This is a genomic window from Streptosporangium roseum DSM 43021, assembly GCF_000024865.1.
GTDB lineage: Bacteria > Actinomycetota > Actinomycetes > Streptosporangiales > Streptosporangiaceae > Streptosporangium > Streptosporangium roseum.
In genome coordinates this window covers 4,808,349-4,865,805 of record NC_013595.1, presented here as the reverse complement: position 1 = coordinate 4,865,805, position 57,457 = coordinate 4,808,349, and the positions used below count along the sequence as shown (strand labels likewise).

General features: G+C 69.7%; 56 protein-coding genes and 1 pseudogene (2 of these 57 only partly in view). 36 read left to right on the top strand and 21 right to left on the bottom strand.

Going from position 1 to position 57,457, the window contains the following annotated elements:
* The 7 genes and pseudogenes from SROS_RS21145 to SROS_RS21110 form a co-directional block, all read left to right on the top strand.
* A protein-coding gene (locus SROS_RS21145) for a DMT family transporter (RefSeq protein WP_012890984.1) crosses the window boundary here: on the top strand, positions 1-344 show its 3' portion. Its footprint begins 502 nt before the window's first position; 344 of the gene's 846 nt are visible here — the last part of the coding sequence; the start codon falls outside the window, past its left edge; it ends in the stop codon at positions 342-344.
* Positions 345-497: 153 nt separating this feature from the next.
* Positions 498-1,634 (top strand): alcohol dehydrogenase catalytic domain-containing protein, encoded by a 1,137-nt coding sequence (locus SROS_RS21140; protein WP_012890983.1) that lies wholly within the window; start codon positions 498-500, stop codon positions 1,632-1,634.
* Positions 1,635-1,835: 201 nt separating this feature from the next.
* The gene (gene fxlM, locus SROS_RS21135) at positions 1,836-3,068 is read left to right on the top strand and encodes a methyltransferase, FxLD system (protein ID WP_012890982.1); all 1,233 of its coding nucleotides are present in this window, start codon (positions 1,836-1,838) and stop codon (positions 3,066-3,068) included.
* Between the two features lie 169 nt (positions 3,069-3,237).
* On the top strand, positions 3,238-3,765 hold the full coding sequence (locus tag SROS_RS21130; protein ID WP_012890981.1) for a hypothetical protein: 528 nt from the start codon (positions 3,238-3,240) through the stop codon (positions 3,763-3,765).
* Positions 3,766-4,144: 379 nt separating this feature from the next.
* The gene (locus tag SROS_RS52240) at positions 4,145-4,327 is read left to right on the top strand and encodes a hypothetical protein (RefSeq protein WP_218919886.1); all 183 of its coding nucleotides are present in this window, start codon (positions 4,145-4,147) and stop codon (positions 4,325-4,327) included.
* A 452-nt stretch (positions 4,328-4,779) separates the two neighbouring features.
* Complete coding sequence (locus tag SROS_RS21115) at positions 4,780-5,223, top strand: hypothetical protein (RefSeq protein WP_148269148.1); 444 nt, start codon at positions 4,780-4,782, stop codon at positions 5,221-5,223.
* Positions 5,196-5,672 (top strand): annotated as a pseudogene (locus tag SROS_RS21110) (IS5 family transposase); the annotation flags it as partial. The gene SROS_RS21115 and the pseudogene SROS_RS21110, both read left to right, overlap by 28 nt.
* A 50-nt stretch (positions 5,673-5,722) precedes the next feature.
* On the opposite strand, the gene SROS_RS21105 reads toward SROS_RS21110, so the two are convergent.
* Positions 5,723-7,465: a leucine-rich repeat domain-containing protein gene (locus tag SROS_RS21105; protein ID WP_012890978.1), complete on the bottom strand. Its 1,743-nt coding sequence runs from the start codon at positions 7,463-7,465 to the stop codon at positions 5,723-5,725.
* Between SROS_RS21105 and SROS_RS49720 the strand changes: the two genes are divergently transcribed.
* The 4 genes from SROS_RS49720 to SROS_RS21090 all read left to right on the top strand — a co-directional run bounded on the left by SROS_RS49720 (position 7,449) and on the right by SROS_RS21090 (position 12,204).
* Positions 7,449-7,724 (top strand): hypothetical protein, encoded by a 276-nt coding sequence (locus SROS_RS49720; protein WP_148269147.1) that lies wholly within the window; start codon positions 7,449-7,451, stop codon positions 7,722-7,724. The two genes, SROS_RS21105 and SROS_RS49720, sit on opposite strands and share 17 nt — an antisense overlap.
* A gap of 61 nt (positions 7,725-7,785) precedes the next feature.
* Positions 7,786-8,775, top strand: coding sequence for an IS481 family transposase (locus tag SROS_RS21100; protein ID WP_012890976.1), 990 nt, complete (start codon positions 7,786-7,788; stop codon positions 8,773-8,775).
* Positions 8,776-9,341: 566 nt separating this feature from the next.
* Complete coding sequence (locus SROS_RS21095) at positions 9,342-10,004, top strand: class I SAM-dependent methyltransferase (protein WP_012890975.1); 663 nt, start codon at positions 9,342-9,344, stop codon at positions 10,002-10,004.
* A gap of 763 nt (positions 10,005-10,767) precedes the next feature.
* Complete coding sequence (locus tag SROS_RS21090; RefSeq protein WP_012890974.1) at positions 10,768-12,204, top strand: agmatinase family protein; 1,437 nt, start codon at positions 10,768-10,770, stop codon at positions 12,202-12,204.
* Here the strand turns inward: SROS_RS21090 and SROS_RS21085 are convergent.
* Entirely contained in the window at positions 12,190-12,702 is a 513-nt protein-coding gene (locus SROS_RS21085; protein WP_043652504.1) for a hypothetical protein, read from the bottom strand. The genes SROS_RS21090 and SROS_RS21085 overlap by 15 nt on opposite strands.
* Positions 12,703-13,182: 480 nt before the next feature.
* Between SROS_RS21085 and SROS_RS21080 the strand changes: the two genes are divergently transcribed.
* Entirely contained in the window at positions 13,183-13,605 is a 423-nt protein-coding gene (locus SROS_RS21080; protein ID WP_012890972.1) for a nuclear transport factor 2 family protein, read from the top strand.
* A gap of 197 nt (positions 13,606-13,802) precedes the next feature.
* On the opposite strand, the gene SROS_RS21075 is transcribed toward SROS_RS21080, so the two are convergent.
* The 3 genes from SROS_RS21075 to SROS_RS21065 form a co-directional block, all read right to left on the bottom strand.
* Positions 13,803-14,582 carry a class I SAM-dependent DNA methyltransferase gene (locus SROS_RS21075; protein WP_012890971.1) on the bottom strand — a complete coding sequence of 260 codons (780 nt, stop codon included), beginning with the start codon at positions 14,580-14,582 and terminating at the stop codon, positions 13,803-13,805.
* Between the two features lie 164 nt (positions 14,583-14,746).
* Positions 14,747-15,985 (bottom strand): cytochrome P450, encoded by a 1,239-nt coding sequence (locus tag SROS_RS21070; RefSeq protein WP_012890970.1) that lies wholly within the window; start codon positions 15,983-15,985, stop codon positions 14,747-14,749.
* A 513-nt stretch (positions 15,986-16,498) separates the two neighbouring features.
* The gene (locus SROS_RS21065; RefSeq protein ID WP_012890969.1) at positions 16,499-17,131 is read right to left on the bottom strand and encodes a TetR/AcrR family transcriptional regulator; all 633 of its coding nucleotides are present in this window, start codon (positions 17,129-17,131) and stop codon (positions 16,499-16,501) included.
* A gap of 60 nt (positions 17,132-17,191) precedes the next feature.
* Between SROS_RS21065 and SROS_RS21060 the strand changes: the two genes are divergently transcribed.
* The 6 genes from SROS_RS21060 (at position 17,192) to SROS_RS21035 (ending at position 20,962) form a co-directional block, all read left to right on the top strand.
* Positions 17,192-17,482, top strand: coding sequence for an antibiotic biosynthesis monooxygenase (locus SROS_RS21060; RefSeq protein WP_012890968.1), 291 nt, complete (start codon positions 17,192-17,194; stop codon positions 17,480-17,482).
* Between the two features lie 53 nt (positions 17,483-17,535).
* Positions 17,536-18,453 (top strand): ABC transporter ATP-binding protein, encoded by a 918-nt coding sequence (locus tag SROS_RS21055; RefSeq protein ID WP_012890967.1) that lies wholly within the window; start codon positions 17,536-17,538, stop codon positions 18,451-18,453.
* Positions 18,443-19,213, top strand: a complete 771-nt coding sequence (locus SROS_RS21050) for an ABC transporter permease (protein ID WP_012890966.1) — start codon at positions 18,443-18,445, stop codon at positions 19,211-19,213. The genes SROS_RS21055 and SROS_RS21050 overlap by 11 nt, the downstream gene beginning before the upstream one ends.
* Positions 19,210-20,007, top strand: coding sequence for an ABC transporter permease (locus tag SROS_RS21045; RefSeq protein WP_012890965.1), 798 nt, complete (start codon positions 19,210-19,212; stop codon positions 20,005-20,007). Before SROS_RS21050 ends, SROS_RS21045 begins: the two co-directional genes overlap by 4 nt.
* A 32-nt stretch (positions 20,008-20,039) precedes the next feature.
* Entirely contained in the window at positions 20,040-20,411 is a 372-nt protein-coding gene (locus SROS_RS21040) for a DoxX family protein (RefSeq protein WP_012890964.1), read from the top strand.
* Positions 20,412-20,491: 80 nt separating this feature from the next.
* Positions 20,492-20,962, top strand: coding sequence for an SAM-dependent methyltransferase (locus tag SROS_RS21035; protein WP_012890963.1), 471 nt, complete (start codon positions 20,492-20,494; stop codon positions 20,960-20,962).
* Positions 20,963-21,074: 112 nt separating this feature from the next.
* Here SROS_RS21035 and SROS_RS21030 read toward each other — a convergent pair whose 3' ends face one another.
* Complete coding sequence (locus tag SROS_RS21030) at positions 21,075-21,677, bottom strand: response regulator transcription factor (RefSeq protein WP_012890962.1); 603 nt, start codon at positions 21,675-21,677, stop codon at positions 21,075-21,077.
* Positions 21,674-22,972: a sensor histidine kinase gene (locus tag SROS_RS21025; protein WP_043652501.1), complete on the bottom strand. Its 1,299-nt coding sequence runs from the start codon at positions 22,970-22,972 to the stop codon at positions 21,674-21,676. The genes SROS_RS21030 and SROS_RS21025 overlap by 4 nt, the downstream gene beginning before the upstream one ends.
* A gap of 172 nt (positions 22,973-23,144) precedes the next feature.
* Between SROS_RS21025 and SROS_RS21020 the strand changes: the two genes are divergently transcribed.
* The 8 genes from SROS_RS21020 to SROS_RS20985 all read left to right on the top strand — a co-directional run bounded on the left by SROS_RS21020 (position 23,145) and on the right by SROS_RS20985 (position 33,519).
* Positions 23,145-23,558, top strand: a complete 414-nt coding sequence (locus SROS_RS21020; protein ID WP_012890960.1) for a hypothetical protein — start codon at positions 23,145-23,147, stop codon at positions 23,556-23,558.
* Entirely contained in the window at positions 23,551-24,153 is a 603-nt protein-coding gene (locus SROS_RS21015) for a hypothetical protein (protein WP_012890959.1), read from the top strand. Before SROS_RS21020 ends, SROS_RS21015 begins: the two co-directional genes overlap by 8 nt.
* Positions 24,154-24,393: 240 nt before the next feature.
* Positions 24,394-25,350 carry an SDR family oxidoreductase gene (locus tag SROS_RS21010; protein WP_012890958.1) on the top strand — a complete coding sequence of 319 codons (957 nt, stop codon included), beginning with the start codon at positions 24,394-24,396 and terminating at the stop codon, positions 25,348-25,350.
* A 186-nt stretch (positions 25,351-25,536) separates the two neighbouring features.
* Entirely contained in the window at positions 25,537-26,322 is a 786-nt protein-coding gene (locus tag SROS_RS53050) for a hypothetical protein (protein WP_012890957.1), read from the top strand.
* On the top strand, positions 26,319-28,025 hold the full coding sequence (locus SROS_RS46080; protein WP_012890956.1) for a peptidoglycan-binding protein: 1,707 nt from the start codon (positions 26,319-26,321) through the stop codon (positions 28,023-28,025). Before SROS_RS53050 ends, SROS_RS46080 begins: the two co-directional genes overlap by 4 nt.
* A complete protein-coding gene (locus SROS_RS20995) occupies positions 28,018-28,692 on the top strand; it encodes an ABC transporter ATP-binding protein (protein WP_012890955.1) in 675 nt (224 codons plus the stop codon). Before SROS_RS46080 ends, SROS_RS20995 begins: the two co-directional genes overlap by 8 nt.
* 2 nt (positions 28,693-28,694) lie before the next feature.
* Positions 28,695-29,870, top strand: a complete 1,176-nt coding sequence (locus SROS_RS20990; protein ID WP_012890954.1) for an ABC transporter permease — start codon at positions 28,695-28,697, stop codon at positions 29,868-29,870.
* Positions 29,871-30,060: 190 nt separating this feature from the next.
* A complete protein-coding gene (locus tag SROS_RS20985; protein ID WP_012890953.1) occupies positions 30,061-33,519 on the top strand; it encodes a DNA polymerase III subunit alpha in 3,459 nt (1,152 codons plus the stop codon).
* 75 nt (positions 33,520-33,594) lie between these two features.
* Here SROS_RS20985 and SROS_RS20980 read toward each other — a convergent pair whose 3' ends face one another.
* Complete coding sequence (locus SROS_RS20980) at positions 33,595-33,999, bottom strand: hypothetical protein (RefSeq protein WP_012890952.1); 405 nt, start codon at positions 33,997-33,999, stop codon at positions 33,595-33,597.
* 120 nt (positions 34,000-34,119) lie between these two features.
* On the bottom strand, positions 34,120-35,121 hold the full coding sequence (locus tag SROS_RS20975) for a zinc-dependent alcohol dehydrogenase family protein (RefSeq protein WP_012890951.1): 1,002 nt from the start codon (positions 35,119-35,121) through the stop codon (positions 34,120-34,122).
* A gap of 91 nt (positions 35,122-35,212) precedes the next feature.
* Between SROS_RS20975 and SROS_RS20970 the strand changes: the two genes are divergently transcribed.
* The 3 genes from SROS_RS20970 to SROS_RS20965 all read left to right on the top strand — a co-directional run bounded on the left by SROS_RS20970 (position 35,213) and on the right by SROS_RS20965 (position 37,022).
* Positions 35,213-35,530 carry an ArsR/SmtB family transcription factor gene (locus SROS_RS20970; protein ID WP_012890950.1) on the top strand — a complete coding sequence of 106 codons (318 nt, stop codon included), beginning with the start codon at positions 35,213-35,215 and terminating at the stop codon, positions 35,528-35,530.
* A 44-nt stretch (positions 35,531-35,574) separates the two neighbouring features.
* Positions 35,575-35,745: a hypothetical protein gene (locus tag SROS_RS51040; RefSeq protein WP_169369326.1), complete on the top strand. Its 171-nt coding sequence runs from the start codon at positions 35,575-35,577 to the stop codon at positions 35,743-35,745.
* A 74-nt stretch (positions 35,746-35,819) separates the two neighbouring features.
* A complete protein-coding gene (locus SROS_RS20965; RefSeq protein ID WP_012890949.1) occupies positions 35,820-37,022 on the top strand; it encodes an FAD-dependent monooxygenase in 1,203 nt (400 codons plus the stop codon).
* An 87-nt stretch (positions 37,023-37,109) separates the two neighbouring features.
* Here the strand turns inward: SROS_RS20965 and SROS_RS20960 are convergent, their stop codons facing one another.
* Both SROS_RS20960 and SROS_RS20955 read right to left on the bottom strand, forming a co-directional pair.
* Positions 37,110-37,850: a class I SAM-dependent methyltransferase gene (locus tag SROS_RS20960; RefSeq protein ID WP_012890948.1), complete on the bottom strand. Its 741-nt coding sequence runs from the start codon at positions 37,848-37,850 to the stop codon at positions 37,110-37,112.
* 79 nt (positions 37,851-37,929) lie between these two features.
* Positions 37,930-39,354 carry an MFS transporter gene (locus SROS_RS20955; protein WP_012890947.1) on the bottom strand — a complete coding sequence of 475 codons (1,425 nt, stop codon included), beginning with the start codon at positions 39,352-39,354 and terminating at the stop codon, positions 37,930-37,932.
* Between the two features lie 133 nt (positions 39,355-39,487).
* Here SROS_RS20955 and SROS_RS20950 point away from each other — a divergent pair, with 133 nt between their 5' ends.
* Positions 39,488-40,369: a LysR family transcriptional regulator gene (locus SROS_RS20950; protein ID WP_012890946.1), complete on the top strand. Its 882-nt coding sequence runs from the start codon at positions 39,488-39,490 to the stop codon at positions 40,367-40,369.
* Between the two features lie 185 nt (positions 40,370-40,554).
* On the opposite strand, the gene gap is transcribed toward SROS_RS20950, so the two are convergent.
* Positions 40,555-41,559, bottom strand: coding sequence for a type I glyceraldehyde-3-phosphate dehydrogenase (gap, locus tag SROS_RS20945; RefSeq protein WP_012890945.1), 1,005 nt, complete (start codon positions 41,557-41,559; stop codon positions 40,555-40,557).
* A 112-nt stretch (positions 41,560-41,671) separates the two neighbouring features.
* On the opposite strand from gap, the gene SROS_RS20940 reads away from it, so the two are divergent.
* Together SROS_RS20940 and SROS_RS20935 are read left to right on the top strand one after the other, a co-directional pair.
* Positions 41,672-42,169: a MarR family winged helix-turn-helix transcriptional regulator gene (locus SROS_RS20940; RefSeq protein ID WP_043652497.1), complete on the top strand. Its 498-nt coding sequence runs from the start codon at positions 41,672-41,674 to the stop codon at positions 42,167-42,169.
* A gap of 196 nt (positions 42,170-42,365) precedes the next feature.
* Complete coding sequence (locus SROS_RS20935; RefSeq protein WP_012890943.1) at positions 42,366-43,319, top strand: helix-turn-helix domain-containing protein; 954 nt, start codon at positions 42,366-42,368, stop codon at positions 43,317-43,319.
* A gap of 64 nt (positions 43,320-43,383) precedes the next feature.
* On the opposite strand, the gene SROS_RS20930 is transcribed toward SROS_RS20935, so the two are convergent.
* Entirely contained in the window at positions 43,384-47,145 is a 3,762-nt protein-coding gene (locus SROS_RS20930; protein WP_012890942.1) for a S8 family serine peptidase, read from the bottom strand.
* Between the two features lie 238 nt (positions 47,146-47,383).
* On the opposite strand from SROS_RS20930, the gene SROS_RS53045 reads away from it, so the two are divergent.
* From SROS_RS53045 to SROS_RS53035, 3 genes are read left to right on the top strand one after another with little or no spacing between them, the layout of a single operon-like run.
* Positions 47,384-47,560 carry a hypothetical protein gene (locus tag SROS_RS53045; protein WP_169369200.1) on the top strand — a complete coding sequence of 59 codons (177 nt, stop codon included), beginning with the start codon at positions 47,384-47,386 and terminating at the stop codon, positions 47,558-47,560.
* The gene (locus SROS_RS53040; RefSeq protein WP_245564687.1) at positions 47,557-48,042 is read left to right on the top strand and encodes a serine hydrolase domain-containing protein; all 486 of its coding nucleotides are present in this window, start codon (positions 47,557-47,559) and stop codon (positions 48,040-48,042) included. The genes SROS_RS53045 and SROS_RS53040 overlap by 4 nt, the downstream gene beginning before the upstream one ends.
* Positions 47,937-48,176, top strand: coding sequence for a serine hydrolase (locus tag SROS_RS53035; protein ID WP_245564754.1), 240 nt, complete (start codon positions 47,937-47,939; stop codon positions 48,174-48,176). The genes SROS_RS53040 and SROS_RS53035 overlap by 106 nt, the downstream gene beginning before the upstream one ends.
* A 230-nt stretch (positions 48,177-48,406) precedes the next feature.
* Here SROS_RS53035 and SROS_RS49710 read toward each other — a convergent pair whose 3' ends face one another.
* The 4 genes from SROS_RS49710 to SROS_RS20910 form a co-directional block, all read right to left on the bottom strand.
* Complete coding sequence (locus SROS_RS49710; protein WP_012890941.1) at positions 48,407-48,709, bottom strand: hypothetical protein; 303 nt, start codon at positions 48,707-48,709, stop codon at positions 48,407-48,409.
* A gap of 499 nt (positions 48,710-49,208) precedes the next feature.
* A complete protein-coding gene (locus SROS_RS20920) occupies positions 49,209-49,994 on the bottom strand; it encodes an ABC transporter permease (protein WP_012890940.1) in 786 nt (261 codons plus the stop codon).
* A 16-nt stretch (positions 49,995-50,010) separates the two neighbouring features.
* Positions 50,011-50,754: an ABC transporter permease gene (locus SROS_RS20915; protein WP_218919884.1), complete on the bottom strand. Its 744-nt coding sequence runs from the start codon at positions 50,752-50,754 to the stop codon at positions 50,011-50,013.
* Positions 50,755-50,789: 35 nt separating this feature from the next.
* Positions 50,790-51,674, bottom strand: a complete 885-nt coding sequence (locus tag SROS_RS20910; protein WP_218919883.1) for an ABC transporter ATP-binding protein — start codon at positions 51,672-51,674, stop codon at positions 50,790-50,792.
* Between the two features lie 591 nt (positions 51,675-52,265).
* On the opposite strand from SROS_RS20910, the gene pgeF reads away from it, so the two are divergent.
* Positions 52,266-53,006 (top strand): peptidoglycan editing factor PgeF, encoded by a 741-nt coding sequence (gene pgeF / locus SROS_RS20905; protein WP_012890937.1) that lies wholly within the window; start codon positions 52,266-52,268, stop codon positions 53,004-53,006.
* 138 nt (positions 53,007-53,144) lie between these two features.
* Here the strand turns inward: pgeF and SROS_RS20900 are convergent, their stop codons facing one another.
* The 4 genes from SROS_RS20900 to SROS_RS20880 form a co-directional block, all read right to left on the bottom strand.
* The gene (locus SROS_RS20900) at positions 53,145-54,590 is read right to left on the bottom strand and encodes a phenylacetate--CoA ligase family protein (RefSeq protein WP_012890936.1); all 1,446 of its coding nucleotides are present in this window, start codon (positions 54,588-54,590) and stop codon (positions 53,145-53,147) included.
* 404 nt (positions 54,591-54,994) lie between these two features.
* On the bottom strand, positions 54,995-56,020 hold the full coding sequence (locus tag SROS_RS20895; RefSeq protein ID WP_052316993.1) for a S66 family peptidase: 1,026 nt from the start codon (positions 56,018-56,020) through the stop codon (positions 54,995-54,997).
* A 65-nt stretch (positions 56,021-56,085) separates the two neighbouring features.
* Positions 56,086-57,384 carry a cytochrome P450 gene (locus tag SROS_RS20890; protein WP_012890934.1) on the bottom strand — a complete coding sequence of 433 codons (1,299 nt, stop codon included), beginning with the start codon at positions 57,382-57,384 and terminating at the stop codon, positions 56,086-56,088.
* A gap of 27 nt (positions 57,385-57,411) precedes the next feature.
* Positions 57,412-57,457, bottom strand: the end of a protein-coding gene (locus SROS_RS20880; protein WP_012890933.1) for a prolyl-tRNA synthetase-like protein. Its footprint extends 1,379 nt past the window's final position; the window shows 46 of its 1,425 coding nt (coding positions 1,380-1,425); its start codon lies off the right edge, out of view — the gene reads right to left on this strand; the stop codon is at positions 57,412-57,414.

Genomic DNA, 57,457 nt, shown 5'->3' with positions numbered 1-57,457 from the left:
ACGTGCGCACCGGAACCGCGGTGCAGCTTCTCGTCAGCGCCCCCGCGGTCGGGCTGGTCTGCGTGGCGATCGAGACCCCGCGGGTGTCGGACTGGGCGGCGTTCGGCGCGTCCGTGGCCTGGATGGTGCTGGTCAACTCCATCGCGGCGTTCATCCTGCTCAACAGGATGCTGCTCCGCTTCTCCGCCAGCCGGGTGAGCACGGTGTTCTTCCTGACCCCCTCGGTGACGGCGGTGCTGGCCTGGCTCCTGGTCGGCCAGTCGCTGCATCCGCTCGCCATCACCGGGCTCGTCCTCGGCGGCGCCGGTGTCCTGCTCGCCAATCACCGGGCCGCCACGGCGTGAGAGGGGGATCGGCCTGGCGCTGCCTCGTGTGCAGAGGGCGGCCGCCATTGCCAGGAGTCGCCCGGCGTCCGGCCGGCGGCTCCGGCCGTACCGTTACCCGCCCGACGGACCGGTTACGAAGACAACCATGGAAGTGTCTGGAGAGGTGATGTGATGAGAATCCGCGGAGCCGTCCTCGAGGAGATCGGCCGGGCACGCCCGTACGCCGAGTCCCGTCCGCTGTCGATCTGCGAGCTCGAACTGGACCCGCCCGGCCCCGACGAGCTCCTCATCAGGGTCGAGGCAGCCGGTGTGTGCCACTCCGATCTGTCGGTCGTCGATGGGAACAGGGTGCGGCCCGTACCCATGCTCCTGGGACACGAGGCGGCCGGTGTGGTGGAGCAGGTCGGCGTCGGCGTCGATGACATCGCAGTCGGCCAACGGGTCGTCATGGCCTTCCTGCCCCGCTGCGGCGCGTGCGAGGGCTGCGCCACCGACGGTGTGATGCCCTGTGTCCGTGGGAGCGCGGCCAACAACGAGGGAACGTTGCTGACCGGTGGCATCCGCCTGCACCGCGATGGCGCCAGGGTCCTGCACCACCTCGGGGTCTCGGCCTTCGCCACCCACGCGGTCGTGGACCGGCACTCGGTCGTCCCGGTGGGCGACGATGTCCCTCCTGAGGTCGCCGCAGTTCTCGGCTGCGCCGTGCTCACCGGCGGCGGCGCGGTCATCAACGTCGGCGAACCCGCCCCCGGCCAGACGGTGATGGTCGTCGGGCTCGGCGGCGTCGGCATGGCCGCGCTGATCACCGCCCTTGCCCTGGACGGCGTCACGGTCATCGGCGTCGACGGCAATCCGGACAAGCTCGACACCGCGCGGAAGCTGGGCGCCCACGCGACCTACAGCCCCGCCGAGATCGCCGAGCTCAAGATCAAGGCGGCGGTCGTCATCGAAGCGGCCGGGAACGCCCGCGCTTTCGAGAGCGCGGTCGCCGCGACCGCCCCCGGTGGCCGCACCGTCACCGTGGGGCTTCCAGCGCCTCACGCCCGATCATCGATCTCGCCGCTCGGGCTCGTGGCGGAGGGACGAGCCATCATCGGAAGCTACCTCGGTTCAGCGGTTCCCGCCCGTGACATCCCCGTCTTCGCCCAGATGTGGCGCGAAGGAAGGCTGCCGGTCGACGCGCTGGTGTCGGCAAGGATCGGGCTCTCTGCCGTGAACGAGGCGATGGACCAGCTCGCCGATGGGAAGGCCGTCCGGCAGGTCATCATGTTCGGCGAGAACGAGGCCCCCGTTCAGGGGTCCCGGTAGCAATCGCCGTAAAAGCGACGGAAATGCTGGTCAGAGCCTCGGCGAAGGATCTTTCAGGGCGAACCTTGGAAGGGTCTCTGACCAACATCGCCCGCTGAGCATCGAACCCAATTCCTGGCCGACTCCGGCCGACCCGGACCAGACTCTCCGTGGTCGTTCGATTCCCCGAAAACCGTCGCACGCAAGGGCTACAGTCGGCCGGTGACCACCGGCCCCCTGTCTTCCGCCACCCCTGACCTGCTGCGCGCCGTCATGGTCGCCACGCTCAAGGAATGGGGCTCGATCCGCTCCCCGCAGGTCGAAGCGGCCTTCGCCGCGGTACCGCGTGAGAGGTTCGCGCCCGAGGCGCCGCTGGAGGCCGTCTACTCCGTCCCGGACGTGGTCGTCACCAAGCGCGGCCCGGACGGCAGGGCGACGAGTTCGATCAGCGCGCCCTGGCTCCAGGCCGAGATGCTCGAAACCGCGCAGCTCACCCCCGGCGCGAAAGTTCTCGAGGTTGGGTCCGGCGGCTACAACGCCGCGCTCATCGCTGAGATCGTTGGCCCCTCCGGCTCGGTGACCACCATCGACATCGACCCGTTCGTTACCGAGCGGGCGGAGCGCTTCCTGGCTGAGACCGGCTACTCGCACGTGCGGGTCGTGCTGGGCGATGCCGAGCATGCCGCCGCCGAGCACGTGCCCGAGGGCGGCTTTGACGCCATCATCGTCACTGTCGGCGTCTGGGACATCCCGTGGGGGTCTCTGCTGGCCCCAGCCGGCCGGATGGTGGTGCCGCTGCGGTTCTCCACGATCAGCCGGTCGTTCACCTTCGTCCGGGACGGTGACCGCTTCGTCGGCCTGGACCCCACCGTGTGCGGATTCGTTGCGGCGCAGGGAGCCGGGACGCTCCCGGATCAAGAGGCGGTCCTGGCCGATGGCGCGGTGAGGTTGACACTGGAAGAGGGCCCCATCCTTGACGTCGCCGTGCTCGACCAGGCCTTGACCGGCGACCGTACCGAGCTGTGGACCGGCGTCACGGTCGGCCGGGGTGAGCCGTTCGACTCGATGCACCTGTGGATCGCGACCACAGATGATCGGTTCGGCATGATCTGGCAGGACCCAGACCGCGACTGCGGCATGGTCAAGGTGGCGATGGGCTGGTACTGCCCTGTGCTTATCACCGCCGACAGCTTCGCCTACCTCGCGATCCGCGAACTGCCCCGGGCGCAGGAGGCGACGGAGCACCGGTGGGAGTTCGGTGTCTGCGGATACGGGCCCGCTGGCGCCGAACTCGCCCGCCACCTCCATGATCACGTTCAGGTGTGGGACCTCGACTGGCGGACCCACGCCGCTCCGACGTTCACCCTCTACCCCGCCGATGCCCTCCCGCCTGCCCCGGCGGTCGGCCGGATCTTCCGCAAGCGGCACACCCAACTGGTCATGACCTGGCAGTAGCCGCTGAGCAGCCGCACCGGCCTCCTTGAAGGTGTGCCTGTGATCGATAGATGGCCCCTGTGACCGATAGTTGGCCCTGCTCTACGGCCAAGCGATCAGATGGGTGTGCCCGCGCCACGCTCGGACGTCGGCACGGCCCGTCCTCGGTGTGTGCCGGTTGAATACAGGCATGAACAATCCGCTTTGGGAGGACTTGCCCGCACAGGTGCGCGCCCAGGTCGATGGTCTCGTGACGAACGGCAACAAACTCCAGGCCGTCAAGGTGATCCGGGAAGTCCTGGAGGAGCCGCGGCCGGGGCTCTACGAGTGCATGGATCTGGTCGCCGAGCGCTTCAAAGACCTCGGACAGCGGTTCACCCGCTCACCAACCGCCCCGTTGGATCTCGACGAACTCATGGCCAAGGTCCGGGCTCTGCCCCACACACCAGCAGCAATTGAAGCTCTATGGGACGGCGATAGCGAAGGATGGATGGTCCACCTTCTGGCCGTCACGATTGAGCCGAGGGCCGAGCATCGCCTCGCGATCATTCAGCATGGGACCGACCTCCGTCTATTCAACGGCGAGGTCCCTCCGTGGCCAGAGGCTCAGGAAGCCAGCACCATCGGGCAAAGGCTGGCAGAACGGTTCGGTATCCCGTTTCATTTCGCGAGCCCAGAGGAACCCGACTTCGCTCCGCGCTGGCGGGATTCGGACTGACCACGCAAGCTCGTCGAGCCCCAGCTCGATCTTGTCGAGTTGATCTCATTTCGGGATCGACTATTAGGAAGCGTCGGCTGGGTTCGACGCGACATGGCGTGCTTTGTTCGTGACTGTGAGTAGCCAGATCGGGGTGCGGTCTGATCGATGTGGGCTGGAGGAACTGTTTCCCGCCTATGTAATCGACCAGGCGGTATGGGAGCGGCTTCGGTTGGGTCCGGACCGGCCGCGACGGTGGATGGGCGCGTGGCGGACGCCGAATGGCGAGGTGGGGTGCGCGGTTCGGGATCTGGGGTCGATGCCAGTGGCGGGGTGCGAGCCGGTCCGTCGGTTCTCCTGGCGGGCGCAGCAGCGGCACCGGCCGGGATTGGAGTTCCTGGTGTCCACGGGTCGTCTGCACGGGTTCGAGTCGCTGGAGGAACGGTCGCTGCTGCTGGCGCTGGACTTCGTGGGGACGCTGGTGGAGGTAGTGCCGCAACCGTTCCGGCTGCGATTCGAGACCGCCGTCGACGGGTTCCGTGAGCACACCCCCGACTTCCTGGCGGTCTTCCGTGACGGTTAGAGGTGGTTGTTCGATGTCCGGCCCGCTCGTCTGATCAAGGAGCAGGACGAGACGTGTTTCGCCGCAGCGGGGGAGGCGGCGCTGGTGGCGGGATGGCGGTATTCGGTGATGACCGGCTGTCGGCCGCACGTGCTGAGTGTGCTGGACGCATTGTCGGCGCAGCGCAGGCCTCTTGAGGATCAGTTGGGCTTGCAGGACCAGCTTCTGCAGGCCACGGGAGCGGGGCCACTCCCGTTCGGGGAGTTGGTGGCCTCGACATCACTTCCGGTGGTGGCTCGCGCGCACACCTTGCACTTGCTCTGGCATCAGCGGTTGGGCGTTGATCTGTCCTGCCCGTTGGGGGATCGCTCGTTGGTACGGTCGGCGGAGAGGGCGGGTTGATGCCGGGCCAGGCGGGGTTGCTGGAGTTGGCGGCGGGGATGGTGCTTCGGCTGGACGGTGTGGAGTGGCGGGTGGCGGAGATCGAGGCGCAGTACGGCCGGGTGCTACTGGCCGCGGGTGCCGAGCAGAGGTGGCGGAGCATCCGGTGGCTGGTACATCACCGTGACTGCCAGAGCGTTCCGGCGGAGATCGAGGTGGTCGATGGTCTGGTCGGGCAGCCGGCGAGCTTGGATGACTTGACCGCCTATCAACAGCAGGTGCTACGGGTTCGCGTTGCGCACCTGCTGGAGACCGAGACGGGGTTTCGTGGCGGAGACCCCTTGCATCCAGATCCGGGGGAACCTCGTCCTGCCTATGACCCGCAGGGCACGACGCTCGGCCAACGGCGGCGGTCCAAGGTCGCCGAATTGCGCGGGCTCGGCGTTGAAGAGGCTGCCCTTCTGGGTCTGGGGAGGGTGAGCGAGCGGACGCTGAAACGGATGGCCGCGGCCTGGGCCGCTCCCGCGGCGGCCTGAACAGCAAGATTCATCTGGCCTGCGAACACGGACAGCGCCTGTTGCCCCTGGTCGTCACCGCTGGGCAGCGCGGCGACAGTCCACAGTTCGTGCCCGTGTTGGAGGCGATTCGGGTGCCCCGCCTGGGTGCTGGCCGTCCCCGCTGCCGCCCGGATCGGGTGCGGGCCGACAAGGCATACTGCTCGAAGGCCAACCGCGTCTACCTGCGACGTCGGGGCATCCGGGCCACGATCCCGGAGCGCCGCGACCAGATTGCCGGGCGGAAACGTCGCGGCAGCGCCGGCGGTCGACCGCCGGTATTCGACCGGGAGGACTACAAGCTGCGGCACGCCGTGGAGTGCGGGATCAACCGGCTCAAGCGGTACCGGGCCGTGGCCACCCGATACGACAAGCTCGCCGTCCGCTACTTGGCCATCGTACAGATCGCGGCGATTGGTGAGTGGCTGTGATCCCCGGCGACCGGCTCCGCTGTCATGCCGGCCACGCCGACCTCGAACGCCTACTCGAAGTCGATCTGGGCGGTCAGGTGTGCGGCGGTGATCCGGTCGCGGACCGCCCCTGGGAACAGGTTGCCGTACAAGTTGGCCACCGCCAGATCGGGGAGCGTGTCGAAATCCGCCGGCAGGTCGTTGAGCTGATTGAACCTCAGGTCGACGATCCGCAGCCGACGAAACGTCCCGATCCCGGCGAAGTGCTCGGGCTTGAGCTTGAGGCGCTTGGTGTTCCGCTGCCACCGGCTGATCCGGAGCTCCTCCAGTCCGGGCAGCTCCATGGCGAACAGCTCCCGCAGGAAATCGTGCGACGGCAGGGGCGTGCTAGCGCGGCGGCTGTGTCCGCCGAAGCCGAGGACCCGCAGCGCGGGCAGGCGGCCGAGGTCGGGCAGCGGGTCGCGCAGCAGACCAAGGCTGTCGCCAAGGTCGAGCTCTTCGAGGCGGGTCAACCGCAGCAGGCTGTCGGGGACGGTGTCGAAGTAGTTGCCGCTCAGGTCGAGCCGGCGCAGGTTCGGGAAGGTGGTGACGGCCTCGGGGAAGGTCCGCAGGAAGTAGTGGCTCCCGCCGGTTATGGACACCTCCTCGACGGCGGCCAGCCCGTGTGCGGAGTCGGGGAACACGACGTCGGTCCCGTCGGCGACCAGCTTGCGCAGCGCGACCAGGTCGCCGAAGGCGTCCGGCAGGACGAACCGCGTCACCTCTGGCAGGTTCCACTCCGACCCCGACTCCGTGTCGACGGAGACGGACAGGTAGGAGATGTCGAGTTCCTCCAGGGCGGTGAGCCGGCCGATGGCGGCCGGCAGGGTGAACTCGACCGTGTCCAGGTCCGTGTCCCGGTTGCTGGCGACGCACAGCACCCGGAGCGCGGCCAGGTCGCCGATCGATTCCGGCAGGGCGGTCAGCTCGCAGTTGCGCACCGACAGGTGCTCCAGCTGGGTGAGCGTCCCGAGCGCCTCGGGCAGCTCGCCGATCGGGTTGCCGTCCAGGATCAGGGTACGAAGCCACGGCATCTGGAGCACCTCGGCGGGAAACTCCTTGAGGTTGCGATCGGTCAGGTCGAGGTGCTCCACCCGGTCGGCCCGGGACCGGGACACGTCGGCTTCGGCCGACTCGGCCGCCGTCTGGGCTCCGGGCCGCAGGACCGGCAGCCCGGCCCGCAGCCGGTCCAGGAACGCATCGACGTCCAGACAGCGGTCCTCCGCGTCGACGACCTCGGGCACAAACGCCTCGACGATGCCCGGCTTGGCGTAGTCGGCGTCCTTGGCGTCGCCGAAGTTGTCCACCCAGCGCCCGCCGACGGCGTGCACGTCCATGGCGTGTTCGAAGTCGATCACCCAAGGGGTCTCGACGGTCCCGGTCCGTAGCCAGCCGTGGTTGTAATAGCCGTAGACGAGGTGCGTGAAGACGCCGTCGTGGATGTAGATCTCGCAGTCGCCGGCCTCCAGGGTCTCGGCCTCGGTGCGACCGCCGACGTAGAGTCCGGGCTGGTCCTCATAGAGCGCGATCGGGCCGTTGACCGTCAGATTGCCGGTGATCACGATCAGCTCGACGTCGTCCTCGTCGTCCCCGCTTCGCAGGGCATTGACGGCGTCCAGGAAGTCCCCGTCGACCGCGAGATCGCCGTCGAAGAACAGCACGCTGTCATAGTCGGACGACTCTCCTTCACTCTCGAACGCGGCGGACAACGCGCCGCTCAGACAGGCGTCGGCGTCGGCATAGGACAGGGATGCGGGGGTGGCGGATATCGACATGGCGACGAGCATAGGTCCGCGCTGTGACAGTCCTACGGGAAAGTCCAGCGCCGTCGTGAGGCTGCTGGCCGCCCCGCCGTCGATACCGGTAGCAGAAGTTCAACACAGCCCACTGTTCATCGGTGAGATCCCCATGCGCCACACCGAGATCATCCCGGCGTGGCGCGATCAACGCGACAGCGTTCTAAAACACGCCCTAGTTGTAATGACCACAGAGGTTGAGTACGCCAAGGACACGAGCCCGATGTGGTTGAAATGAGGGAGGGCCTGCGGATTCGGTGTGGATTGCGACATCTACGCCGAGCTTCCCGGAGGCCCTCGTGTCCCACCGTAACGCCCCGCTGAGTGAAACGGGTCGGCTCCGGCTGGCCCGCTGTGTCGTCGACGACGGCTGGCCCCTACGCCGCGCCGCCGAACGCTTCCAAGTGGCAGTGACCACAGCCAAACGGTGGGCCGACCGCTACCGACAGCACGGCGCGGCCGGCATGGCCGATCGATCCTCCCGGCCGCACCACAGTCCCCGACGCACCCCGACCCGAACCGAACGACGGATCATCAAGGTGCGGGTGACACGCCGATGGGGACCGGCCCGCATCGCCTACCTGCTGGGCCTGCACCCCTCCACCGTGCACCGCGTCCTGTCCCGCTACCGGCTGGCCCGCCTACGGCATCTGGACCGAGCCTCAGCCCAGCCCATTCGCCGCTACGAACACAATCAGCCGGGCGAGTTGGTGCATGTGGACGTCAAGAAACTCGGCAACATCCCCGACGGCGGCGGCCACCGCATCACCGACCGGCAGACCGGCCACCACAACCGCAAGGCCACCACCACCGCCCGCTACAAGCACGGCAAACCCAAGATCGGCTACAGCTACCTGCACACCGCCCTGGACGACCACTCCCGCCTGGCCTACACCGAAATCCTGCCCGACGAGACCAAAGAGACCGCCGCCGCGTTCTGGCACCGCGCCCACGCCCACTTCACCGGCCTGGGCATCACCATCCACCGCGTTCTGACCGACAACGGCAGCTGCTACAAATCCTTCCTCTGGCGCGACACCCTCGCCGGCCTGGGCATCACCCACAAACGCACCCGCCCCTACCGGCCCCAGACCAACGGCAAAGTCGAACGCTTCCACCGCACCCTGGCCGACGAATGGGCCTACAACCAGCCCTACACCTCCGAGACCGAACTCCGCCAAGCCTTCGCCCCCTGGCTCCACGCCTACAATCACCACCGAGCACACACCGCACTCGGCGGCCGCCCACCCGCCAGCCGCGTACCTAACCTCTCAGGTCAATACACCTAGTACTTTTCCGCCCAAAATGGGACCTGATCATGCGTAGGAGCTCGTCGTCGCGACCCCAAAGGGAGGGCGCGCGGATCCCGAACGGTCCGGCCTCCCCAGGCCGGACCGCACCGAGCTGCACACCGCCTTTGCGGCGGTGGGGAGCAGGGGGCATCGCGGAGCTACCGAAGGAGGCCGGCTTTCCGGCTCCAGTCGCCGGTGTGCCTCATCATCCCGCCCGTATGTCTCATGCCGCCGGTGGTGGGCGCGGAGATGGTCTGCGTCTCCGTAGAGAAGATCAGATCACATCGCCATCCACCGGCACCACTGGATGGGCCGCCCGTCTCGAGACGCCCGGGTCCTTGCCCGCGCGGGTGGCGAGGTGTCGGACCAGTTGAAATACCTCGCCGAACGGCTGCCGACCACGTTCGACCGGTCCACCTGGAACGGGCAACACCTGTCATGTGCGGGGGCTGGGTGCGAGGAACACCCGGCACGTGCGGGGGCTGGGTGCGAGGAACACCCGGCACGTGCGGGGGCTGGGTGCGAGGAACACCCGGCACGTGCAGAGGCTAGGGTGCTCGGCTATGACCGAACCTTCCTACCTCAACACCACCCGGACTTCCTATGACACCGTCGCCGTCACCTACGCGGAACTCTTTCGCAACGCCCTCGACGGGCTGCCGTTGGAGCGTGGACTGCTCACCGCGTTCGCCGAACTGGTCCAGGCCGCAGGTGGAGGCCCAGTGGCCGACCTCGGTTGTGGCCCCGGCATGGGGACTGCCTTCCTGCACTCTCTCGGACTGGACGTCTCCGGCACGGATCTGTCGCCGACGATGATCGAGCTGGCCCGCAAGGAGTACCCGGACATCCGGTTCGACGAGGGTTCGATGACCGAGCTGGACCTGCCGGACGGAGGCCTCGCGGGCGCCGTCTCCTGGTACTCCATCATTCACACGCCGCCGGAGCGACTGCCGGTGGTGTTCGCCGAGTTCGACCGGGTACTGGCACCGGGCGGCTACCTGTTGCTCGCGTTCCAGGCGTCCCGCGAGGGGGCGTCGCACGCGGCTGAGCCGTTCGACCACAAGGTGACGTTGGCGTACCGGTGGCCGATCGACGGTGTGGCCGAGCTGGCGCGCGAGGCGGGGTTCGTCGAAGTGGCCCGGTTGTTGCGCGAGCGGGAGGAGACCGAGAGGTTCGAGGCCGGCCATCTGCTGGTCCGTAAACCGGCGAACCCCGAGAAAGCGTGAAATAGCGGTTTCCGCTGCCCGGGGCTACAGAACCGGTGGGCCGTTCTGCTGACCAACAAGCTGTACTACAGCAGGGACCGCAAACCCCTCTCTCGTATCCGCAGGGCCTTCTGCGCGCTCGCCTTCGATTGACCCGCTCCTCCTTTCGAGCTCCGATGGCCCCCGGCCCCCTGGGCCGAGAGCAACGACCGTGCGCTCGTCTCACCCTCGTGAGGAACACGCCCGCCGGGCAGGGCATTCAGCCTCCGGCTCACCATCGCCGACGCCTTGGACATCGAGGCCGAGACGGTTGGCTTTGAACGAGCCTTCTGGCCCCAGCAGGCGATCTGGGGCGTGCCGCGAACGAGTCTTTCGGCCCCGCGGAGCACTGAGGCAGTCGCATCGATCATGAGGCGTCCCGGCCCTGCCTCGACTATTCCCGGGGTCCCGGTCGGCCGACGAAAGATCCAACGGATATAGCCCTGACCTGCGAGAGCGTGACTACACTCCCTCTTCGTCGATCATAGGATTTCGACGTAGTCGGCAGCGATGTCGTCGAGCGCCCGGGTGTGGATCTTGAGGCAGGGGCGTTGGCGTGGCCGAAGCGGCGCTCCAGCTCAGCCCGGTTGCACTTGGAGGCCTCCGGCAACAAAGGCGGATCCAGCATCCCGCTTGAACACTTATTGGTTATGTTTGATTACTGAGGGTATCGATTGTTTGGTTGCGGTTGACGCTGTCCGGCATGCCGGGCCGGTGAATGCGGCGATGGAATGGAGATGCGGGCATGGCTTCTCTGACCCCAGACGGCTGGCGGGCCCGGGTCGACCCGTCGGCTTTCCCCCGCCGCGAGCCCGGGCCGATCAATGTGCAGCGCTACCAGTTCGTACCCGCCTATTCGGGTATAGCGACCTTCCTCGGGCTGCCGCTGTGTCTGACCCCTGAAGACCTACGAGCCGGAGGTGTCGAGGTTGCCATCGTGGGCGCCCCGGTTGACATGGGAACCGGACACCGGGGGGCGGCGTTCGGGCCCAGGGCGATCCGCGCGAGTGAGTGGGTCGTGGCACACACCCCGTCGATGCTGATGGACTCCGACACCAGGATCAACCCGTTCAACGAGCTCATCGTCGTGGACTACGGCGACGCTGCCGTCGATGCGATGAGCGTGGAGGACTCCATGGAGCCGATCCGCGGCATCGTGCGGGAGATAGCTGAGACCGGAGCCGTCCCCGTCGTCCTGGGCGGTGACCATTCCATTTTGTGGCCGGACGCCGCGGCCCTCGCTGATGTGTACGGCGCGGGCAAGGTGGGCGTGGTCCATTTCGACGCGCACGCCGACTGCGCTGAAAGCGTCAACGGTCACCTCGCCTCCCATGCCACCCCGATCCGGCGGCTCATCGAGGATGAGCACATTCCCGGCCGTAACTTCATCCAGGTGGGGTTGCGGTCGCTGATGCTGCCCGACGATGAGCTGCTGGCCTGGATGCGGGCCCGCGGCATGCGCTCGCATTTCATGGCCGAGATCGACCGGATTGGTTTTCCCGCCGTCCTGGACAAGGCCATCGCCGAAGCCCTGGACGGACCCGAATATCTCTACCTGTCCATCGACATCGATGTGCTCGACCCGGCCTTCGCCCCCGGCACGGCAACACCCGAGCCACCGGGCCTGACCACCCGCGAGCTACTGCCCGCCTTGCGCCGCATCTGCCATGAGACCCCGGTGGTCGGCATCGAGGTCGTCGAGGTGGCGCCCAACCTTGACCCTGGCAACACCACCGCGATGAACGCGCGCAAGGCGATCTTCGAATGCCTTACCGGCCTGGCCCTACGCAAAAAGGGCATCCCGGGACCCGCCTACCTGGACCCGATCGCCGCCGGCACCGCCGAGGACGCGGAGAGCCTCCAGGAGCGCCGACGAAACGGCTTGGATCCATCGCGAAGGTCGGCTTGTGGCGGCTGTCACGGCGTGGGCGCGGTCAGGCAGTCATGGAAGCCGGTCCGGAACCGGGACAACACCGCCAGGGACTCGACACGGGCAGCCTCGTTCAGCACCCTCATTCTCACGGCTCTGGTAGTGATCGTCAGCGTCTTCAGCAACGCACATGATCACGCCAAGGCCGTCTCGCTGTCCCGCGAACGACCAGACCTTCTCGCCTCAACAAACCGGCCGATGGCGGAGCCGTGTTGGTCTTGGGGCCACCGTTCGTCATCACGGGCGCGATAGGCGACGCACTCTTCCTTGGATGGCGAGATCGCAGGCCAGATGGGCACGGCGCAAGCCACGCGAGCGCAGATAGCGGAGATCCTCAGCGGTGTCGTACATGAGCTGGACATGGAAGTAATTCACATGCTCCAGCACCGCAAACAGCCCGAACCCCAGACCTGGCCAGCTTCCCGCCCCCGGATCGATCACCACCGCCCAGACGATGAACAACAATCCAGCGACCAGCACGACGACGTTACCCCTGCGGGCGACCACGAAGGCTCGAGTTCCTGGGAGAGACCTGTTTCGCGTGGCGATCTGGCGGAGTTTGGCGAACCAATACCCGGCTCCCTCCAGCAGGAGAAGCGCGAACAACGCGAAACCCACGCCGTTTCCCGCTGTCACCGGAAACCCCACCACGCCGAACCAGACCACCGCCTGCAGCGGGATGTTAAGCAACTCCAGCCAAACCAGCGACCGTAACCGTCGCTGAACCCAAGGGCGGGAACGATGATCCACCTGACGACTATGGCAGCCCTGCCTCCGACAGGGGAACCCTGGTCCCGCATGGAGACAGCCAGAGCCGCAATGCAGCAGGCCAGAGGTTAAAAGGCAAGCTCAGCGCCGGCTGGCCGCACCCGACGCCGCGTTTGTCCGTTGTCAGCGGTGTGTCCCCGCGGGCGTCCCGGACCCCGGCGGGCTGTCGAACCTGCGACGGCGGCGCTCACCGCTGGCATCACAGATTCGAGGGCGGCACGCAGAAGCGGCATCTCGGCCTTCAGAGAGGAGACCGGCAGGGCGCCTCGGCCTCCAGGGAGGACCGGCAGGGCTTCGGGCGGCAGGTCTCGAGGGCTGACGTCTCAGGAGGAGCGCCCCTGACAGAGCGACACGGCCCGCCCTGCCCTGGCCTCCACGGACCCCGCCTTACCTCGGCAGTAGGGTCACGCCTTACCTCGGCGGTAATCGACGGGCCGCGCCCGGACCCGAGATGCTTGCGACATGAGTAATGACACACGTGACATTGTGGAAGAACTGCTGCGCCGGATAGCCGAGGGCGATCACGACCGTACAGCGGAGTTGTTCGCCGAGCCGATCGACTGGCAGCTCGACTGGCCCGCCGAGGGGCATCCAGCGGTGCCGTGGATCCGCCCCCGGTCCAGCCGGACCGATGTGGCAGACCACTTCCGGTCGCTGGAGGCCCATCACGTGCCCGAACTGAACGGCACATCGGTGACGCGGATCCTGGTCGACGGGGCGCACGCCGTCGTGTTCGGAGAGATCGTGCAGACAGTGCGGGACGGCGGCACCGCGTACACCTCACCGTTCGCGCTGCACCTCACCGTCGAAGACGGGCTCGTCACCCTCTACCACATCTACGAGGACAGCCTTACGGTCGCACGGGCCCTCAGCGCTCAAGCATGATCGCGAAGGGGCTCCCCCATTCCGGCGGGAGCCCTTACGCGCCCCTCCGCCGCCACGAATTCGCGCCTGCCAGGTGCCCGATACTCCACGCCGACCAGCGGCGACGGCCTCCCCCGGCCGGAAACCGAACCCGGATCAGCGGGGCCCGCAACCGCGGCGGACCCGGCGGGAGCGGGCGTCGCGGAGCGCGGGCGCGCTCAGCCCACCCGGCGGGCGACGTACAGGATCCGGTCGTGCTCGTCCTCGTCGGCCGGCTCCCGCGCCGACGTCCCCACCAGCCCGTACGCGGCCACGACGCGCAGCCCGGCCCGCTCGGCCACCCGGCGCACCGTCCGGTCGGAGTGGTGCCGCTGCACGTGCCGCATCGACACCCGCTCCCAGCCCTCACCGGCCCGCTCGAACAGGTCGAACTGAGTGACCACGACCGCGTCTGCCTCGATCCGCGGAGACACCGCGAACCACGCCACATACCGGTCCCCCCGATCGGCGACCGCGGGGACGCCGAACGCGCGCCGGTAGTAGCCGATGGTGCTCAGGTCGAAGAGCAGCACCCCGTCCTCAACGAGCTGGTCACGCGCGGCCGCCAGCGCCCGCCGCAGCTGCTCCGCGCCGGTCAGGTACGCCATCGGCACGTCCACGCAGGCGACCACGTCGAAGCCGGCCAGCCCGGGCGGGGGCTCCTGCAGCCGTCCCACCAGGAACCGGATCCCCTCGGTCCCGGGCCGGCGCCGGGCCATCGCCACCATCGCCGGCGACAGGTCGTAGCCGGTCACCTCGAACCCCCGCTCGCGAAAGGCAACGCTGCTGCGGCCGGTCCCGCACCCGGCGTCCAGCAGCCGCCGCCCGCCCGGCCCGTACCGCTCCACCGCCTCCACGTAGCGCTCCACCAGCCCGGCGGTGTCCAGCCGCGCGTTCAGCTCGTCGTACCGGGCCGCGACGCTCTCGTACGCCGCCAGCGTCTCATCCACATGCGACATGCGCGCCTCCTGCGCGCGGCCGTCCCCCCGGCCGCGCACCGGGTCAGGGGCCGTGCCGGACCATCGGGCCCGGCACGGCCAGTGGGAGAAGACTTACCAGATGTGCCATGCCTGCCGGTTGACCCGGCGGCCGGTAACCCGGCGCAGCAGCTTCCTCATGGAATTCACCTCCTCTCCTGGTGACCACTGGTGGTCAGGGCCTGGTGGGGGGTCCGGCGCAGCTGGAACCGGGGAGGGGTGATGATGCCCTCGACCCGGGGACGCCCGTGGCCGCCGCGCACCTCCAGGCGCGCGCCGCCGGTCACGGCGGCGAGCAGGTCGGTGGCCAGGGTCTGGGCGACCGCGGCGCCGGCGCAGGTGAACGGGCCGCCACCGAAGGGCAGGTAGGGCCCGCGGGGGCCGGAGCCGTCCCACCGGTCAGGCCGGAACCGGGTGGCCTGTGGCCAGTGCCGGTCGTCGCGGTGCAACAGGTAGGCGCAGACCGACACGCTCTCCCCCGGCTCCAGCCATACGCCGCCGATCTCGTGGGCCCGGCGTACCGGGCGGCCCAGCAGCCACGCCACCGGCCACAATCGCAGCGACTCCCGTACGGCCGACTCCGCAGGCACGGCCGCCAGGTCGACGCCGTGGGCCGCGGCCGCCAGCAGCGCCCAGGCGACCACATGCCCCACCGGCGCCACCGAGGTCCGAAACAGCAGCAGGTACACCTGGGCGACCTGCGTGGCAGGCGTGTCGGGCGGGACGGCCCCGAGCACGGCGTCCAGCAGGTCGCCGGGCCGGCCGGACTGCGGGCCGGCCCGCCGGGCGACCACCTCGCCGGCGACCGCCCGCACCACGCGTGCCCACAGCGCCCGTCGCGCCAGGCCTGCCAGCCGGCCGCCGGAACGGATCAGGACATCGCGCGCCACCACCCGCTCCATCAGCTCCCGCAGCGCCGGCGGGCTGTCCGGGCTCAGCAGCGCATCGGCCATGAACCGGTGCGCGGCGACGCGCCCGGCCGACGGCCACTCGCTGACCTCCCCCAGCTCCGCCACGACGGCGGGCAGCCGCTCGCGGTGCGTGGCCAGGTGAGCGCGTAACGTCGTGCGCGCCGCCCGCCCGATCGCGACCTGCGTCGCCCGTGGCCCCAGCCGGCCGCCGCGGACGTGGAAGAAGCCGGACACCTCGTCGTAGCAGCCCTCCTCGTCGTGCAGCACCCGCAGGGCCTCCACCGGGTCGGCCACGCACAGCGACCCGTCATCGGGCAGCCGGAACACCGAACCCCGTTCGCGGGCCGCCCACTCGACGAACCCCAGCGGGTCCCGGCGGTACCACCGCGCGGCCCCGCCGGGCAGGCCCGGCGCATCCGCCCACGGCCGTCTCCCGTCGGGAGCGATCCGATCCGGTTCTCCTACCGTCGCCATCCCACCTGCCCCACGCCATCCGTGATCTCGGGTGTACGCGCAGGTGGTGCCGTCCGCGCGCGCTGCCAGGAGAGCGGCGTCGCCCGCCACCTCACCGGGCAGGCGACCGGGCCTCCAGGCCTGACCGGTGCGCGGCAACGGTGGAAAGGACGACACCAAACCAGGAACAGCGGAAGCTTATACCTTTAGGCCATTTTTACTGTTTATTAAGTGAACGATGGGACTATTGGGATTTTAATTACAGAATTGATGGAATGTAATGACTAGGGCATTCCGGCCACAGACCGAAGTATCGGGCCTTTCTTCTGATGATGAGCCTTTAGTCCCTTTTAAAATGATCTTGAACTCGGCCGGATGCCTTTACAATGTAGATCAATAACACGGGGCATCACCGCTCTCACCTGGCCACAGCGACGACGCCGGCCTCTTCGGCGGCGTCACCGTGGACACGGGCGCGGAACCGGCCAGGCTCGGCACCACAGGCCGGCGGCCGCGCGATCCGGGGCCGAGGCCCTAATCCGCGCAGAGCTGGGCGCACAGGGTCTCGCCGACCCACCGCTCCCAGCGCTCGCGCGGCCAGCCGCGCTCCTGCACGAACAGCAGATACAGCTCGGGGCTGAGCAGGCCGTACAGCAGATCGGCGGCCTCCTCCGCCGACACCCCCATCCGGGCGCCCGGCTTGCCGACCAGCACCCCGGCCGCCCCCTGCTGCACGACGTACCGCGGATCGACGTCGTGCGGCCACAGGGCGGCGACCTCGGGATCGCTCGCGACCGCCGCCTCCAGGACCCGGCCGATCGGCGCGACCCGCTCCAGAACCACGCTCGTGCCGGCGACGTAGGCGCACAGCATGTCCCGGGCGGTGCCGGCGGCCAGCGCGGCGGCGTACCACGGCCGGTCCATCGTGGCCACCGGCTCGTCGTCACCCGCGATCGTGACATCGACCAGCTCCTTCAGCAGGGCGCGCTTGTTGCCGAAGACGAAGTAGATCGTCTGTACCGCGACCCCGGCTCTGTCGGCGACGTCCTGGAGATTCGTCGCACCGTATCCGTCCTGCACGAACAGCTCCAGTGCCGCCGCGAGGATGCGCCGGCGCGTCTCCTGCGCCTTCTGCGCCCGCTTGCCCGTCCGCTTGACATCACTCATGGCTAGAGTCTATCTCTAGATGCGATCACTAGAAGTCAACTCTAGAGAACGGGTCCAACCATGTCGATCATCACCATCACCCGCTTCCAGGCCGATCCCGCCGACGCCGACGAGCTCCGGGCCCGGCACACCGCTCTGGTCTCGGCGACCAGGGCGGCGCTGCCCGGCCTCACCGAGGCGCGCCTCGGCCGGCTCGACGACGAGACGTGGGTGGGCATCTGGCGCTGGGATTCGGCCGCGAGCCTGCAGGCGGCCCGCCAGGCCGTACCCGGCAACGCCGAGGCGGCCGCGGCCTTCTCGCTGACCCGTGACTCCGCGGTGGAGGACATCGAGGTCCTGGACGAGCACTGATCCCCCCGTCCCGGCCCGCGGAAGGGGCCGGGACTCCCCCACAAGGAGATGACATGATCGAAATCGATGCGTTGACGAAGGTGTACGGCTCGGCGCAGATCCGAGCGGTCGACGAGGTGTCGCTGCGCATCCCCGCCGGATCGGTCTTCGGCTTCCTGGGTCCCAACGGCGCCGGCAAGACCACCACCATCAAGATGCTGGCCGGGCTGCTGACGCCCACCTCGGGCCAGGTCCGGCTGGGCGGCTTCGACGTGACCCGGCAGCGCTCGGCCGCGATGGCGCAGTTCGGCGCGGTGCTGGAAGGCTCGCGCAACGTCTACTGGAGCCTGTCGGCCTGGCAGAACCTGATGTACTTCGGCCGGCTCAAGGGTCTGCGCAAGGGCCAGGTCGCCGGGCGCGCCAAGGAGCTGCTGACCGATCTGGGCCTGTGGGAGCGGCGCGACGACAAGGTCGGCGGCTTCTCGCGCGGCATGCAGCAGAAGGTCGCGATCGCCGTCGCCCTGATCGCCGACCCGCCGATCGTGCTGCTGGACGAGCCGACGCTCGGCCTCGACGTCGAGGCCACGCGCACCGTCAAGAACTGGATCACCGAGCAGGCCCGCGAGCTAGGCACCACCATCCTGATCACCACGCACCAGCTCGATGTGGCCCAGGAGCTGTGTGACCGGGTGGCCGTCATGCGCCGGGGACGGCTCGTGGCCGACCTGCCCACGCGCGAGTTGCTGGCGGGCTTCCGCGAACGCGACAGGTACGAGATCCGCGTCGAAGGAGCGGCGCCACCCGGGTTCGACGGCGTCACCCGCGACGGCGTCACCACGATCAGCGTGCGGGTGAGCGATCCGGTCGAGGTGTACGACGTGGTCGGGCGCCTGCGCACGCAGGGGGTTGTCCTGGAGTCGCTGACCCAGGTGCAGCCCGATCTGGAGGATGTGTTCCTCACCCTGGTGAACGAGCCGTCCCATGCTGCTTAACGTCCTGGGTGCGGAGATCGGCAAGGGCCTGCGCGTTCAGCTGGCCCACCCGGCCGGACACGCCATCACGCTGCTGATCAGCACCATGATGTACCTCGGCCTGCAGTTCGTCCTGGGCCAGGGCGAGCTGCGGCAGGATCTGCTGCCGCAGACCCTGGTCGCGATCGGCGGCTACTGGTTCCTGCAGTACGCCGGCCTGGTGATGGTGGCCGACCTCATCGAGGAGAAACGCGCCGGCACCTTCGCCCAGGCGCAGATGACCCCGGCGCCGCCGTGGCTGCCGATGCTCGGCCGGCTGATCACCGCCTCGGTGTTCGGACTGGCCGTGGCGGTCGTCGCCTCCCTCGTCCCGATGCTGGTGGCCGGGATCGCGATTCCGCTGCGGTGGGCGGCGCTCCTGCCGGCCGTACTCCTGGGGGTGAACGTGCTGGCGTTCACGTTCCTGCTGGCGGCCCTCGCGCTGGTCTCCCCGATGGTCGGCGCGCTGCAGTCGCTGTTCACCTCGCTGATACTGCTGCTCAACGGCTCGTTCCTGCCGCTGGCCTTCTATCCGGACTGGCTGGCCGTACTGGCCAGAGTCCTGCCCACCACGCTGGGCATCGAGGCGATCACCCAGACGCTGTTCGGGGGCCGGAGCCTGGCCGAGGTCTGGAGCGCCGGCACTCTGCCCTGGCTGCTCGCCCACACCTTCGCGCTCACCGTCGTCAGCGGCCTGCTGTTCGTCCGCAACCACCGCCGAGCGCTGCAGGAGTCGTCATGACCTTCGCCCGCGGATTCGCCGCCGAGGTCCGCAAGGGCCTGCTCAACTTCGCCGCCGGATGGCGCGAAGCCCTCATCCAGATGATCACGTTCCCGCTGTTCTACCTGCTCATCGTGCTGTTCATGGGACGCGGCCAGCTACGTGCTGAACTGCTGCTGCCGGTGCTGCTCGGCATGGTGGCGCTGACCTTCATCCATGAGCAGGTCAACCGCGTGTTCTGGAGCTATCTGGGCGACATCCAGTCCGGTGTGCTGGAGCAGACCTACCTGACCCCCTTGCCCTCGGCCGCGAGCATCCTCGGCCGTCAGATGGCCGCCGCGATCTCGGCTCTGCCCACGGCGCTGGCCGTCCTGGCCACCGGCGCCACCGCCGTCACCCTCCAGGGCGGGCGGCCGCCCTTCGACGCGCAGGTGATCGTGCCGCTGGCCGCCATCGTGCTGGGCACCTGCGGGCTGGCTCTCATTCTGTGCGGACTGACGCTGGTGTTCAAGCGCATCGAGATCATCACGCAGCTGTCCGTGGCCGTCTACGCCATCGCCGGCGGCACCCTGGTCCCTCTGGCCGCCATGCCCGACCCGATCGCCTTCCTCAGCCGGCTGCTGGTCCCCATCGCACCCGGCATCGAGGCGATGCGCGACATCCTGCTCGGCGGCCACTCCCTGGCCACCCTCCCGACCGGCTGGGGCCTCGCGTGGCTGCTGGCCCAGCCGCTGCTCATCACGGCCGCCGGGGTGGTCGTGTTCAACCGGCTCGAACGCCTCGCCAAACGCCGCGGCACCCTCGGCCGCTACTAGGCGATGAACCTGAAGGAAAGAGAGCAACTGACGTGAACGTGTTCTTGTGGGTACTGCAGGCCGTCCTGGCCGTCGTCTTCGGTCTGGCCGGGATCATGCATTCCACCTGGCCCAAGGAGAGACTGCGCCCCATGCTGCCCTGGGTGGAGGACTTCACCCCCGCCCGGATCCGTCTGATCGGCATGGTCGAACTTCTCGGCGCCCTCGGCCTGTTCCTGCCCGCCGTCACCGGCATCGCCCCGATCCTCACCCCGCTGGCCGCCACCGGCCTGGCCGTCACCATGCTCGTCGCCGCCGTCACCCACACCCGCCGCAAAGAGCCGCCGGCCGTCGCCGTCAACGTGGTACTGCTCGCGCTGGCCGCGGTCATCGCCTGGGGCCGCTTCGGCCCTCACGCCTTCTGACGCCCCGCCCCCGCCCCGGCGCGAACATCCGGCCAAACACCGCGGCCACCTCGGCCGCTACCGAAAACCTGGAGATCACCATGACAACGGACACCGTGACCCTGCGACCAGTCGGCCAGGTCGTGGGCGGCCGGAGCGAGATGGTCGAGGACGACTGGCACGACGTCCGAGCCGTGATCCGGCTGGACGGCGAGTCCTTCACCGCCTCGGCGGTGCTCGGCCTGGAGCACTTCTCCCACCTGGAGGTCGTCTTCCTCTTCGACCGGATCGACCCGGCCACCGTGCACAGCCGGCCCCGCCCCCCGAGGGGGAACCCGGGCGCGGCGCCCGTGGGGGTCTTCGCCCACCGCGGGCCGTACCGGCCCAACCGCCTTGGCGTCTCCCGCTGCCGGCTGCTCGCCGTGGACGGCCTGAACCTGCACGTCGCCGACCTGGACGCGCTGTCAGGCTCGCCGATCCTGGATATCAAGCCGTACCTGGCCGAGTTCGCCCCCCGTCATCCGGTCATCCAACCGAGCTGGGCGACCGAACTCATGAGCCGCTATTACTGATACACGGTGCGCACCGAGGCCATCCGGCACCTGTCGCCGGCCGCACCGCCGGTCAGCGGCCGAAGGCCCCGGTTCAGGCTCGGCACTCCTCTCGCCGTCGCGTACCGGCTCGTCAGATCCAGCCCTCCTCCCAGGCACGGTGTGCGGCGGCGTGGCGGGAGCCGGCGCCGAGCTTGGCCATGGCTGCCGACAGGTAGTTCCGCACCGTGCCGGGGGCGAGGTGGACCTGCGCCGCGATCTCGTTGATCGAGGCGCCCGTCCGTGATGCGCGCAGCACCTCCAGCTCCCGTTCGGACAGCGGGCAGTCGTCCTCCGACAGCGCGGAGGCGGCGATGTCCGGGTCCACGTAGCGCCGGCCGGCGTCGACGTCGCGGATGATCTCGGCCAGCCGGGTGACGGGCGTGGTCTTGGGCACGAACCCGCTCACCCCCGCTGCCAGGGCACGGCGCAGCACGCCGGGCCGGGCGTGCCGGGTGACGAGGATGATCCGGGTGGGCAGCTCGGAACGGATCGCCTGCGCGGCACGCAGCCCGTCGGCGGGCGGCATCTCCAGGTCGAGCACGGCGATGTCCGGCCGCCGTTCGCGTGCCAGCCGCACCGCGTCCGTGGTGGTGGCCGCCTCGGCGACGACGTCCAGGTCATCCTCCAGCGCGAGCAGCGCCGCCAGGGCTCCTCTGATGAGGTCCTCGTCGTCGGCGATCAGCAACCGGATCACCGCGCACCCGCCTCGGCCGGGTAGGCGCGCGCATCGGAGGGCAGCGAGGCCACCACCTCGAACCTGTCACCGTCGCACCACCAGTCCAGCGTGCCGGTGACCCGCTCCAGCCGCTCGGCCAGGGAGCGCAGCCCGGTGCCGGTGCCCGTCCCCGCCCGGGACCGCTCGGCGTCGCCGTCGCCACCGCCCCCCAGCCGGATATGACCGCCCTCGACGCCGTCGTTGCCGACCCGGAGCCGGGCGCGACCGTCCTCGACGTCGTAGGCGATGTGTGCCCGGCGGGACCGGCTGTGGCGCAGCACGTTGGTGGTGGCCTCGCGCATCACCAGGCCCAGGACGTGGCGGGCGGGCTCCGGCAACGGGTCCGCCCCGGTGACCCGGCCATGGTCCACGGTCGTGTCGATGCCGGCGGCGGCCAGCACCTTCGCGGCGTTGGCGATCTCGTCCTCCAGGGTCGTGCGTCGATATCCCTGCACCACGGCACGAGTGTCGCGGAGCGCGTCGGCCGCCAACCGCCGCACCTCGCGCATCTCCGCGGCGGCCCGGACAGGGTCGGCCTCGGCGAGCCTCTCGGCCAGCTCGCTCTTGAGCGCGATCACCTGCAGGTGGTGTCCCTGGATGTCGTGCAGGTCGGCGGCGAACCGCAGCCGCTCGTCCTTTACCGCCAGCTCGGCGGCCAGGCGCCGCGCCCGGTCCAGCCGGTCGGCGACGTCCCAGGCCCACAGCATGCCCAGTGCCATCCAGGCGACGGAGGCGACCATGCCGGCCGGGAAGGCCCCCGCGAGGAGCCACTCCGTGTCCCCCGAGGCGAGGGCCACGGATCCGCCGAGCGCCGCCGCGACAACCACCGCGCCGGCGATGAGGGTGCGCCGGTGCGCCGGCCGCAGGAACGTCGCCGTGACCGACACCATCACCGCCGGGGCCACCGCCCACAGCCCGTCGTCGCGCAGAGCGAGCGGGACCGCGCCCAGCACGGCCGCCGCCAGGCCCCCCGCCACCGACCAGCCCACCGGTGGCCCGCCGGCCCCTTCACGCTCACCCGAGGCGCCGACCCGGTCCTGCGCGTCGCCGGGTGAGCGCGGCAGCCGGCGGCCGAGCAGTACGGCGACGGCCACGACCAGCACGGCCAGGGCCAGGCCGATGACGCCCCTGGCCCAGGGGGCCACGCCCTCGTCCATGGCCCAGGCCCTGACGAAGAGCACCAGGGAGACCGTGATGCTCCCGGTGAGGCTCCACCACGTGTAGCGGCGGAAACCGCTCAGTCCCGTCCCGCGCTCGCTCCGCCTGTCACGCACGCGGCCATTGTCCCCTGCGCGACCGGGGGTACGGAGCACCCCGATGACAAATGTCATGAGATTTCGTGACATGCCCATGCCGGGACGTGCCGTTTCGGCACTACTGGCAGCTCCCGCCCTCCCGCACTCTGGGTGTCGCATACCCCAAACCCGTACATCGGAGGAGCACGACATGAGAGCGAGAGCCGCCCACGGCCACGGCTGGTGGCCCTTCATCCGTCACTACCTGGAGATGCTCGCGGCGATGTTCGTCGGCATGGCGGTGCTCGCCGCCGCCGTACGCGCCGGCCTGGCGCTCGCGGGCCTGGAGTTCCCGGCACAGCCGGAGGTGGCCGCCCTGGAGATGGCCGTCGACATGTCCGCCGGGATGATCGTCTGGATGCGCTACCGGGGCCACGGCTGGGCCGCGACGCTGGAGATGGCCGGGTCGATGCTCGTCCCCGCACTCGCGCTGTTCCCGCTGCTGTGGACGGGCGTGATCTCGAGCGGCGCGCTGCTCCTGCTGGAGCACGTCGTGATGCTCCCGCTCATGCTCCTGGTGATGCTCCGCCGCCGCGACGAGTACGGAGGTCCCTCCCGTGTCTGAGATCCCTCCCGTGTCCGAGGTCACGCCGCTGTCCGAGGCCACGCCGCGCCGCTCCCGCTGGACGGCCGTACTGCGGCGATGGCCGGCCGCCCTGGCCGTCGGGCTGTTGGCGGCCAGGGCGGCCGGAGGCTCCTCTGCGGGTGACGTCGCCGCGCTCGCCGAGGTCCTCCTGCTGCTGCCCCTGCTCTACCTCGTGGTGGCCAAGATCCGGCGGCGGGAGGCGTCGTGGCCGGTGCTCCTGGTCTTCGTCGTCCTCTACCTGGTCCTGCGGGTGCTGGACGTGGTCGCCGTACCGGCCGTGTTCGCCGCCGTGGCGCTGGCCGTCATGGTGTGGGGCGCCGTCGCCGGTGACCTGCGCCGCTCGGGCGCGTTCCAGGTGCAGGCCCTGGGGATGATCGGGTTCGGGGCGCTGGCACTGGCCGCGCTGGTGGTGGAACCCGACCTGGGCCGCTATCTGGTGGCGGCGGGCTGGTTCCTGCACGGCCTCTGGGACTTCGTCCACCTCAGGAGGGACGCGGTCGTATCGCGCTCGTACGCGGAGTGGTGCGGCGTCCTCGACTTCCTCATCGCCGCGCAGCTCGTTTTCCTCGCATGAACGGCGCGCACGGGGCCGGCCCCGTGCGCGCCGGCTCGTGACCGGCCGACTCGTGACCGGCCGGCTCGCCCGCCTGTTCGCCTGGGACACCACCCCGGCCCTCTCCGCTCGCTCCCGAAGACGGCGCCCGCTGTCACCGGGAGGGGCGGGGCTGGTAGTGTCGGCGATCTCGGATCCGCAACCTCCCCCCGATCACCGGGGTGGCGCAAGATCTCCGCTTTCGCGTTGGAGGATCTCGCCATGGATGGAATCAAGCCGGTCACGAACGCATCGCACGCCCGTCTGCGCCTGCTGACCGCCGTCAGCGCCAGGAAGGACGCGGGCAGCAGTCCCACGGGGATCGTCGGGCGGAGCCTGGCGCGGCAGCTGCTGGACGCGGGGGATCGGGTGCGTGTTCTCGCCGAGCCCGGCCAGGTGGCCGGCTGGCCCGACGGGGCCGAGGTCGTCGAGGGGTCCATCACCCGGCCGCTGGAGTGCGCCGAGGTCTTCTCCGGCGTTGACGGCGTCTTTCTCGCCGGCGCCGTACCGACGACGGTGCGGGACGCGCTGGAGGTCGCCCGGGGTGCCGGTGTACGGCGGATCGTCGTGCTGTCCTCGCACGGGCCGGAGTACGAGGAGGCCTATCCGCCGGAGACGTGGTTCTGGCTGGCCGTCGAGCGGGCCGTCGAGCGCTCGGGGATGGAGTGGACGCACATCCGCCCGTCGGCGGTGATGGGGGCGGTGATCGAGGGCACCTATCCGGCCACGGGGTCGGACTGGCCGGACACGGTCAGGGGCGAGCGTGTCGTGCGGGAGGCCTTCCTGGACAGCGGCCACTATCCCTTCATCCACGAGGACGACCTCGCCGCCGTCGCGCTGGCGGCGCTGCGTGCCGATGGCTATGTGGGCGCCGTTCTCGAAGCGGTCGGACCGCCGATCAGCACCCGGTCGCGCGTGGCGAGCATCGCCGGAGCCATCGGCCGCGACCTCGCCGCCGTCGAGGTGACGCCCGACGACAGCCGCGCGAGCTGGCGGCGTCGCGGCTGGCCCGACAGCGGCATCGACGTGACGCTGTACGCCCTTGAGGAGTACGGCGCGCGGCTCGCCGAGCTCACCCGATGGACGCTCGACCAGCGGCCGGCCGTGCGCGAGATCATCGGCCGCCCGCTGCGCGGCTTCGACGACTGGGCGGTCGAGAACGCCCACCTGTTCCGCTGAGCGTCCGCCCTCCCCCGGAGGGAATATCACGAGAAGTCGCCCCCGGGCGGCCTGTGGCGTTGATGCCTGGCGGATACACGGCTGAGCGCGCACGGATACCCGGCGAATGCGGAGCGGAGGCAAGCGGCCTCCAGAGTGGCCACGGCGTCGCGAGGGCGGCGCGATCCCACCGCGAAGGAGTCCTCGATGCGTGTGCTGATATGCGGTCTGCTCGGCCTGGTGGTGCTGACCGGCTGCGGGGGGAACACACCCCCTGCGGCCACCGGCGGCGGTGCCTCGGTGGACAAGGCCCGCGAGCGGGAGAACGCCATCGCCACCTGCATGAAGCAGAAGGGCTTCTCCTACACCCCCTCGGTCAGCCGGCCCAAGAAGCCCGACGCGGGCACTGGCGACTACGCGGCGATGAAGGAGGCCCGCGGCAAGTACGGCTTCGGCGCCTTCTCCACCTTCGTCTACCCGAGGCCGGCCGACACGCAGGAGCCCGACCCCAACCAGGCGACGATCGACAACCTCCCCGACAACAAGCGGCAGGCCTATATCAAGACCATGAACGAGTGCCGGGTCGCCGCCCTCCGGCAGGTGAACGGCCTGAAGGTCACCTCGGTCGCCGACTATCAGGATCAGATGAGCACGGAGATCGAGAACATCGACAAGGAGCTCGACGGCGATCCCAAGCTCGTGGAGCTCGCCGCGTCCTTCGCCGAGTGCCTGACCTCCAGGGGCGAGCGGGTGACCTCCGCCAGGCCGCTCCAGTTGAGCAGCCGCGGCGCGGCGGTGTGGGGCGAGCAGGCCGAGCGGCTCGCCAAGAAGGGCGCCGTCACGGCGGAGGCGGCAAGGCCGTACCTCGCCAAGGAGATCAAGTCGGCGCTGGTCGACCTGGAGTGCGGCAAGGACTTCTACGCCGCCTTCGTTCCCCTGAGCACCCGGCTCACCAACGAGGCCCGGGTGAAGTACGGGTTCCAAGAGCGGTGACGCGCACTCCTCGCGGCACGCTGCTGCTGGTGCTGGCCGTGGTCGTGGTGGTGGCGGGGGCCGGCTGGGGGGTGAGCACCCTGCTGCGCTCCCCGGCCGACGAGGCGGCGGCGCGCAAGCCGCCCAGACCGTCGCTGGTCACCGCCACGGTCGAGCGGCGCAAGCTGGTCAGCACCATCGTGGTCAGCAGCACACTGGAGTACGGCTCGCCGTACCCGGTGTCGCTGGCCGGGGTGGTGGGCGGCGGCGACGCCACTCAGCGGGCCACCCGTGCTCCCCGGCCGGGCATGCTCACGGAGGGCGCGGTGGTGATGGAGGTGAACGGGCGCCCGGTGTTCGTCTTCTCCGGCAAGGTGCCGATGCACCGCGGCATCGTCCCCGGCACCAGGGGCGACGATGTCAGGCAGTTGCAGAAGGCGCTGCGCAGGCTCGGCCACCGCGCGCCCGTGACCGGAGTGTTCGACCAGGCGACCATCGCCGCGGTGTCGCGCTTCTACGCCAAGCGGGACTATGAGGCGCAGCAACCCACGTTGGAGCTGCGGCAGAAGCGTGACGACCTGCGCAGGGCCGTACGATCCGCGCAGGAAGTGCTCGCGACCGAGCGCAAGGCGCTTGACCAGGGCATGGACGTGCTCCCGCTGAAAGTCAGGCTCGCCAACGCCCGGCGGGATCTGGAGGAGGCCGGACAGGCGCTGGACAGCGCGCGGGCGCAGGAGCGCACCATCGAGGACGAGGCCGAGGTCGAGGCCGCCGAGAGCGCCGTACGAGCGGCCGAGGAGAAGCTGCTGGCCGCCGAGCAGGAGCTCGCCCAGGCCCGCACGACGCCCACCCCCGCGCCCACCCCCGCGCCCGGTCCCGGCGCCCCGGCCGGGCCGCCTGCCGACACCCGGCTGCTCGAACTCCGGGTCGCCAACGCCAGAGCGGATTCGGCCGCCGCCCGGTCGGCACTGGAGCGGGTGCTGGAGGAGGCCGGGGTCGCGCGGGACAGGCGGCTGGCCGAGCTGGGGAGGAGCGTCCGGCTGGCACGGGAGGCCGTCGCCGCCGCCGAGCAGACGCTCAGGCAGGCCAGGCAGCTCTCGCCCACCAAGCTGAAGGTGGCCAACGCCCAGCGTGACCTGGCCGCGGCACGGGCGCTGCTGGCCGAGTTCTCCCGGACCTACGGCCCCACCATCCCGCCGGGAGAGATCGTCTTCCTGCCCAGGCTGCCGGCCCGCCTGCACAAGGCGACCGTCAAGGCGGGCGAGCCGGCGGACAAGCCGATCGCCACGGTCACCAGCTCCACCTTCGTGGTCTCAGGCTCGGTGGACGCGGCTGAGGCCGAGCGGCTGAAGACGGGCCTGAACGCGACCATCGAGACCGAGGCCGGCAAGACCGTCCCCGGCACGGTGACCTCCCTCGGCGGACGCGACACGAAGGGCGCCGTGCCGGTGATGATCACTCCTGCCTCGATGAAGGGCCTCAAGAAGCTCGCCGGCGCCCCCGTCACCGCCCGCGTGACCATCGGCGCCACCGACCAGGAGGTGCTCGTGGTCCCCGCCGCGGCGGTCGTCACCGCCGCGGACGGCAGGGCCCGGGTGCAGGTGGAGATCGCGCCCGACCGGACCAAGGAGGTCGAGGTGCGCACCGGCCTGGCCGCCGACGGAGCCGTGGAGGTGACCGGCGACCTCAAGCCGGGTGACCTGGTGGTGATCAACAGTGCCTGAGCCGGTCATCCTGCTCGACGATCTGACCAAGGAGTTCCCCGCCGATCCTCCCGTCAGGGCGCTCTCCGCCATCAACCTGAAAGTCGAAAAATCAGACTATGTCGCCATAGTTGGCCCCTCGGGGTCCGGCAAGTCCACGCTGCTCAACATGCTCGGCCTGCTCGACCGGCCGACCAGCGGCGGCTACCGGCTCGACGGCATCGAGACCACCACGCTGAAGGACGGCGCGCGGACCACGGTGCGCGGCAGCCGTATCGGCTTCGTCTTCCAGTCCTTCCACCTGCTGCCGCACCGCAGCGTGCTGGAGAACGTCATGCTGGCCGAGGTCTACGGCGCGGGGCCGCGCACAGGGCGGCGGGAGCGCGCGATGCGGGCCCTGGAGCGGGTACGGCTGTCGCACCGGGTGGACTTCCCGCCCGGCAGGATGTCCGGCGGCGAGCGGCAGCGCGCCGCCATCGCCCGCGCCCTGATGGGCGAGCCGTCGCTGCTGCTGTGCGACGAACCCACCGGCAACCTCGACAGCAGGAACACCGGCGCCGTGCTCGACCTGTTCGACGAGCTGCGCGCCCAGGGCATGACCATCGTGGTCATCACCCATGAGAACGAGGTGAGCGACCGGGCCGGGCGCCGGGTGCGCATCACCGACGGCATCCTCACGGAGGGATAGATGTGCACCCGCGCGACCTGCTGAACGAGGCCATGGCGGGCCTGCTGGCCCGCCCGGTGCGCTCGGCGCTGACCACGCTGGGCACCGTACTGGGCATCACCACGCTCGTGGTCACTCTGGGCGTCGCCGCGACGGCGGGCAACCAGATCGTCGGCCGCTTCGACGAGCTGACCGCCACCTCCGTCACGGTCGAGGTCCCGGAGAACCCGTTCCCCCTGGTCGATTGGGCCGCCGTCAGCCGGGTGACCCGGCTGCGCGGGGTGATCTCCGCCGCCGCCCTCGCCGAGTCGGAACGGAGTGCCAACCTCAGCGTCCGCTCCAACGACATCGTGGACCCCACCCGGGTCACCGACCAGACGCTCACGGTCGTCGCCAGCAGCCCCGGCCTGCCCGCCGCGGTCAAAGGCAGAATGGTCGAGGGCCGCTACTTCGACGCCGGGCACATCTCCCGGGGGGACAAGGTCGTCGTGCTGGGCCTGCACGCGGCCAAGATGCTGGGCGTCACCCGGTTGGAACGGGCCCCGGCCATCTTCATCGGCACCCAGGCGTACACCGTCATCGGCGTGCTCGGCGACCTGAAACGCGAGAAGAGCCTCGCGAGCGCGGTCCTGCTGCCACCGGCCGTCGGCAGGCGCTACGGCCTGAGCACCGTGACCAGGGTCCTGGTCAACACCGGCCTCGGCGCCGCGGAACTGATCGCCGAGCAGGCGCCTGCCGCGCTCAGCCCCGGCAACGAGGCCCTCCTCCAGGTCATATCGCCGCCCAGCCCCACCAGAGCACGCGACGCGGTGGAAGGCGACGTCAACGCCCTCTTCCTGATCCTCGGGCTGGTCTCCCTGGTCGTCGGCGCGGTCGGCATCGCCAACGTCACCCTGGTGACCGTGATGGAGCGCGTCGCCGAGATCGGCCTGCGCCGCGCCCTGGGCGCCGCCCGCCGCCACGTCGCCGCGCAGTTCCTGCTGGAGTCCACCCTCACCGGGCTGACCGGCGGCATCATCGGTGCCTCCGCCGGGATCGTCGTGATCGTCGCGGTCTGCGCCGCCAAGCAGTGGACTCCGGTCCTGGATGTACGGCTGGCCGTCATGGCACCTGCCGCCGGCGCCGCCGTCGGGCTGCTCGCGGGCCTGTACCCGGCCCTGCGTGCCGCCCGCATGGAACCGGTCAACGCGCTTCGGTAGGAGGGGTGCATTCGGTCCGGCTTCCTGGACGCGGCGGACCTCCCCCGGCGGCCGGCGCGGCACGCGCCGTGGCAGATCGTGGCCGCCGGCGCGTCGAACAGCTCGTTCCGGCGACCGGCCGCGCATACTGATCGAACACGTATTCGATGCGGGATGTCCTCCCCGGCCCGCCGCTGGAAGGGGAGCGCCGGTGCCGGGGAGCGAGTTCGTCCATCTGCGCGTCGCCAGCGGGTTCTCCCTGCTGCATGGGGCCTCGCGGCCGCAGGCGCTGGTCGCCCGTGCCGGCGGGCTGGGCATGTCCGCGCTGGCGTTGACCGACCGTGACAGCCTGGCCGGCGCGGTCCGCTTCGCCACCGCGTGCCGTACGGCGGGAGTGCGGCCGGTGTTCGGCGCCGACCTGGCCGTCGAGGGCGCCCGCTCAGCGGCCGCGCCGCATCGCGACAGGCTCCGGGGCGAAGACGTCGGCCGGTGCCGGGTGACGTTCCTGGCGCGGGACGCCTCGGGGTGGAGCGCGCTGTGCCGGATGATCTCGGCGGCGCACGCCGCCGACCGCGACGAGCCGGTCCTGAGCCGGCAGGCGCTGGCCGCCCACGCCGGCCGGGGCGGTCTGGTGGTGCTGCTGGGCCCGGACTCCGACGTCGGCGGCGCGATCGTCGACCGGGACGCCGGGACGGCGCTCAAGCGGCTGCGCGCCTGGCAGGAAGGCATCGGTCGGGACGCGGTCCGGCTGGAGATCGTCTGTCACCTGTCCCCTGGCCCGGGGCCGGGTTCGCTTGTCCTGGCCGGGCGGATGCTGGCCTTCGCCGCCCGGCAGCGGCTCGTGCCGGTGCTGACCAACGCGGTGCGCTACGCCGAACGGTCCGGGGCGCGGGTGGGTGACGTGCTGGCGGCCTGCCGTCACCGGCTGCCGATCGGCCGGGCCCGCCATGCCAACGCCGAGGCCTACCTCAAATCCCCCGCCGAGATGACGCGGGTGGCCGAGCAGGTCGCCGCGGTCGCCGGTCTGCCTGCGGCAGCCGCCGGGCGCCTGCTGGCGTGCACGCTGGCCACCGCCCGGGCGTGCACGCTGGATCCGGTCGCCGACCTGGGGATCGGCGACCGGCGGGTGCACTTTCCCGAACCGTACCTGCTCGGCGCGGATCCCGCCGGGGCCGCCGACGGGGTGATGCGCGCCCGCTGCGAGGCAGGCCTGAACGCCCGCGGCATGGGCGCGGACCGGGTGGCGCTGCAGCGGCTGCAGGAGGAGCTGGCCGTGATCGCGCGGCTGGGATATGCCCCCTACTTCCTGACGGTCGCCGAGATCACCGACATGATCCGTGCGATGGGGGTACGGGTGGCCGCCCGCGGCTCGGCCGCGGGCAGCCTGGCCGTCTACGCCCTGGGCATCTCGGGGGTCGATCCGTTGCGGCACGGCCTGCTGATGGAGCGGTTCCTGTCGACGCGGCGTCGCAGCCTGCCCGACGTCGACCTGGACGTGGAGTCGGCACGCCGCCCGGAGGTGTATCGGGCGATCCTCGGCCGCTACGGGCCCGAGCGGGTCGCCGCGGTGTCGGCGGCCGCGACCTACCGGGTGCGCAGCGCCATCCGCGACGCCGGCGCCGCGCTCGGCGTGGACGCCGGTGAGATCGACGCCCTGGCCACGGCTTTTCCGCACATCCGGGCGCGGGACGCGCGCCGGGCGATGGCCGAGCTGCCGCAGCTGGCCGCGCGCGGCATCCGTCCTGACCGGCTGCGGCTGCTGTGGGACCTGGTGGAGGCCCTGGACGGGCTGCCCCGCCGTACGGCGATGCATCCGTGCGCGATCATCGTGTCGGATGCCACCCTGCTGGATCGCAGCCCCGTGCAGTCCGTGCCGGCCGGGGCGGAGGGCGGCCTGTCGATGAGCCAGTTCGACAAGGACGACGTCGAAGCGCTCGGACTGCTCAAACTCGACGTGCTGGGGGTGCGGATGCAGTCGGCGATCGCCCACGCGGTGGCCGAGATCGCCCGGGTGGAAGGCCACAGCGTCGCCATCGACGACCCGGCCCAGGTACCGCTGGACGATCCCGCGGCCTTCGCGCTGATCCGCTCGGCTGAGACGGTCGGCTGCTTCCAGATCGAGTCCCCCGGCCAGCGCGACCTGCTCAGCCGCCTGCGGCCGGAGAGCTTCGCCGATCTCATCATCGACATCTCGCTGTTCCGTCCGGGCCCGGTCGCGGCCGACATGATCACTCCGTTTCTCGCCGCCCGGCACGGCCGCGCCCCGGTGGACCTTCCGCATGCGGACCTGGCGCCGGTGCTGGCCGAGACCTGCGGCGTGGTCGTCTTCCACGAGCAGGTGATCCGGATCCTGGCCATCATGACCGGCTGCGACCCGGGTCAGGCCGACGAGGTGCGCCGGGCCTTGGCCGACGGCGGCGAGGCGGAGCGGGCGCGTACCTGGTTCACCGCCGTGGCCACCGATCGCGGCTACGACCCCGGCGTCGTCGAGCGCGTCTGGCGGACCCTGGCCGGCTTCGGCTCCTTCGGTTTCGCCAAAGCCCACGCGGCCGCCTTCGCCCTGCCCACCCTGCAGTCGGCGTGGCTGAAAGCCCACCATCCTGCCGCCTTCTACGCCGCCGTGCTCACCCATGATCCAGGCATGTATCCCAAGCGGCTGCTGCTGGCCGACGCCCGCCGCCACGGCGTCACGATCTTGCCGCTGGATGTCAACCACAGCGCCGGCCCGTACCGGATCGAACCCCTCCCCCGGGCCGGAGACACCGCCTGCGGCCGCTTCGGGGTACGGCTCGCGCTGGCCGACGTCAAAGGCATCACCGGCGCCGAAGTCGCCCGCATCGTCGCCGGCCGGCCGTACACCTCACTGGCCGACTGCTGGCAGCGCGCCCGCCCCAGCCTGCCGATCGCCGAACGCCTCGTGCTGGCCGGCGCGCTCGATGCCCTGCACGGCCTGTCCCACGGCCGCGGTCGCCGGGCCGGCAGCGGACTCACCCGCCGTGACCTGCTGATACAGGTCGGCGAGCTCCACCGGTGGACCTCCGCCAGTAGCCGCCGCCCGGCCCGGCGGGGCTCGGCGCGGCCGCCGGTCGAGACCGGCGACGGTACGGCGCAGCAGCTGCCCCTGGCTCTCGGCGCCGCCGAGACACCCCGCCGCAACGGCCTGCCCGACATGAGCGACGCCGACCTGGTCGCCGCCGAACTCGACATCCTCGGGCTGGACGCCAGCCGGCACCTCATCACCGACTACCACCCGCTGCTGCGCGCGCTCGCCGTCACCGCCTCCAGCAGGCTCCGGGGCTGCTCTGACGGCGCCCTCGTGCTGGTGGGCGGCGCGAAGGTGGCCATCGCCACCCCGCCCATCCGGTCCGGGCGCCGGATCATGTTCTGCAGCCTGGACGACGGCACCGGCATCACCGAGGTGACCTTCTTCGATCACACCCACGCCGCCTGCGCGGCCACCGCGGAAGACGGCCGCCTGCTGCTGGTGCGCGGCCGGATCCGCCGCAGCGGCCCGGACAGCGTGTCGGTCACCGCCACCGGCTGCTGGAACCTCGCCGGACTCCACACCCTCTGGCACGCCCGCGGCATCGACGCCGTCCACCGCCGCCTCGCCCAGGCCCCGGACCGGTGGCCTCTCCCCGCGGCGCCATCTTCGTCGTGTCGACGGTGAGGGTGTGCGCGACGGTGAGCTTGCCGTGCCGGTGCGGCGCCCCCGGCGTTCAGCACCGGTGACCCCACCGGCCCTCTACACGTCATCCCAGGCCATCGAGCTCATCCTCCAGCCCGCAGGCGTCCGGACGAACTGGGTGGTCTTGCGGCCGGAGCCCTCGAACCACTCGCCGTCGAGGAAACCGGACTTGCGGTATTCACTGAACCGGTGCGCGATCGACCCGAAAATCTCGGTCCGCTCGGCGACCTCCCATTCGGAGAACTCAGTCAGCGTCCCATCGGTGAGGATCTTCTTCCGGGGGGCGACGAACGTGTCGAGATCGTAGATCACGGGCTCGCCCCCGACATTCTTGATAATCATTCCTTGTGGAATGAACACCTCACGGACCACCTCGACGTTCGGCCGGCTGCCGCCGGTGTTGGTGAACGCGCCGAGGAAGGCGCGCATCAGCCGGTCGAGCTCGGTCTTGACGTCGGACACGGATGCTCCTCCTACGGGTGAAACGCTTCGTGCCTGATCGTCGCCTACCGCCGGAGGGGCTGGCAAGTCCGGCGTACGCGTTCCACCACGCGACCGCCGGCCACCCCCGGGCATGCCCCTTCAGTGGGCCACGGTGACCACGATCTTGCCGAACCGGGTGTCGGACTCCATGTGCTCGTGTGCCCGCACGATCTCCTCCAGCGGGAACAGGCGATCCACCACCGGGTGGAAGGCCCCGGCATGCAGGCCGGAGGCGACGAACGCCTCGGCCCGGCGCAGCCGCTGTGAGTCCTTCGCGATCTCCACCACCGTGTAAGTGCGCACGTTGAGGGCGGGCATGCCCAGGTCGAACCCCGGATACGGCGTCGGCTGCCCGCTCAGCGCCCCGTACAGGAAGAGGGTGCCGTCCGGGGCCACCGCCCTCGCCAGGTCGGTCACGCCCGGCCCGGCGACGGCGTCGAAGACGTACTCGACCCCCTTGCCTCCGGTCAGGGCCAGCAGCCTGGCCGGCACGTCCTCCTCGTCGGAGACGATCACTTCGGCCGCGCCCTCCTTGAGCAGCCGTTCCTTCTTGTCGCTGGTGCGGGTGATCGCGATCGGCGTGGCCCCCACCCGGTTGGCCGTGTGGATGGCGGCCAGGCCGACGCTGCTGGAGGCGGCGGTCAGCGCCACCACATCGCCCGCTCGCATCCCGCCCACTTCCACCAGCGCGCCGTATGCGGTGAGGTAGGGCATCCACACTGCGGCACCGGAGACCGCGTCCACCCCGTCGGGCCGGTGCAGGAGCGCGGCCGCGGGGACGATCGCCCGCTCGGCGTAGACGCCGTAGTCGTTCTGCGAGAAGAAGCCCGGCAGGACACTGACCGCCTGTCCCTCCTCGAACCCGGCCACCTCCGGGCCGACCGCCTCGATCACACCGGCACCCTCGGAGCCGAGCCTGGCGGGCAGTTGCTTGACCGGCTCGATGTACTGGCCGCTCCGGAACAGCGCCTCGGCCCTGTTGATCCCGATCGCGTCCACCCGGATCCGCACCTCGCCCGGTCCCGGCTCGCCTGTCTCCAGGTCGTCCAGCCGCATCACCTGGGGTCCGCCGATCTCGTGGAACCGCACAGTCCTTGCCATGCCGCCATCCTTCGCTCGCTGTGAATGCGATCTACTGTCACGCACAAGTACGACCAGTGTCAAACTTTGACGATTGTCGTACTATGGACCCATGGGACGTACGCCGCCACATCCAGAGGTGTCACAGTTCGACCTCCAGCAGGTGCTGGAGGCCCTCGTCGATCCGGTGCGCCGGAGCATCGTCACGCAGCTCGACGCCTCCGGCGAGGACATCAAGTGCGGCGCCTTCGACATGCCGGTCAGCAAGTCCACCGCCACCCACCACTTCAAGGTGCTGCGCGAGGCGGGCCTGCTCCGGCAGTACTACGTCGGGACCTCGCGGATGAACGCCCTCCGCCGCGCCGAGATGGACGAGGCGTTCCCCGGCCTGCTCGACGCCCTCACCACGCACCAGGACAAGAGGCACTGACTCCCGGCTCCGCGAAAGCCGCCACGCGCTCGCACGGAAGATCTTTGACGGCGAGGGCCGGCAGCCGCACCAGGGTCACCACGAAGGCGCGGAAGACCGGCTCCGCCCGCCCGGCCCTCGACGCCGCGGTGCCGTTCAACACCCGCCGCACGGGCGCCGCGATGGGAGGCGTGCCGATAATTGGCCATCTCGTGACCGGCGGCTCAGCGGGATGAGGTCGCCTCGCCGTACACCCCGCCTGCTACTCTATGCTACGAATTGGTTACGTTGCGTAGCAATAGGAGTTCGCGTGAAGGTCGCCTGCGTCGGTGGCGGACCCGCCAGCCTGTACTTCTCGATCCTGATGAAGCGGGTGGACCCGTCCCATGACATCACCGTCTACGAGCGGAACCCAGCCGGGTGGACCTACGGCTGGGGCGTGACCTACGTGGACGAACTGCTCAACAATCTCCACAATGCCGACCCCGAGTCCGCGCGCACCATCAGCGAGAACTCGTTCCGCTGGGACAGCTGGGTCGTGCACGTCCACGACCGCATGACGGTGACGGAGGAGCACGGGGACGAGGGCTTCGGCATCGGCCGGCGCCTGCTGCTCGACATCCTCGCCGAGCGGGCCCGCTCCCTCGGCGTGCGCATCGAGTTCGAGCGCGAGATCGCCGACGAGGACGAGCTGGCCGACGCCGACCTCGTCGTCGCCGGCGACGGCGTCAACAGCGTGCTGCGCGAGCGCCACGCCGACCACTTCGGCACCGAGGTCGCGGTCGGGCGGAACGTCTACATCTGGCTCGGCACCACCAAGGTCTTCGACTCCTTCACCTTCGCCTTCGTGGAGACCCCACACGGCTGGATCTGGTGTTACGGCTACGGATTCAGCAAGGAGCACAGCACCTGCGTCATCGAGTGCTCCCCCGAGACCTGGAGAGGACTCGGGTTCGACCAGGCGAACGAGGCCGACAGCCTGGCCCTCCTGGAGAAGCTCTTCGTCGACATGCTGGACGGGCACCCGCTGATCGGCCGGGGGCTCGCCGACCGCAGCGCGCACTGGCTGAACTTCCGCACCCTGACCAACCGGACCTGGTACCGCGGCAACCTCGTCCTGCTCGGGGACGCCGCGCACACCACGCACTACTCCATCGGCGCGGGCACCGACCTCGCGCTGGGGGACGCCGCCTTCCTGGCCAGCGCGCTGCACGAGGACACGCACCTCCAGCCCGCCCTCGCCCGCTACGAGCGGGAACGCAGATCCGCGATCCTGCCCACCCAGAGAGCGGCCCGCTACAGCGCCCAGTGGTACGAGAACCTCCCGCGCTACATCAGCCTTCCACCGGCGCAGATGTTCACGCTGCTCGGCCGGCGGCACTCCCCGCTGCTGCCGCACATCCCGCCGCGGCTGTACTACCGGATCGGCCGGGCGGCCGAGCAGTTCGCGTCGCTGCGCGGCCGGCTGGGCTCGAAGGCCACACGGAGCGCGCACAGCGGGGACCACGGATGAGATGACCGCGCGGTGACCGGCGCTCGGACACCCTCGGGCACCTCACCGATGCGCCGCCAGGCGGTGAGGCCGGCTTGTGATCCTCACTCACCAGGTCCGTGTCCGTGCGATGACCAGGAACTCTCCGTCGCCCTCCCCCACGGCCTGCCGCTCCCAGCCTCCGTAGATCCATTCCACGCTGAACCCCGCCGCCTGCAGGGATGCGCGTAGTTCCTCCTCGGCCCGAAAACGCAAGGTGGCGGTACTGACAAGCTCTTCGTCGGGAAAGACATAGTGCTGGGTGAAGCTGACAACACCACCCTGGACCGCGGTCACCCGGGTCCATCTGCCGACCTCGCGGCCGTCCGGCAGACGGACCCGCCGACGGGAGTCGATCGGGTTCCACCGCTCCCATCTGCGATCTTGAGGTTCCCGCGAGTCGAACACCAGCCGGCCACCGGGCACGAGTGAACGTTCGACCGCGGCGAGGGTACGGCCCCACTCGTCATCGTCGACGAAGAACTGAGCCACGTGGCTGGTCATGACCACCACATCGAACGACCGCTCCGGAAGCGTCTCCGCCGTACCCTCGATCCAGGTCACCTGCTCGGCACCCGGCTTGAGGCGAGCGGCTTGAAGTGATGCCCGGGCAGGATCGACGCCGGTGACCGTGTGGCCGGCCGCTGCCATACCCAGCGCCAGACGACCGGTGCCACACCCCAGGTCGAGCACCCGAGCCGCGGGGGTCTCGTCGACCACGGAGAGAAAGAAGTCGTCGTCGCGCGACCAAGGGCACTCGGCGTCATAGACCTCCACCAGCCGGGCATCGTTGAACTCGGCGTGTTCCATGGAGAAAAATGGTAGCCGTGCCGTTCGAACTCCGGCCGAGGCTCCCGGTGTCCCTCCCCCACCTCGTCGGACGCCTGGATCACCGCCCCGCGCGCACCGGCGCGGCGGCACTCCCCCGGCCACCGGCCGCGGTCCGGACGGCCTCGTCACGGCGCGCGAGAGCGAACACGGACCAGGCGACGGCGCAGACCGCGGCCGACAGCAGCAGAGCCCATCCGGTGCCCGCGGCGACGGCGGCACCCATGACGACGACGCCGAGGGTGGCACCGACCTGGCGCACGGCGTTGAGCAGGCCGCCCACCGCACCGGCCGTCCCCGCCGGGGCGACGCCGACCAGGGCCGCGACCAGGGCCGGCAGGGCGTAGGAGACGCCGAAGCCGGTCATCAGGAGGCCCACCGCGAGCCACGGGTAGCTCCCGCCGGTGAAGACCACGCCGGCCAGCACGGCGCCTCCGGCGGCCAGCAGCGCCAGACCGGCCAGGATCGGCCGGCGAGGCCCCACCCGTGCCACGATCCTGCCCGTGAACGGCGGGTTGGCTGCGAAGGGAACGGTCAGCGGCAGGAACGCCAGTCCGGTCCGCAGCGGGTCCAGGTGCCATTCCTGCTGCAGCAGCAGCGGCAGCACGAACAGGGCCCCGGTCAGCGCGAAGTTCACTCCCGCCGCGGCCAGCAGCCCGGCCCGCACCCGGGCCGACCCCAGCAGGGCCCGGTTCAGGACCGGCGCCTGGCTGCGGCGCTCCAGGTACCGGAACGCCGGCACCGACGCCCCGAACCCCACCAACGACCACGCAGCGTGGACCCACGCCCGCGAGCCGGCGGCGATCAGCGCGTCCGTGCACAGGGCCAGCACCGCGGCGGCCGCCAACTGGGCGGGCCAGTCGATCCGGCGGTCACCGCGCGGACACGCCACCGCCCGGCCCAGCGTCAGCACCAGCACCACCAGCCCGATGGGCACGTTGACCAGGAAGACCGACCGCCATCCGGCCAGGGCCACCAGGGCACCGCCCGCGATCGGACCGGCCGCCACGGCCGCACCGCTGGTCGCGGCCCACACCGACACCGCGCGCGCCCGCGCCGCGGGCTCCGGGTAGAGCCGGGCGATCATCGCCATCGAGGCGGGCACGCACGCCGCCGCGGCGACCCCCGAGACCGCGCGCAGGAGGACCAGGGCCGGCAGCCCCGGAGCGAACGCGCTGAGCAAGGACGCGAGCGTGAAGACCGCGATCCCGGCCCGGAAGAGCCGCTCGGCGCCGAAGCGGTCCGCCGCCGCTCCCGCCGACAGCAGCAGCGCGGCGAACGCCACGGTGTAGCCGGCGGTCGCCCACTGCAACCCGGCCATCGAGGTGCCGAGAGAGGACACCAGATCGGGCTCGGCGACCGTCAGCACCGTCATGTCCAGCAGCACCATGAAGTAGCCCAGCGAAATGCCCGCCAGCGCGCGGGCACGCCCCCGCCCCGGACGGGGATCCGCCGGCGCCGGCGCGGGTGAATTCAGAAAAGTCATGCCTGAGACAGCTCCCGAAGACAGAGGTGGGGATGACGTGACCCACTGTGCGTTCCGGCGGGCCTGCGGCTCCACCGCCCCGGCTGCACGTCCCGTTCGGAATTTCCGAACGCCCGGCCTCGTTCCTCTGCGCGTGGAGCTACGCCAGCTCAGGACTTTCGAGGCCGTCGTCCGGTACCGGACCGTGACCGACGCCGCCGTCGCGCTCGACCTCGCCCCCTCGTCCGTCTCCCAGCAGATCCGGACGCTCGAAGGAGCGCTCGGCGTGGTCCTGTTCGTGCGCGGCCCCAAGGGAATGGAGCCCACCCCCGCCGGGCAGCGGCTGCGGGGATGGGCGCGGTCGCTGCTCGACCAGGCCGAGCAGGCCACCCGCGACGTCAGAGGCGAACGGCAGCTGCTGCGGCTCGGCGCGCTGGAGACCCTCGCCGGCTCGCACGTGCCCCGTGTCCTCGCCCGATTCGCCGAACGCCGGCCCGACATCGAGGTCGAGATTCACTCCGAACGCGCCCGTGACGGACTCCTCGCCGACGTGATCGAGGGACGGCTCGAAGCCGCCCTGCTGCTGGACTCCGGCGACGACGTCGGCGGACTCGGCTTTCCCGCCCCCGCCGAACCGCTCGCCTTCGTCGACCTCGACCCGGTCCCCCTCGCGCTGGTGGCCGCGCCGACCCACCCTCTCGCCGCCCGAGCCGCCCTGACCCCCGGTGACCTCAGGCACGAGCGGCTCCTGGTCAACGTCCCTGAATGCTCGTTCTGGATGGCGGGGAACAAGATCCTCGGCTCCGGTCCCAAACGGATCAGAGCCGGAGGCGTCCCGGTGATGCGCTCGTGGGCCGAGCACGGGCTCGGAGTCTCGCTTCTCCCCCGGTTCGCGGTCGCCGACAGCCTCCGCGCCGGCACCCTGGTCCGGCTCGACCTCCCGCTCCCGGATCTCAGCCTGCGGCTCGTCTGGCGAGAAGACCGGGAGTCGCTGCCCGGCATGCGTGACGTCCTGTACGCCGCGGCCCGCCCCTGACCACCAGAGCCCCCGCTGGGAGAAGCGTTGTGTGAGCCCTCCGCACGCCAGCGGGGCGATCTTCGTGACCGACTGGCACCTGCGCTTCAGCGGGTATCGGCGGCCTGCCGTCCGGTCCGGCCCGCGCGCCGGACCACCGCTCTCAGCGTGGAGCCCATGTCCGCCGGGGAGGGCGAGCCGCTGGTCTACAGGGTGCTGCCGACCAGGAGGGCCAGGTCGATGAGGCGGTTGGAATAGCCCCACTCGTTGTCGTACCAGCCGACGACCTTGACCTGCGGGCCGAGGACGCGGGTGAGTTCGGCGTCGAAGACACAGGAGGCGGGGTCGCTGACGATGTCGGTGCTGACGATGGGCGCCTCGGTGTAGGACAGCAGGCCCTTGTACGGACCGGCGGCGGCCTGGGCGTAGGCGTCCTTGACCTCTTGCAAGGTGGTGCGGCGGCTGGTGGTGACGGTCAGGTCGGTGACCGAGCCGGTGGGGACGGGAACCCGCAGGGCGAAGGCGTCGAGACGGCCCTGGAGTTCGGGCAGGACCAGGCCGATGGCCTTGGCGGCTCCGCTGGAGGTGGGCACGATGTTGAGGGCCGCGGCGCGAGCGCGTCGCAGGTCCCCGTGCGGGGCGTCCTGGAGGTTCTGGTCCTGGGTGTAGGCGTGGACGGTGGTCATCATGCCGGAGTCGATGCCGACGGCGTCGTGCAGCACCTTGGCCAGCACTCCGAGGCAGTTGGTGGTGCACGAGGCGTTGGAGATGATCGTGTGGCGCTCCGGGTCGTAGGCGTCCTGGTTGACGCCGAGCACGATCGTGACGTCTTCGCCACTGGCCGGGGCGGCGATGATGACCTTCTTCGCGCCGCCGTCGACGTGCGCGCGGGCTTTGGCGGCATGGGTGAAGATTCCGGTGGACTCGATGACCACGTCCACTCCCAGGTCCCCCCACGGCAGGTCGGCGGGGTCGCGTTCGGCCAGGACCTTGACGGTCTTGTCCCCGATACGGATCGCACCGGGCTCGGCGGTGATCTCGCCGGGGAAGCGGCCCAGGATCGAGTCGTAGGCCAGCAGGTGGGCCATGGTCGCCACATCACCGAGGTCGTTGAGCGCGACGATCTCCAGGTCCGCGTCCCGGGCGGCTACCGCGCGGAAGACGTTGCGACCGATCCGCCCGAAGCCGTTGATGCCGATACGAACAGTCATGGTTCCTTCTCCTTGCGCCGACGAGGGGTGACGCGCCCCGCACGCGGCGGCTCGGGGGGCGTCCGGGAGAACATCATAAGCAACTTAAATAAGTATGCGATATATTTTTGGGATGGACGACACCTCGGACGACGACCTGGACGTGGACGCCTTCACCACGGCGGTCGAGAACTTCAACCGCTTCTACATCCGGCTCCCGACGCTGGAGAAGCTGTCGTTCACGACGCTGTCGGTGCTGGACACCCTCGCGTGCGGCGACGGCCCGATGCGGCTGACCGACCTGGCCAGGACCGAGCAGGTCAGCCAGCCCGGCATCACCCAGCTGGTCACCCGGCTGGAGCGCGACGGACTGGTAGAGCGCCGTCCCGACCCGAACGACGGACGCGCCGTCCTCGTCCACATCACCGAGGCCGGCCGGCGGATCGGCCGCTCACGCCATGACGACCGCACACGCCACCTGGCCCCGCTCGTCGCCCAGCTGAGCGCCGAACAGCGGCAGGCGATCGCCGGCGCGCTGCCCGCCCTGACCCGCATCGCGGAACTGGGGCGAGGCCGATCGTCGGACACCCCCACGCAGCCGGTCGCCGTCGAGGTCGACCCTGAGCGCTGACGAGCCCGATCCCCGCGACGTTCCGGCGTACACGGCCCCCATCCCGCCCGCTCCCAGCCGGCCCGCGATGCGGTACGGACCGATCCTGCGGGGGTCGTTGTCATCGATCGATGATCGCCCGGATGTTCCCCGCGAAAAGGCACGAGGCATAGTAGCCCCGGACAGATGTTGCAATGTGGTCAGAAAGTGATTAAAGATGCTGAATAGGCTGGGGATCAGCGAGCAGGAGGAGACCGTCTACGTCGAACTCCTGCGATGTCACCGGATGACGGTCTCCGACATGGCCGAGGCGTTGGACATGCCTGTGACGACCGCGACGGCCGCCGTGGCCCGACTCGTCGAACTCGGCCTGGCCACCCGCGACGACAGCGGGTTGCACATGGTCGTACCGCCCGACGTCGGACTCGGCACGCTGATCGCGCAACGGCAGTCCGCGCTGCAGCAGGTTCAGGGCAGGTTGGCGGAGCTGGTGGAGGTCTACCGGACAGGAGCCGCCGCGCCCGCGGGTGAGATAGAGGCGCTCAGCACGCCGGAACAGCTCACCACCTGGCTCGACAACATGGAGCGCGGCGCCAGACGAGAGGTGCTGGCCTTCTTCCGGCCCCCGTATGTGCTCGACGTGAACCTCGACGACTCCACCAACGCGCTGCCCACCTACCGTTACGTGTACGAACGCGCCGCTCTCGACGATCCGCGGGCGCCCGCCGAGATCGGCAGGTTCCTCAAGAGCGGGTACGAGATCAGGATCGCCGCCGAGCTGCCCAGCAAAATGATCATCGTGGACCGGGAGGCGGTGCTGCTGCCGATGCTGCTCGACCAGGCAAGCGTCCATCCGGGTTTCCTCCTGGTACGGGGGCAGTCCCTGGTCCACCTGCTGGTGGCGCTCTTCGAGCGGGTCTGGCAGGCGGCGACGCCGTTGCGGCTCACCGCCACGAGTGTGACCGAGGGGGTTCCCGCATGGGACGACGTCGACGTGGCACTGCTGACGTACCTGCTGTCCGGCATGCCGGACAAGACAGTGGCCAGCCGGCTCGGCACCAGCGAACGCACCGTGCAACGCAGGATCCGCCGGCTGATGAAGCTGGCCGGAACCGACAGCCGTATGCAGCTCGCCTGGTACGCCGCCAGGTCCGGCATGATCCCCTCGTGAGGTGATCGGAACGGCGCCGGGGCGCCCCGTCCGCCGCGCGGATGGAGCGCCCCGGCCCGTCGGGTCACCGCTGCAGTCGGTACGCCCGGGTCACGGTCTGCAGGACGGTGTTGCCGTCGGCGTCGGTGGCCTGTGCCCGCAGCGAGACGGACCCGCCGGCCTTCGCGGAGGCGGGGTTCCTGATCGTGCCGGTGAAGGCCGCGTCACCCTTGGCGGCGAGCCGCACCTGCTGCCAGGTGGTGCCGTCGTCGTAGGAGGCCCACAGCTTCGCCTCGGTGATCCGTGGGCCGGCCTTGCCCTTCGGGTAGCGCAGGCCGAGCCCGACACGGGTCGCGGACTTCACCGAGGCGCTGTTGGCCTGGTCGACATCGAGGTCGTAGTCGACCGACAGGACCGGCAGCGGCGTCCCGGCGCCGGCCTCCTCGGAGTGGAACGTCCAGTCGGTGTTCACCTTGGTGGAGGTGGTCCACCAAGGCTGGTCCCGCTGCGCGTCGACCACCAGGCGGTACTCGGCGCGCTCCGGCACCACCGGGAAGGCGACGACCGCTGACGGTGCGGATCCGAGCAGCTCACCGTTGCGGTACACCGTGGTCCGCTCCTTGTCGGTGAAGGCACGACTCATGAACCACTGGTCGGGCACCGTGTCGGACAATCCGCCCGCGTACACCACGGCGACGGCACCGTCCCGGTAGGCCGACTTGTCCAGCCCGCTTGGCAGCGCCGTACGGACCACCGCCTTGTTCCAGTCGCGGGACACCCGCTGACCGGCCTTGAGCACCGTCGGCGCGGTCTGCTGCCCGGCCTGGCCGGCCTCCCACACGGTGCCGACCTGCATCGCCTCCCAGGTCTTCACGTCGGCCGTGACGTATTGGGTGAGGGGGCGCGGCATGACGATCCGGTTGAAGAGCAGGTACGCCACGGTCTGCATCGGTGAGACCATCAGCCGGGAGTACCCGGCCTCCGTGCCGGGCACCGAGGCGTGGAACGACGACTCGACCGTGGCGAGCTCGTCCGTCCGTACCCGGTACCGCTGGTCGGCGGGGATGCCGCCCTGCCGATACTTGAGCAGTTCGTAGGAGTACGGGCTCACCGCCGTGCCCGTGAGCTCGACCTTGGCCCTGCCGCGGGCCGCCAGCTCCGCCAGCCGGGCACCCTGCGTGCCCGAGATGGTCATCGCCGGGATCTTGGTCGCCGTCACGCTCCAGTTGTCGGCGCCCCAGTTGCCGGGGTTGTCGTTGTAGATGACGACCGCGTCGGCGCCGGCCGCCGCGGCGTTGTCGACCTGCTGTTGCGGGGTGAGGTCGGCGCTGCGCTTCACCAGCGCGAGCCTGCCCTGGACCGCCTGCCCGGCGTAGTCCTGCGGCCGGCCGGTGCCGGCGTCCGCCACCCGCAGCACCCGCGTACCGTCGATGCGCGCCGAGCCGGCCCTGCCTCGGAAGTACACCGGCTCGATCGGCCCGCCACCGCGGCCGACGACCTGCGCCCGGAGTTCCGGCGCGCTGAGCGACCATCCGACGCGCGACTCGAAGTGGCTGCTGGTGACCTGCGACGGGATGGAGTACACCTTCGTCTCGCCGTTCATCCACTGCTCGACGCCGAACGCGTTCGTGTCGGTCGAGTTCTGGATGGCCAGGCCCAGCCGGAGCCTGTCCGTCTGGTTCGGCTTCGGGGTGTCGATGGTGACCGGGCCTGCCTTGCCGCCGTCGAAGGTGATGGTCCGGTCGGAGTCGATGAGGGTGCCGGGCTCTCCGCCGTAGGTGTACTCCCAGACGCGGTTCCCGTCGGCGCTGTAGTGGAAGATCTCCGCCATGAAGGCGTGCTCGCCGCGGGGCAGCCGCGCCACGACGGTGCCGTCCTCCCCGGGCACGTGCATGTCCGGCAGGCCCAGCTTCCCCAGACTGAAGTCATGTACGACGGCGACGCCGGTCGTCGGCTTGCCGTCCCGGTCGAGCACCTTGAGGGTGACGTCGAAGCGCTCCACGTCCCTGACGAAACCGACCGCCGTCGTCACGACCGTCTGGCCGTCGGCGGAGGTGGCGGTGACGTGCGCGCCGTGTGCCCCCGCCGCCGTGGCGGCCGTGTCAACGGTGACGCTCGCCGCGGCGGTGCCGTGGGCCGGCACGGTCACCGTTTCGGCGCCGAGGGTCAGCGCCCCGGCCGGCAGGTCCTCGCCCGCGCCCTTTGCCGACAGCGCCAGGGTGACCGGCTGGTCGCCGTCGTTGACGTAGTCGATCTGCTTGGTGGCCGGACCGCTGCCGGAGTCCCAGTCCGCGAGGCCGAAGTCGATCACGCCCGGCCCGTGGACCGGCTGCCGGACGGCGCGGCTCACGTCGACCCGGCCGGCGCCCTGGGAGTGCACCGGCGTACCGGCCGTGGTCTTCGCCGTGCTGATGAGCTGGCTCTTCAGCCGCGCGGCGGTCCAGTCCGGGTGCTCCTGGGCGAGGATCGCGGCGGCGCCGGCCACATGCGGCGTGGCCATGGAGGTACCGCTCGCGGTGGTGTAGGTGTCGTCCACCGGCGTGCCCATCGAGGTGCCGGTCGCACGGGCGGCCACGATCTTGAAGCCGGGGGCGGTGATCTCCGGCTTGAGCGCGCCGTCGCCCCCGCGGGGGCCGCGGCTGGAGAAGTCGGTGACCGCGTCGGCGGAGTCGACCGCGCCGACGGTCAGGGCCGCGTCGGCTGCGCCGGGTGAGCCCACCGTGGTCGCCCCCGGTCCGCTGTTCCCCGCGGCGATGGTGAACAGCACGCCGGTCTCGGCGGTCAGCTGGTTGACCGCCATCGCCATCGGATCGGTGCCGTCGGCGCCCTCCTGGCCGCCGAGGCTCATCGAGACGACCTTCGCGCCCGAGTGGGCGGCCCAGGTCATCCCGTCGAGGATCCACGACTCCATGCCGGCGCCCCCGTCGGCGAGCACCTTGCCCACGAGGAGCTTGGCGCCGGGCGCCACACCCTTGTACTTGCCGCCGGACGCCGCGCCGGAGCCGGCGATCGTGGAGGCGACATGCGTACCGTGGCCGTGGCCGTCCTGCACCGCCTCGTCCGGGACGAAGCTACGGCTGTCGGCGATCCTGTCGACGAGGTCGGGATGCCTCAAGTCCGCGCCGGTGTCCAGCACCGCGACCTTGACGCCGGCGCCGTCGTACCCGGCGGCCCAGGCCTCGGGCGCGCCGATCTGCGGCACGCTCCTGTCGAGCAGCGCCTTCACCTTGCCGTCCAGCCAGAGGCGCTGGATGTCGCCCGACAGCTGGGTCGTGGGAGTACCCGCCTTGGAGGTGTCGTCGTCGACGGCCTCCCAGAACGTGTCGCCCTGCTTCTTGTCCGCGCTGACGGCCGCTCCGCGGACGCCGGGCAGGCGCCGGGTGATCCGGCCACCGTCGGGCGCGCTCGGCTCGCCGGCCTTCTTGGCGGCCTTCTCCGAGTACCGCACGATCATCGGGATCGACTCGCTGTGCGCGTCGTCGTAGCCCTGGGCGATCAGCTGGGTGACGTTGAACAGCCGCTTGTCCACCTGGCCGGAGCCGACGAGCGCCTCGGCCTCCTTCGGCATCACGTACACGTCGGTGCCGACCGTGAAGGTGCGGATGTCGCTGATCGAGCGGTTGTACGGGGTCACGTTGACCGAGACGGTCTTGCCCGCCTGGCTGGTCACGGCGACCTGGTCACCGGTGATGAGGGTGACCCGCGCGGTGATGGCCGACGGCGCCGGTATGCCGGCGACCCCGTCGCCGGGGGCCGGCGACTCGCCGTGCGCGCTTCCGGTGCCGGCCGCGACAAGCGTGGCGGCGAGGGAGACACTGAGTAGTGCCGCCCTACGTCTGATTGGCATTGAGGGACTCTCTTTCTGCCGGCAGGGGGGTCGGCACCGGCAGGACAAAGCTTCGTCATGGAGAGACCGGCGACGCTACGACTGCACCTGGCGGACAGTGGACATGTCAGATCGTCGCCACTTTCCGGTCCGTGGGCCGTCAGCCCGCCGTACGAGCCCCCGAGCGCCTGCCAGCCCCGACGGATCCGGGCCGGCGGGCGGCCCGGCCCGCGCGTTCGGACGTCCATAATTGCCAGCTATGACGGATCTAGACGGCCTCGTGCAGAAGGCAGCCGATCAGCTGGTGGCCGGGCACGTCGGCGTGGTGGTCACCGCGCTCACCCCGGGCTCGGTGGAGACCCGGGGGCCGGGCGCACGGGTGGCGAGAACGGCGGCACGCCCGGCGCCGAGACCCTGTTCGAGATCGGCTCGGTGACCAAGGTGTTCACCGCCCTGGCCCTGGCGCGGCTGACCGTGGCGGGCACGGCCGAACTCGATGAGCCGCTGGCCGCACTGCTGCCCGGGGGGACGAGCGTGCCTTCACGGGATGGTCAGGAGATCACCCTTCGGCATCTGGCGACCCACACCTCGGGCCTGCCCCGCCCGCCCAAGGGCATGCTGCTGCAGGCGCTGCTCCGGCCGTCGAAGCCGGATCCGTACGCCGGACGCACCACCGAGTTCCTGCTCCGGGGGCCGGCCGGGATCCGGCTGGGCGCCACGCCCGGACGTCGATTCCGTTACTCCAACCTCGGCGCCGGGCTGCTGGGATCGGCGCCGGCGTGGTCGCCGAGGCGATCCGGCTCAGCCGCCGGATCGAACACCGGATCAATCCCTTCGCCTGGGCGCATCTCGGCTGGATGGGGCAGCGTCTGCATCCTCGGCAGGGCGCCCACCTCCGGATCTGGCACAACGGGATGACCGGAGGGTTCTCCTCCTTCGTGGGCTTCGACCCCGAGAAGGGCGTGGCCGTCGCCATGCTCAGCAACACCCGGCGGTCACTGGATCGCCCCGCCTTCGATCTGCTCCGCGTCTTGCAGACCGAGCACGCGTAGTGCTCCGTTCCTTCCCGGCACCGGTGCTCCCCGGGAAGACCGCCGGTCGATGACCGTACGGCGCCGGCCGGCATCGTCCACGGGCTGCGCACGAGCGATGCGGCCGTACGGCGCGGAGAAGCCCCGCCGCCTCCCGGCATGCACCGAAAGGCGGGCGGGGCTTTCTTGAGGTCCGCCCGAGGCCGGTTCTCGATGCCGGCCGTCACAGACGAGCACCGTGCGGCTCAAGCTCAGCGCGCCCGCAGGTGGTTTTCCAGAACAAGATCACTACGCTTCTTCTTCTCCTTGTTGTTGTTGTTATTGTTGACGTTGATGTTCCTCTTCTTGGGGCGATTCCCGTCGCGATCCCTACGGCAATTCTTGCCGCGATGACAGCCGCGGCAGCGATCCTCTCTCCAGTCCGAGCCCGCCGTTTTGACGGCGCTGACCGCCTCGGCGCCGGTGGCCATGGTCGCGACACCCAGCCCGATCATGCCCCCGGCGAGTGCGCCACTGAGAGTGAGTGCGGTGACGATATTCTTGATTCCGGGCATTGCATAGTCCCCCTTGACGCATCCGCCGAATCATCGAGCGAACGCCTTGATGACTCATCGAGAGCCGGTAATGTCTTCTGTTCGACGCCGAAGCGGCTGGGGCCCTGTATCGGACGGAGCGGTCACGGCGCGGCCGGTGGCACGTCGGAGCAGCTGAGGGCCGGCTACATGAGCCCTTCACGCACGGGGAGCCTGGATATCGGGGTCACCCCTCTCACATCACCCCCCTTTCTCCTTGACCGATGAAATCTTACGCGATACCTCCCCGCCCCCAGTTGGAAGTAACGCCGGACATGTAAAAGGCATATCGTGCCACGGGTCAGCGAATCGCATATGTCACCTGCCAGGCATTTGGTATTTCCCATTATTGGCACTTCGCCACTAATGACTTAGAGGTGACATTAATTCTCGATTGCCCTTTTCTTCCTTGACCGTCAACGGGGCGCGAAATGCGCGCCATGTCACGCAGAGAAGCCCCCGGTCGCGGAGCATGTGAGGTTCAGACAGCGTCGAGCGAAGCGCCCCTGCGGCTCGTCCACTCGAAGTACTTCAACAGGGCCGCGGCCAGCAGGGCGTAGAGCAGGCCGACCGCCAGTTCTTCGCCCACGTGGCCCAGGACGACGGCCAGGTCGATGCCGGCGGAGCTGGCGCGCACGGCCTCGGTGGCGTGAGTGAGCGGGAGCACGCCTCCGATGGCGCTCATCCAGGCCGGGAGGGTGGTGCGCGAGACGATCGTTCCTGTCAGCAGGATGAGCATGGTGTAGGCGATGTTGGCCATCACCATGGTGTTGCTCGCCCGCAGGCCGAGGGAGCCTATGACGATCCCGAACGCCGTACCCGAGAGGCCGGCGGCCAGGAGCGCCAGGATCAGTCCCGGTATACCCGAGGCAGGCATTCTCAGCCCCACCGTCACCGCCGCGCAGGCCAGGGTGAACGTCATGATCAGGAGCGCGTTGCCCACGTATGGCAGTGCGCGTCCGCCCCAGAGCGCGACACGGCTCCGCGGGCTGAGGAGGACCGGGCCCAGCGTGCCGTATCGGCGCTCGTTGGCGATCGCCATGGTCCCGCCGGTCACGCATGCCCCGGTGGCCGCGAGAAGCACGTTGCCAAGGACGTAGAAGTTGTCGTCGGCCACTCCGATCTCACGTCCGAGGTAGACGAAGAACAGGAGCTGGAACACCGGCGCGGCCATGAGCGAGCCGATGAACAGCGACGGGCTGGTCCAGTTGAAAAGAGCCCGATAGGCAAGGATGCCGCCGATCCAGGCGAGCCGTAGGGTGCGCACTTCTGTGCCGCCTTTCTCAGGCCAGAGCGAGGGTCGCTTGTTCGCGGGCCAGGTGCTCGACCCTGCGAAGCGCCAGGAGTGCCAGGCCGAGATGGACGGCGCCCAGCGCGAGCGCTCCGATCAACGGCCAGAGCACGGGGCCGCCGTCGAGCGAGTTGTGCACGGCAGTCGAACCCCAGGTCGTCGGCAGCACCTGTGTCACCGGCTGCAGCCATTCCGGTAGGACGGCGACCGGCACCAGCATCCCCGACAGCAGCCAGACGGGGTGGTCGAGTGTGTTGGCGAGGGCGTTGGCGTTGCGCATGAAGACAAAGGTCGAGGCCAGCAGCATTCCCATCATGCCCATGGACAGCACGCATACGGCTGTCGCGGCAAGGAACAGCAACGGCGACGGGAGCGCCAGCGGCATGCCGAAGAACACCGCGCCCCAGAAGAGGGTCGCGACCATGGCGTACATGCCGACCATCGAGGTGGCGAGGGAGATCGAGAAGAGAACCACGGAGAACGGCGTGGGAGTGGAGATCAGCGGCTCCAGGAGCCCGACCCAGCGCATCCTCTGGATGGCGCCTCCCGCGTCGAACAGCACGGAGGTCCACACCCCCATCAGTCCTGCCCCGACGCTGACGTGGAGCAGCTTCTCGGGGTGGTCGGCACCGTAGAGGTACATGGCGACAGTGGCGTAGACGACGGGGGTGAGAACGTTGAAGACGACGAGCAGCGGCACCCGCGACATCGTCAGGAACTGTGCGCGCGCACCCATGTAAACCACCCGGATGAGACGTGCCCGCGAGTAGCTCATCCTCGCCCCACGATGGCGACGTAGGCGTCCTCCAGGCTGGACTCCCGTCCGGATACGCGAACGATGTGCACATCACTCAGGATGGACAGCGCCGCGGAGTAAAGGTCGACGCCGAGCTTGGCACGCATGGTCAGCACGGAGACCTGCCCTTCCCCCTCCTCCACATCCATCTCCCGCAGCCCCGGCAGCGCCCGCAGCGCCGCGGTGTGCCCGCCGGTCGCTCCCACCACCTCTACTTCGATCACCGTCTCCGCGGCCACGCTTGCCTTGAGCGCGTCCGGCGTGTCCACGACCCGGATGCGGCCACCGGCGATCACCGCGATACGGTCGCACAGCTGGTCCGCCTCCGCCATGTAATGCGTGGTGAGCAAGACGGTGATCCCCCGCGCGCTGAGCCCCTGGATCATCTCTCGCAGCGCGCGGGCCGCGACCGGGTCGACGCCGATGGACGGCTCGTCCAGGAACAACACCTCCGGCATGTGCAGCAGCCCTCTCGCGATGTGCAAGCGCTGTCTCATGCCTCTGGAGTAGCCCTCGACCCGTTCGCGTTCGCGGCCCGAAAGTCCCACCAGCTCCAGGAGCTCCTGGATCCTCGCACCTTGCCCGGCCGGCTCCACTCCGTACAGCTCCGCGAAGTAACGCAGGTTGTCCAGCGCGCTCAGCCGGTCGTACAGCCCCTTGTCGCCGCCGAAGACGTAGCCGATGCGCTGCCTCACGGCGACCGGATCCTTGGCGACATCATGTCCCAGAACTCTTGCCGTGCCCCCGGAGGGTAAAAGCAGGGTGTTGAGCATCTTGATGGTGGTGGTCTTGCCGGCGCCGTTCGGGCCGAGGAGTCCGAACAGCTCGCCTTGTTCGATGGAGAAACTCACGTCCTTCACGGCTTCGATGACCTTCGTCTGGGGTCGCAGCCAGCCGGAACGCAGGCGATAGGAACGGCTGAGATTCTCGGCTTCGATCGCAGGCCCACGAAAACTGGAAATGCCCATCGTCTTCCTTTCAGAGCCTTTCGGGCATGATTTCTGAAGTGGCGATCCGAGAGCTGGATCGACTCGATTCCGACCACGCTCCCCCACCACTGTTGTCGCAGCCTTTCTTCGCCACTCCGGCCGCGGCCGGCGAAACCCGTCAGCGGAATCCCTGCCGTTCCCCGTTCCGCTTTCCGCTCACGTCCAACAGATGAACCGACGGGCCGCGACGGCGAACCGCCGCCAGAACTCCGACACAGCACAAGAGCCTGGCAGGACATGCCGTCTCCGCGGAATTTCAAGCAGGACGGGCTAATTATTTCTCCACGGCGACTTTGCCAGACGGTCCGCGGAGTCGTCAACACGGGAATTATCATGGGCTGCGACCGTCTTCTCGAAATAGACATGCAGAGTGCAGGGTCTTACAGTTCTCCTCGTGCACGACAAATGGGGAGTGCGACAATCACAGGGCTCCGGAAAAGCCGGGTTCACAAAGGAGTGCGAGTGCTGAGAATCGGCGATGTCCGGATGGCGTTCACCGACCGGAACAGCAAGGTCAGCATCCCGCCGGATGAGGTCGAGCGACTGGGCCCGCGGGCCAAGGAGGTCGTCAGACAGGGACGGGAACAGGTCGCCACCGGCTTCGGCCTGTCACCGGAGCGCGTGGTCTACATGCGTCAGGTCCACGGCGCGCGGGTACGGTACGTCACCGGGCCGCTCGGGGACCCGCCGCCCGCGCTGGACGGGGTGTGCACCGACCAGTCGGGGCTGGGGCTGGCCGTCCTGGTGGCGGACTGCGCCCCTGTCCTGATAGCGGATCCGGAGGCCGGCGTCGTGGGCACAGCGCATGCGGGACGCGCGGGCACGAGCACTGGAGTGATCGCCTCCCTGGTGGCGGCCATGACCGGCCGCCACGCCCGGTCGGCGCGCATGGTGGCGCTCGTCGGCCCCGCCATCTGCGGCCTTTGCTACGAGGTCTCCGCCGGCCTGCGCGACGACATGGTCGCGCTCATCCCCGAAGCCTTCTCCGTGAGCCGCTGGGGCACGCCGGGGCTGGATCTGCGCGCCGCGGTCACAGCTCAGCTTCACAGGCTCGGCATTGATGACGTGCTCCATGACGAGCGCTGCACGATGGAGAGTCCCGAGCTGTACTCCTACCGCAGGGAAGGGCCGACCGGGGATTTCGCGGGCTACGTCTGGCGCGAGGATCCGAACTGCTCGACCGGTTCCGGGGACGCCGTGTAGCCGGCGCCGGCATTCGCGCCCGAAGGGCCCGAAGGGCCCGACCGGCCGAGACCTCCGGCTTCCGTGTGCATGCCGCCGCAGGGCCGCCACCGTCGTGACGTCCAGCCGCGAGCCGGGTGAGCGGCTGACCATGATGGCTCACCGGATGCGGTCCCATGGCTCTTCCCTGTAGATCAGGCACCTTTTTCCGGAAGGGAGTGTGGCGAATTCTCTGTCGTGGACGACGTCGACCCTCATCGTTTCGTTGACGAATAAGGCGGACAGGATCCGCGTGAACTCGCCGACGTCGCCATCCTCATCGGACCGCCTCATCGGATCGGACCGCTTGAGGCGCACCTCGATGCGATCAGGTGCAATCTGCGCAACCTGATACTGCTGCACGCGAGACGTGTCCCTGAGAAGGATCCTGTCGCACAGCTCAAGGACGATGTCGGCCGGAACCGTACGGAGCGGGCCGTCAAGGAGGTGCTCGCCCTCGCGCCCTCTGAACGCACTGATCACCCGGCACGAAGAACCGCACGCACAGGGGGTGCGAGAGTCCTCCAAGCGTACGACATCGCCTTGGTCGTATCTGATGAACGGCATGAGCAGGTTGCCGAGCGAGGTGCCGATGAGACGACCGAACCCTTCGTCGTCGGCCTCCGGCACCTCGGCGTACACATTGTTCTCGACCAGGTGGTACCGGCGTTCACGGCACTCGTACGCGATCAGCGACAGCTCGTTCGAAGAATACTCGTCGAGAACCGGGACACGGAATATCCTCGAATATCTCAGGCGTTCCCCTCTGGTGCTTCTCTCCGAATTGGTACAGATCGCTTCGACGCCGAACAGGTCGAGCGCCACCTTCTCTTCGGCGAGTCTCTGCAGGTAGCTCGGATACGCCATGAGAAGCTTGGGACGCAATTCTGCGATATGCTCGACGAGCAGGCGGGGTGGACAGTGATGGGAGACCGTCACGACCGGATACGCTCCCAACAACGATGACAGCCGCTCAGGCTTGAAATAGACGCTGTATCGCCAGTCGTCAGGCTCCAGAGCATGGCCGACAAGCAGCTCGCAGTGCCACAGGTTGCAGGCCGCACGATAGTCGAGGCTCTCGTTGTCCTGGTAGATGGTCAGGTCAAGCCCGCTCGACCCGGACGTCCGTACCGAATGAAGTGCTCTCTTCTCTGCGGACCTGACGATCTCCGCACTGACCCCGGACTCCACCAGCATACGTTTGTCGACAATCGGCAGCTGCTCGAAGTCCGACCACGTTATGATATCCCCCGGCTCGAAGCCGGCGTTCGAGTAGAGCTCCCGGTAGAACGGGACGGTGGCGTATGCCGAGTTCACGATCGTCCTGACCGTTTCGAGCTGCCATTCGGCACGCTCTTCCGGTGTCATCCGGCCGTGTGCCCTCAGCCGGATCTTGTCATGCTCCCACCTGCGCCTGAGGCGGATCTGCGACTTCAGTATCTCTTGGGCGGGCCGATCGCTCCTCCGAATATATTCGGCGATTCTGCCGTTGGTGGTCGCTTCGTTCTCGACGTCCCGCACGGTCGAGGTGCCGAGGGAGGGGACCGGAGAATCCGATTTGCTCATTACCAACTTTCAAGCTCCCTTCTTGATGACGCCATGCGACCGCCGGAGCCGCATGAAGCGAATCCTGTGGCCGCGTGTGCAATCTCTGGGACCGCGGAGCGACGAGGCTCGTCCAGAAGCCGTCGCAAGCCTCTCCGCGCATATGAGGCCCGGAGGTTCGCATCGCGTCACAGAGGAACATGCCTATTTCAATAACCCGGTGCGACGCTCATGTTCGAGTGAGCTACGCATCCCGGGCGATGCCGCGGAACGAGTCCACGGGCGCCGGCCGCCACGGCCTGGGATCATCGCCGCTTTCGACCGCCGTCGGCCTCTGACCCGTCATGTCGTACCTCCTTTACCGCCAACGTTCTTCCTGCGTGTTCGACACTCGGGCATCGAACTCCCAACCGGTTCCCGTTCCGTTACCATTCCTCACTGTCACCCGGCGCGTGATGGCAGGCCGTACTGACATCAGATGCCGTCCTTTCCGTGCCGATGACCGCGTTCTGCCGGACCACCAGCTCGTCGCCGCTGACGGTGGCCGCAATGCCGAGCGGCAGAGTGAGGATCGGACTGCTGTGCCCGCACGGCAGTTCGGCCAGCACAGGGAACGAATACGGCGCGACCACCTCGAGGACGGCCGCTCTCAACGCTGCGGCCTGATCACGCGAGTAAGGCCGCCCGATGGCCAGCGCTTCGATCTCCTTGAAGACCCCCATATTCCTCAGGTGCCACAGATCGCTTGTCGCCTGCTCCATGTTGTACGGAAGCTGCGGCGTCTCCAGGACGAGAATCCGGCCGGCGAACCGTGGCTGCCACGGAGTACCGGCGAGTTCGCGCAGGACCGGCAGGCACCCGACGAGCAGCGTGCCCGTCGCGTGGCCCTGGCGCAGGGCCACCTGCGCAGGCCCGGGGTCGACACGCCGGAGACGGTCCTCCGCCGAATCCCATGACACGAACTCGTCCACCAGCACCGGGAATCTGGGTGTGGGACCGCTCGGAACACCTCTCCCGACAACGCGGAGAAAGTGCGTGACAGTCTCCGGTCTGGGCGTCGGCCATTCGCCCCAGTCCGGCATGAGAGCCGGGCCGTAGAAGGTGACGAGGCCACAGATCGTGTGGATGGCCACGTGCAGTGCCGTCGCGTCCGAGTATCCGCAGAAGACTTTGGGGTTGTGCGCGATCAGGTTGTAGTCGAGCAAGCCGAGCAGCTGGGAACTCAGCCTCCCGCCGACTGCGCAGATGATGCCCTTCACCTCCGGATCGGCAAACGCTTCGTGCAGATCGGCGACACGCTCTTGCGGCGTTGCCGACGTCAGCGACCGGTTGAGACGGGCGTTGCGCATGGGCTTGCCTACCAGGCCGGCCTCGCGTAGCGCTGCCAGCGCCCGGTCGAAGCGGCGCGGATACGCTCCCGCCGCACCTCCGGACGGGCTGACGATCGCCACAACGTCTCCCGCGCACAGTGCGGGAGGACGTATGACCCGTGACGAGACCTGGCGCCCGTCACGGGTCACCGATCCGCCCCTGGGGCCTGGACGGAGGCTGCGGGTGCCATCGGAATCCGCTCATAACCCGTCGCCCCCACCATGGGCTTCAGCACGACCATGTCCGGCTCGATACGGTCCACCACCTGGCTCGAACCCAGCTCTGCCAGCGCCGCGTCGAGAAACGTCCTCGTGGCGGTGGCGCCGAGGCAATAGTGCGCACCATGTCCGAAGGAGACGTGGCGCCGCGCGGGCACGGTCGGTGAGAACGCCTCAGGAGCTTCGCCGGGGCCGGCGTCACCGCTGTCCGGCCCGGCCGTCCGGTCAGCGCGCCCTTCGCGGTTGGCCGAGCTCAGCAGGAGCACCACCCGATCTCCGGCATGGATCTGCCGGCCATGCACGGACATGCCCTGCCGCGCCGTACGAGGTGCGAAGTGAAAGGGCGGGTCCATCCTCAGGACCTCCTCGATGAACGCCTCGCGGTACCGTGACTCCGCGCAGAGCCGTTGACGCATGATCGGAGCTGTCCTGAGGCGGACCGCCGCGGCGGCGATCGCCGTCGCCACCGGCTCCAGCGCACCGGTGATCAACTGCGTGAACGTGGCGACGATGTCGTCCGGTTCGGCCTGCCGGGTGGTCAGCAGCCGGTTCAATACGGCGCTGACGAGTCCCTCCTCCCGAGGCAGCGCCACATCCAGGATGAACTCGGTGCAGCGCTCGATCGCCGAGGTCGCCGTTCTCGCCAGGGCCACGTCCGCGCCCGGTGTCGCCAGGTAGTCGATGAGCGCGTCCGACCAGGCTTCGAGCTCGGAGGTCTCGTCAGGGCGGATGCCGAGAATCGGCTCAACGGTGGCTCGCGCGATCGGCCGCGCCACGTTGCGGACGAAGTCCGCAGTGCCCAGAGGAACATCTGCGATCACTTGACGTGTCCTGAGCCGGAACGCGTCGGTCACCGTATCGATCGCCGCCCGGGTGAAGGCCGTCTGGAGATGTCGCCGCACCCGGCGCGACGCCGGCTCGTCGGAGAAGACAAGCCATCGGGCAAGGAACCGCTCGACCGGCTGGACGACTTCCCGGTCGGCCGGCGGCAGGCTCTCCACCCAGCTCGGATATCCGCGGGCAGCCAGCCGTCGATCGAGTGCCAGGGCGAGCACATCGGCGCGACGGCTCACGTACCACGAGCCCGTCGCGGCGTCCCAGTGGACAGGGCAGTCAGATCGCAGGCTCCGCCACAGGGGACCGGAGTCGGAGACCGTCCGCGGCGCGAGCAAGTCGGGATCGGCCTCTGTGGCGGCGTGCGAGCAGCGCGCGGAGTCGATGTCCACGGTCACCTCGGCCCGGTCATCAGTCGATCATTTCTCTCCACGGATCTTCCTCCCGAGCATGACCGCCGCCTCC

Coding starts and splice junctions, on each gene's coding strand:
- SROS_RS21140 (WP_012890983.1), top strand. CDS start 498: ATGAGAATCCGCGGAGCCGTCCTCGAGGAGATCGGCCGGGCACGCCCG.
- SROS_RS21130 (WP_012890981.1), top strand. CDS start 3,238: ATGAACAATCCGCTTTGGGAGGACTTGCCCGCACAGGTGCGCGCCCAG.
- SROS_RS21105 (WP_012890978.1), bottom strand. CDS start 7,465: ATGTCGATATCCGCCACCCCCGCATCCCTGTCCTATGCCGACGCCGAC.
- SROS_RS21095 (WP_012890975.1), top strand. CDS start 9,342: ATGACCGAACCTTCCTACCTCAACACCACCCGGACTTCCTATGACACC.
- SROS_RS21090 (WP_012890974.1), top strand. CDS start 10,768: ATGGCTTCTCTGACCCCAGACGGCTGGCGGGCCCGGGTCGACCCGTCG.
- SROS_RS21080 (WP_012890972.1), top strand. CDS start 13,183: ATGAGTAATGACACACGTGACATTGTGGAAGAACTGCTGCGCCGGATA.
- SROS_RS21075 (WP_012890971.1), bottom strand. CDS start 14,582: ATGTCGCATGTGGATGAGACGCTGGCGGCGTACGAGAGCGTCGCGGCC.
- SROS_RS21070 (WP_012890970.1), bottom strand. CDS start 15,985: ATGGCGACGGTAGGAGAACCGGATCGGATCGCTCCCGACGGGAGACGG.
- SROS_RS21065 (WP_012890969.1), bottom strand. CDS start 17,131: ATGAGTGATGTCAAGCGGACGGGCAAGCGGGCGCAGAAGGCGCAGGAG.
- SROS_RS21060 (WP_012890968.1), top strand. CDS start 17,192: ATGTCGATCATCACCATCACCCGCTTCCAGGCCGATCCCGCCGACGCC.
- SROS_RS21055 (WP_012890967.1), top strand. CDS start 17,536: ATGATCGAAATCGATGCGTTGACGAAGGTGTACGGCTCGGCGCAGATC.
- SROS_RS21050 (WP_012890966.1), top strand. CDS start 18,443: ATGCTGCTTAACGTCCTGGGTGCGGAGATCGGCAAGGGCCTGCGCGTT.
- SROS_RS21045 (WP_012890965.1), top strand. CDS start 19,210: ATGACCTTCGCCCGCGGATTCGCCGCCGAGGTCCGCAAGGGCCTGCTC.
- SROS_RS21035 (WP_012890963.1), top strand. CDS start 20,492: ATGACAACGGACACCGTGACCCTGCGACCAGTCGGCCAGGTCGTGGGC.
- SROS_RS21020 (WP_012890960.1), top strand. CDS start 23,145: ATGAGAGCGAGAGCCGCCCACGGCCACGGCTGGTGGCCCTTCATCCGT.
- SROS_RS21010 (WP_012890958.1), top strand. CDS start 24,394: ATGGATGGAATCAAGCCGGTCACGAACGCATCGCACGCCCGTCTGCGC.
- SROS_RS53050 (WP_012890957.1), top strand. CDS start 25,537: ATGCGTGTGCTGATATGCGGTCTGCTCGGCCTGGTGGTGCTGACCGGC.
- SROS_RS20975 (WP_012890951.1), bottom strand. CDS start 35,121: ATGGCAAGGACTGTGCGGTTCCACGAGATCGGCGGACCCCAGGTGATG.
- SROS_RS20970 (WP_012890950.1), top strand. CDS start 35,213: ATGGGACGTACGCCGCCACATCCAGAGGTGTCACAGTTCGACCTCCAG.
- SROS_RS20960 (WP_012890948.1), bottom strand. CDS start 37,850: ATGGAACACGCCGAGTTCAACGATGCCCGGCTGGTGGAGGTCTATGAC.
- SROS_RS20955 (WP_012890947.1), bottom strand. CDS start 39,354: ATGACTTTTCTGAATTCACCCGCGCCGGCGCCGGCGGATCCCCGTCCG.
- gap (WP_012890945.1), bottom strand. CDS start 41,559: ATGACTGTTCGTATCGGCATCAACGGCTTCGGGCGGATCGGTCGCAAC.
- SROS_RS20940 (WP_043652497.1), top strand. CDS start 41,672: ATGGACGACACCTCGGACGACGACCTGGACGTGGACGCCTTCACCACG.
- SROS_RS20935 (WP_012890943.1), top strand. CDS start 42,366: ATGCTGAATAGGCTGGGGATCAGCGAGCAGGAGGAGACCGTCTACGTC.
- SROS_RS20930 (WP_012890942.1), bottom strand. CDS start 47,145: ATGCCAATCAGACGTAGGGCGGCACTACTCAGTGTCTCCCTCGCCGCC.
- SROS_RS53045 (WP_169369200.1), top strand. CDS start 47,384: ATGACGGATCTAGACGGCCTCGTGCAGAAGGCAGCCGATCAGCTGGTG.
- SROS_RS49710 (WP_012890941.1), bottom strand. CDS start 48,709: ATGCCCGGAATCAAGAATATCGTCACCGCACTCACTCTCAGTGGCGCA.
- SROS_RS20915 (WP_218919884.1), bottom strand. CDS start 50,754: ATGGGTGCGCGCGCACAGTTCCTGACGATGTCGCGGGTGCCGCTGCTC.
- SROS_RS20900 (WP_012890936.1), bottom strand. CDS start 54,590: ATGAGCAAATCGGATTCTCCGGTCCCCTCCCTCGGCACCTCGACCGTG.